We start from the raw sequence: 57671 nt of genomic DNA on the forward strand, positions 1-57671 counted from the left end.
GGCAAGCTCATGCGGTAGCGCATGAAACCGCCCTGCAGGTCGGGTTGCGCGCGGTAGTCGCCGCGCGCCAGCACGAGGCGCAGGTCCTCGGCCTCGTTCAGCAGGTCCTGCACGACCGTCGGGATGTCGTCGTGCGGCAGCAGGTAGTCGTCGAACGCCTTCAGGCGCGCGCGACCGTCGCGCTCGCCGGGGACGACCGGCGCCGCCGCCGGTTCAGCGGCGCGTCGGGCCAGGCGTTCGGCCAGCTGGGCCTGCGCCTGTTGCGCGGCAACGCTCTGCTGCCGGCCGACGACCGCCGCGGCGATGCCGAGAACGGCCGCCAGCACCGGCACGATGCCCAGGCGCCCACCGTGCCGCATGAAGGCACGCACGATGCGGCGCAGCTCCCAGGCCAGCATCGCACCGACGAGGCTCAGTCGTTCCATGCGGCCTCCAGCGTGAAGCGATAAGGCCGCTCGGGCGTCGTGTCGTCGATCTCGTGGCGCGTGAGGTAGGCGCCGGTGAACGGTTTGCGCGACGACACGAAGGCGACGTAGCGCGCCATCTCGGCGCCGGTGCGGGCTTCGCCGGTGATCTTGATGCCGGCACCCGCACCTGCATTCGCACCGGGCGCCGCACCGAGCACGTCGACACCGAGCACCGCAACGCGGATGTCGCGCGGCGGCTGCAGCGCCTGCAGCAGCGCCGACACCGGCAGGTTCATCTCGCGGATCGCGGCATTCACCGCCGGCACCCGCGCCTGTTCGTCCCGGCTGAGCGCGGCCGGCACCGCCGGCACGCTGCGCACTTGTGCCGCATCCAGTTGCTGCTGCAAGCCGTTGACGCGCTGCACCGCCTGCCAAGCCTGCAGCGACAGGCCGCCGGCCACCAGCAGCATCGCGGCCGCCACGGCCCAGCGCAGCCGCGTGACCGGTGCCTCGGGCGGCACGGCGTCGATGGCCAGGCGCTGCGTCGCGGCCAGCCCCGCCAGCTGGAGCGCGCGCGACATGGCGCGCGCCTGCAGAGGCAGGTCGACGGGGTTCAGCCCGGCCACCGCCTGGGCGGGCGATTCGGGTGCCGGCGCCAGGTCCAGCACCGCGAGTTCGGTGACCGCGGCCAGGCGCGGATCGCGCAGGCGCACGCGCTGCCACAGGCCTTCCAACTCCGCCACGCCGCCTTCGCGCAACGTGACGTCCGCCAACCGCCACGCGCCTTGTGCCAGCACCACCTGGCCCTGGTCGAGCACCGCCAGCGCCGCGCGGCCGCGCGGCGCCACCGTCCACGCGGTCACGCTGGTCGGCAGCACCGACGCGAGGCGCGCCCGGCTGCGCCCGGCCAGCGCGCGCAGCGCATCGAGCAGCAGCGCCGGATAGGCCACCGCGAGCCGCGGCTGCGCAAAGGCTGCATCGTCGAGCCGCAGCGTGTCGGGGGCCTGCACCTCGTGCCCGGCCTGCAGCAACTGGCCGCGCGCGAACGCCTCGGCCCGGCCGGCATCCTGCAGCGCCGCGCTCCACGGCACCGACGCGACCGCCAGCCACTTGTCGGCGACCACGGCACGCAACCGGGCCGCACCGGTCTCCACCTGCACGCGCTCCAGCGCGGCACACACGCCCGCCAGCGTCGCGTCGGCCCCCACCGGGGCGATCGACAGCGCCGACGCGCTGTCGGGCACCCACTGCCCGCGCGCCATCACGCCCCATTCGACGCGCAGCGCGCCGATCGCGACCACCAACGTGGCATCAGCCGGCGACACGGGCCACCTCCTCGAGCGTGGTCTCGCCGCGCGCCACCCATTGCCACGCCGCCTGCTGCAAGGGCTGCAGCCCGGCCTGCGCGGCGCGCTCCTTCAGCGCCGAGATGGGCGCCTTGCCGGCGATCAGCTCGCGCAGCCCGTCGTCCAGCAGCAGCACTTCGGCGACCGCCTTGCGGCCCTTGTAGCCGGCTCCGCGGCAGTGACCGCAGCCCTGTCCCGCCTTGAAGCGCCAGCCCTGCACCTGCCCGGCCGTCAGGCCGGCGGCCTCGATCTCGTGCAGCGCCGGCTGCACCTCGACCGCGCAGTGCGGGCAGTTGATGCGCAGCAGCCGCTGCGCGACGATGCCGTTCAGCGCCGCCGCGAAACTGTAGGCGTCGACGCCCATGTGCAGGAAGCGGCCCAGCACGTCGAACACGTTGTTCGCATGCACCGTCGTGAAGACCAGGTGGCCGGTCAGCGCGGCCTGCACCGCGATCTGCGCGGTCTCGCCGTCGCGGATCTCGCCGACCATGATCTTGTCCGGATCGTGGCGCAGGATCGACCGCAGCCCGCGCGCAAACGTCAGGCCCTTCTTCTCGTTGACGGGGATCTGCAGCACCCGCGGCAACCGGTACTCCACCGGGTCCTCGATGGTGACGATCTTGTCGCGGCCGGTGTGGATCTCGGTGATCGCGGCATACAGCGTGGTGGTCTTGCCGGAGCCGGTCGGCCCGGTCACCAGCAGCATGCCGTGCGGGCGCGCCGCCAGGCGGCGGATGCCGGCCATCGTCAGCGCATCCAGGCCCAGGTGGTCCAGGCGCAGCGACTTGGCCTGCTCGGTCAGCGACTGCCGGTCGAGCAGGCGCAGCACCGCGTCCTCGCCGAAGATGTTGGGCATCACCGAGACGCGGAAGTCGATCTCCCGGTCGTTCACGCGCACCTTGAAGCGCCCGTCCTGCGGGATGCGGCGTTCGGCGATGTCGAGCTCGGCCATCACCTTGATGCGCGAGATCACCTGCTCGGCCATCTCCTGGCCTTGCACCTGGGTCAGCGGCACCAGCACGCCGTCGATGCGGCACAGCACGTGCAGGCAGCCGGCATCGCATTCGAGGTGGATGTCGCTCGCCTGCAGCTTCAGCGCGTCGTAGAGCGTCGAGTTGACCAGCTTGACCACCGGGCTCGCGTCGTCGCCGATGCTGGCCAGCGTGATCACCGCGGCCACTTCTTCGTCGCCGGCGGCACCGGCACCGCCGTGGAAGCCGTCCATCGCGCGCAGCTGGCGCTCCTGCTGGGCGAGGCACGCCTGCAGGTCGTCGGGGTGGGCGATCGCGACGCGCGGCGCGGCACCGGCCAGCCCGTGGCGGCGCAGCGCCCAGTCCTCGGCGGCACCGTCGAACGGGTCGCTCAGCACCAGGTGCGGCACGCGCGCTTCATCGGTGGCCAGCAGCACGCCGCGCTGCAGGCAATCGGCGTACGGGATGCGCTCGAATTGCGGGCGCATCGCGTGCAGCTCGCGCATGCCGAGCACCGGGTAGCCGAAGCGTTCGCCGAGCGCGGCCATCAGCAGCTCGGGCGGCCAGCCGGCCAGCTGCTGCAGCGCCTGCACCAGCGAGCGCTCCTCGCGCGCGGCCAGCGCGCGCGCCGCATCGATCAGTGCCGGCGTCACCTCGGGCACCAGCGGCGGCTGCGGGCCGGTCATTGCAGGCTCCCCGCTAGTTCGAAGATCGGCATGTACATCAGCACGACGACGGTGCCGATCACGATGCCGATCACGCTCATCAGGATCGGCTCGAGCAGCCGCGAGGCCCAGTCGACCCAGCGCGCGAAATCCTCGTCCTGGAAGCGCGCGGTGCGCTCCAGCATCTCGGCCAGCTGGCCGGAGCGCTCGCCGACCTTGATCAGCGATTCGGCCACCGGGCTCGCCAGGCCCGCCGCCAGCAGCGCCACCGACAGGCTCTGGCCCTGCTCGACCGCCTGGCGCGCCTGCGCCAGCCGCGCCTGCTGGCGCGCACCGAGCAGGCCGTCGACCATGCCCATCGCACGCGACAGCGAGATGCCCGATGCCAGCAGCAGCCCCACCGCGCGGTAGAAGCGCGCCAATCGGAATTCTTCGGCCTTGCCGGCGAACCACGGCAACCGCAACACCTGCTCCAGCAGCCAGGCCCGCCCACGCGCGCGGCTGACGCCCCAGCCGAACACCGCCCCCGCCACCATGAAGCCCGCCAGCGCGAGCTGCCAGTGCGCGTGGATCACCTGCCCGAAGCCGAGCAGCACGCCCGACATCCACGGCAGCGGCCGGCCCGACGACTCGTACACCGCGCTGAACCTGGGCACCACGTAGCCGAGCAGGAACAGCGTGACGAAGCCGCCCACCACCAGCAGCATCACCGGGTAGATGGCGGCCGAAATGAGTTTCTTGCGGATGGTGTCGAACTGCAGCTGGTAGGCGATGAAGCGCGACAGCGCGCGCGGCAGGTCGCCGGTGCGCTCGGCCGCCCGCACCGTCGCCACGTACACCTCGGGAAAGTGGCGCGGCGTGCGCGCCAGCACGTCGGAGAAGTTCTTGCCTTCGCTCAGGCCCAGCAGCATCTCGGCCAGCACCGCCCGCACCGGCGGCTGGCGCTCCTTGGCGTGCAGCGTCTGCAGCGCCTCGTTCAGGTTCAGGCCGGCGTCGAGCAGGGCCAGCAATTCCTGGCTGAACAGCAGCAGCGGGAAATGCGCACCGGCGGCCGAGGCCGAGGCGGCCGCGACATCGAGCCCGGTCTCGATCGCCAGCACCCGCAGTCCGCGCGCGACGACGCGGCGCACCGCCTCGTGCTCGGAGACGTCGGCGTACTCCAGCGTCTGCGCGCGGCCGTCGGCGCCCTGCACGCGCAGGCGCAGGCGCGTGACGGGCGCCGCCGCTCCCACGGGGCTGGGACGATCCGGGACTTGCATGGCGGAACCCTGGTGCTCAGCGGTACGAGATGTCGGCCGCGTCGCCATCCCCGCCGGGCTGGCCGTCCTTGCCGTTGGACAGCAGGTCGAAATCCCCCCCTTGGCCGGGCGAGCGGTAGACGTACGGCGTGCCCCAGGGGTCGGGCGGCACGGCCTTCTGCAGGTAGGGGCCGGTCCACTTCGGCTCGTCGTTCGGCTTGACGACCAGCGCGTTCAGGCCCTGCTCGGTGGTCGGATAGTGGCCGGTGTCGAGCCGGTAGGCGTCGAGCGCGCGGCCCAGGCCCTCGATCTGTGCCTTGGCGGCGCCGCGCTCCGACTTGCCCAGCTGTGCGAAATAGCGCGGCCCGACATAGGCGGCAAGCAGGCCGATGATGACGATCACCACCAGCAGTTCCAGCAACGTGAACCCGCGCCGGTGCGACGCTGGCCGCAGTCCTCCACACTTTCTGACAGCTCTTCTCATTCTGGAAACCTCGAACCTCACCAGCCGGCAGTCTAGTGGGGAACTGCCTGCTTTCCGCACGGCAGCGGTGTTGGAGTCTTCACGCTGCGGCAGGACATCAAGGGCTCAGCAAGGCCAGGAACTGGTCGGAGTCGAAACCGTCTTTCATGTGGCGTCCGCGCACCACCAGGTAAGGCGTGCCGGTACCGCCGAAGCGGGTGAAATCCTGCACGCAGGCCGGGCTCACGCTCATGTTGCATTCGGTGAACGCGAAGCCGTTCTGGCTCAGCCATCCCTTGGCCTGCGCGCAGTAGACGCACTCGGTGGTCGAGTACATGAGCACCTCGTCGGCGCGCACGCCGGCGGCGAGGGCGTGGATCTTGTCGGCATCCAGGTCGCCGCTGCCGGCGGCGCCGAACGGCTGCATGCGGAACAGCGCGATCGCGATGGCGGGCACGATCAGCCAGCGCGCCCAAGCCAGGCCGCCGAGCAGTCGGCGGGCGAGGAAGAACAGCAGCAAACCGCCGAGGACATAGCCGGCCGCCTTGCCGCTGCGGTAGGCGGTGCTGCCGGAGTCCACCGCATGGCAAACGGCCGGCAGCAGGAGGATGGCGGCCGAAGCCGTGCGTGCGAGTCGATGTGTCATTCGATGGATCCTGCTTTCAATCTCTCCATGGTGCAGACCACCATTCACCTGGTTGCCCACCCATGCCCATGACGCCGCCATGCACCTCAGCGCTGGATCGTCACGCTCCAGACCGCCCAGCCCTTGATGCTGTTGGGCGGATTCAACAACAGCCGTGGCGCCAGGAAGGTGACGGTGTCGGCCGGCTTGGCGGTCTCGTTGGTGCCGATCGCGCCGATCTGGATCTGGTTGTCCGGTGCGGTGAAGCCGCTGGGCATGCCGCTCAGGATCGCCTGCACGCCGGTGACCGGTGCGCCGCTGTTGGAGAACTCGACCTTGATCACGTACTCGTAGCTCTTGGCCGCCAGCTGGCGGATGCTGACCAGCGAGTAGCCGCAGACGTGGATGTCCGGCGAACTGGTGCCGCTCGCGTTGTCGCCGCGGTCGGCATTGGTCACGTTCACCGGCCGGCCGACCAGCCCGATGTAGTTCGGGTCGTTCGACACCGCCGCGCCGAGCACCACCTGGTAGGTCTGCGCGCCGTCGAGCACGCAGTCGTCGCGCCCGGTGACGGTGGCGGTCTGCGCGCTGTTCCAGTTGGCCGGGGTGAAGGTGAACGACGGCGGGCTCACCGTGCCCTCGCGCGGGTTGTTCGACGCCACCGGGATCACGACGTCGGCCGCTGGCTGCCTGCCGAGCTTGACGGTGAAGGTCCTGGCGGTGCCGGTCTCGTTGGTGGCGAGGTTGTCGCCGGCCACCGTGATGACGCCGGTCTGCGCGGCCGGGGCGATCACCACCGAGCCGGCCGCATAGGCCCGGCCGATGCCCTTGGCGTCGTAGATCGCGGCATGCACGTAGTAGGTGCCGGTGGGCAGGCCCGTCACGTCCCACGCGTAGGTGCCCGATTGCGTGCCGGCCACCTGGCGCAGCCCGTCGACGATCAGCGTGCCGCCAAAGCCGGTCTTGCTGGTGCCGTAGTACAGCGCGATGGTCGGCTCGATGTTCGGGTCGGTGCCTTCCCAGCGCAGCGTCACCAGCTTGCGGTTGTCGACCAGCGTCGGCTGGACTGCGGTGGCCGGCGCCGTCACCTGGATGCTCGGATCCTGGTAGGGGCCGGTGCTCACATACAGCACGCTCGGTGCCGACCAAGCGCTGGCGGTGTCCCGCGGGTCGACCGCGCGCACGCGCCACCAGTGCGTGGTCTTGTCGGCCAGCGCCACCGGCACGATCCAGCCGGCGTTGGACGAGCTGCCGTCGATCACCTTGCTGGACAACGCGGCGTCGCGGTAGACCTCGAACTGGTAGCCGACGGCTTCGCCTTCCGGGTCGAGCACCGGGTTGGCTTCCAGGCTGGGCTGCAGGCTCGGCGTCCACGCGCCGTTGCCGGGGTTGCGCACCGTGGGCGCGGGCGGGGCTTCGTTGACGGCGCTGAACAGGAAGTCGCCGCCGGCCCAGGCCGATTCGGCGCGGCCGTCCTGCGCCTTGACGCGCCAGTAGTAGTGCTTGTTCTCGACCAGGTTGGCGGCCGGCCAGCTGGTGACCGCACCGGCACTCTGGATCACCTGACCCGAGCTGCGCTTGTCGCCGGAATCGAAGGTGTTGACGGTGTCGATCTCGAACACGTAGGTCAGCAGGTCGTTCTCGGCATCGCTGCTGTTCTGGATGCCCAGCAGCGTCGGCGAGACGGCGCTCTGGCTGCCGGGCAGCGGGCTCTGGATGACCGGCACCGACGGCGCGGTGTTGCCGGTGTTGACCAGGAACGGCCGCGCGAGGCTGGCCGTCTGCGCGCCCAGCGCGTCCCGTGCGGTGACGCGCCAGTAGTACGTGACGTGGTTGGACAGCGGCACGGCCACCGTCCAGCTGCTGGTGCCGCCGGCATCGCCCGGCAGGTCGGCCCCTTGCGTCACCAGCTCGGTCAGCGCGGCATTGCGGTAGACCGCCACCGCGTAGGTCAGCGCATCGCCATCCTTGTCGGCGCTGTTGGTCCAGCTCAGCACCGGCTGCAGCAGCGAGACCTCGGCATTCGGCGACGGGCTGGTCAGGTTGAAGCTGTCGGGCGCGTCGTTGAACAGGTTGACGAAGAAGCGGCCGTTGACCCAGGTGCTGTACATCTGCGTGCCGTCGTAGGCCCGCGCGCGCCACCAGTACGTGGTGTTGTCGTTCAGGTCGGCGGCCGGTTGCCAGCGGGTCGGCTGCGGCACGCTGCCGCCGCCGTTGCCGGGCAGCGGCGGCGCCTTGGCCACCAGCGCGCTCTCGACCAGCTGCGTCATCGCCTCGTCGCGGTACAGCTCGAACTGCAGCTGCGTGCTCGGGTCGGCCGGGTTGGTGGAGGCCTGCACCGCGAGGCTCGGCCGCAGGCTCGTCACCTGGCCGCCGGAGGCCGGCGTGTCGATGGTCGGCGTGCCGGGGCCGGGCGGCGGCGTGCTCGATTCGACCTTGATGCGCGCCGAGCGCGTGCCGGACAGCGTGCCGTCGTTGGCGGTGTAGGTGATCAGGTAGGTGCCGGCCGAGCCCTTGGGCGGGGTCCAGTCGAACAGCGCGCGCGCCAGCGTCGGCGCCTGCGGGTCGGCGGCCTGCGGCAGCAGGCGGGCGCCGGCCGGCAGCGGCGCGGCGCTGATCAGCAGCGGCAGGCCGGCGGCGCTGCTGGCCTCGACCAGGAAGGACACCTGCTGCTCTTCCTTGACCGTGTGGTCGGGGATGAACTGCAGCTGCGGCGGCGTGGCCGTGGGCAGCGGCGCCTTGAACTCGGTGTCGTAGCTCCCGGTGGTGTTGACGTCGAAGATGTTGACCCAGTACTCCCAGCGCTTGGCCTCGAGGTTGCGGGTCTTCGACAGCCAGGCGTTCTCGGGCAGCAGCTGCTTCGCGTCGGAGCGCTGCACCTGGCCCAGCGCCTTGGTGCCGTTGAACGGGTCGGGCAGCTTCAGCCAGGCGAAGCCCGAGGTGGCCGGGAACGTGATGCGGTAGCTCGCGTTGCCTGCCGGGTTGGTGCCGGCCGTCATCTGCGCGACGGCGCTGCGGTCGGTGACCAGCGTGTCGGGGCCGTCGGATTCGTAGATGCGCACGACGTCGCCGTCCTGCGCCAGGAAGTCGCGCACCATGTCGCGCCCCGGCAGGTCGACGCGCACGTCGCGGATCAGCAGGTGCGCGTTGGTGGCCTGCAGCAGCGAGGTCAGCGTGCCGCCCAGCTCGTCGGCATGGCTGAACTTGGCGGTGAACTCGGTGAACTTGCCGGCCAGCGTGGTCTCGAGCAGCCAGCGCCCGGTCTTGCTGGTGCCGGCGGCGATGTCGCCGAAGTTCAGCAGCAGCGTGTTCTGCGCCGGCGCGTCGTTGACGTAGCTGCCGGTCAGCGTGAAGTTGATCAGCAGGCCCTGGTTGTTCTCGACGATCTTCGGCTGCGCCGAATCGATCTTCAGGTTCTTCGCGGCGGCATAGCCGTTGTTCTTGACGCGCACGCCCAGCGTGGCCGGCTCGACCGCCTCGATCTCGGGGGTCAGCGGGTCGTCGCCGATCACGTCCTGCTGCAGGAAGTAGTCGAGCGTGAGCAGCGGCAGCGGCTTGACGGTGATGACGTCGGGCGAGATCTCGAGCACCGTGTCTTCGCCGCCGAAGCGGTACTTGAGGGTCGCGCCGACGAGGTACTTCTTGCCGAGCGGGCTGTTGCCGGCCGAGCCGGGCGCCGGGATCAGCAGCCAGTTGATGACGCTGGTGGTCTTGGGGTTGACGGTGCCGCTGCCGTCGACGTCGCCGATGTTCTGCTTGCCGGACAGGCGGATGAAGAACTTCGCCGAGGTGTCGTTCGGGTTGTCGGTGATGGCCACCGGCGTGCCGGCCTCGTCGGTGACCTTGACCACCACCGAGACGTTCTCGATCACGCCGCTGTCGGTGGTGTTGTTGATCTTCATCTCGGCGTCGAAGGCCTGGCGCTCGAGCGTGAGCTCCTGCTTGATCTCGATCTTGACGCGGGCGCAGACGGTTTCCTGGGCCAGGGCGGCGACCGGCAGCAGCAACGCGGCGGCAGCCGCGAGCCAGGCGGCGAGGCGGCGCGGCAGGGGGGCGGTGGTGGTGTGGTCCATCGTCGGTCGCTCAGTCAAGCAATTCCTGTGGCGTGACCCCGTGTTTGTTGGCGGTCGTCAGCGAGGCCCCATGGCGCACGAGGAGGTCGACGACCTCGGCAGACTCGTTGAAGGCTGCCGTCCAGAGCGGCGTATTGCCATTCGGATCGCGCGGCTCGATGGTCGCTCGACGTGCGATCAACAGCCCTGCCGCGTCAGGCCGGTTCTCCTGCGCCGCAAAATGCAGCGGCGACCAGCCGATGTCGTTGACAGCGTCGGGGTTCGCACCGCGGTCCAGCAGGACCTGCATCAACGGGATGTTGCCGAGGAAGGCAGCCCGTGTGAGCGGGGTGTTGCCGTCCAGGTCCAGGACGTCGACCGCCTCACCTGCATCGAGGGCCCGCACGGCCGCAGCCACGTCGCCGAGCTCCACGGCCATCAGCAAGGGGCTGGACTTCAGCGTGTGCCTACCGGTTTTCTTCGTCATGGCTTCTCGTGCTTGTGCGATCGGTTTTCATGCGGATCCTCCAGGTGGTACTTGTTCGGATCGTTCATGTGATCGTTGAAATCCTTCTGGCTCATGCCCTTGGCTTCCGCGGCTTCCTTCTCGCGCCAATGTTCGTGGCCCGGCTTGTGACCCCGGTCCGGCGTACCGTCGATGGGCTTGCCGGTGTGCGGATCGCGGGGGCGCCCGTCCTTGGTTCTCTTGGCCGCCTTGTCGATCGCGTCGCGTACCCACTTGCGGATGTAGGGGCGGCGCAGGCAGCCGTTGTGGACGAGTTCTCCATCCTCGCCGACGAAGTAGGTGTGGGCATTCGCGACCTCGATGTTGAATGCCGGCAACAGCTTCTGTTCGGTCCGGACGTCGACGATGGTCGCAGTTGTCTCGCCATCGCCGCCGTCCCCCTTCAACAGCAGCTTCCCCCCCCGCTTCAGCATCACCGCATCGCGCCAGCCTTCCGTCGTCCGGAATGGATGGCTGTCGGTCGCCGTCATCTGCTGCCCGTTGTCGAGGACCAGATGGACGAGCGTGCGCGGCATGTGGTTCGTCAGGAGGTCGGTCACCCGCTGGTAGCTCAGGCGTTCATCGCCTGCCGCGGCGAGCGTGTTCTCCTGCCATTCGGAGAACGCGAGCACTTCGTCGCCCACTCGCAGCTCGCTGATCGGGCGCAACTGCGACTTCCCTTGCACCGCATCCGATTCCGAGGCGCCCGCGGGTCGGACATGGACCAGCGTGTCGCCGGGGAAGCTGTTGAGCGCGCAAGGCAGGCGATCCCAGAGTTTCTTGCCGTACTTCCAGATCTTCTTGGCGGCCCAGCCCAGCCCGAGCGTCAGCGCGCAATCCTTGGCGCATTCCTTGACGGTGTCCGCCACGTCATTGCATTCGCCCGTCAGGATCTTCTCGCCCGTGTCCAGCAGCGCGCACTCGGCCGTGCAGGCCGCGATCATCTCGGCGGCACCTTCCACGGCGGCCACCACGGCAGGAAGGATCTCGCCGGTGGGATCGGTCAGGTTGAGAGGGTTGGCCTCGACATAGCGGTAGCGGTTGTCACCGCCCGCGAGGCCGATCGGATCCTGCGTGATGTAGCGTCCGGTCGAGGGGTCGTAGTAACGCCGGTAGTTGTAGTGAAGGCCGGTCTCCGGATCCTCCACCTGCCCCGGCAGGCGCAGCACTGACACGATGGTCGGGCGCTCCGGGGTCGCGGCCGGAGTCGTGATGGTGGCCTTGCCGAAGGCGTTGTAGCTGGCAGCCCATACGACGTTTCCGGCGCGGTCGGTTGCCTGGATCGGCGTGCCCAGCTGGTCGTGGTGATAGTAGGCGACGGTGTCCGATCCGTTGCTGTTTCGGGCCTTGACGAACAGCATGCCCGTCGTGAACTCGGCGTCGGGACGTGGGCCGTACTGCGCGATCAGGGCCGGTGCGCCGAGCACCGTGACGCTGCCGTCGCCCGCCAGCGCGATGTCCTGCTGGCTCTCGGCGATCAGGCCTTCGTCCGCGTAGAGGTAGTAACTCCGCCTGGCGGGGTTCATTGCCACACCGTCGCGCGTGCGGTACTGCTCGCGCCACGCACGGCGGTCCATCGGGTCGTATCCATAGCGGGCGACCAGGCGTCCCGCGCCGTCCCTGACCTCGCTCAGGCGGTTCTGTGCGTCGTGCACGAACTGCGTCACCACACCGCCCGACTCCGCGACCTGGGTCAGGTTTCCTGCGTCGTCATAGTCGTAGTTCGTGGCATTGGCACCGGTGCCGCGCTGCAGCAGCCGATTGTTCTTGTCGTAGGTCCAGGCACCGTTCACCTGGCTGTGCGCAATGCGGTTGCCCACGGCATCGAGCGTGAAGTTCTCGGTCTCGGTCCCGAAGGCACTGCCGGCATCGGTCGACGTCTGGGTCAGGCGGGTCTCGTCGTCATAGGCATGCGAGCTGTTGCGGGTCGTGCTGACGCCGTCGACAGTGTCCGTGCGACTGCTGCTCTTGAGTTCCTGCACCTTGCCGAACGTGTTGGCCACGCTCAGGATCGTCTGCTGGCCTGGGGTCTTCACCTTCAGGCCTTCGAGCTGCAGCAGGCCATCGAGCGTTCGCTCCTGGACACTGCCGCCCGGCAGCGTCACCTTCGCCGGTGCGATCCACTTGAACTCGTTGACGCTGATGCTGCCTTCCCCGGGAATGGTCACGTCCTGCAACTCGGCATGCCCGCTGTAGGCATAGCCGATGTCCGTTCCGTCCGGCCACGTCAGCCGCGTCTTGTAGCCCGCGGCGCTGTACGCATAGCCATAGCTCAGCGTGTAGGTGCCACCGTCTGGCGTCGGGTAGCTGACGGTCTGGGCGGTGAGCCGGCTGTCGTCGTCGAAGGTGGACGACGACGCGGTGTTCTGCTGGCCCACGGGACGCGTGAGGTCGGTGTCCGTCCACCCCTTAAGGTTGTCCGAATCGTCCCAGGTGTAGTGGGTTCTGCGCACCTGCACGCCCGCCGCATTGAACTGGCCGACATCGGTCAGCCGGTTCACGGCGTCGTATTCGTAGGTGGCCTTGTTGCCGTTCGGATCGACCCGTTCGGCCAGGTTGCCCGCGTCGTCGTAGTTCAGCACGCTCGTCTGTCCGAGCGGCAGGATCTCCTTGACGACCTGATCGTTGCGGTCGTATTCAAAGCGGCTCGTGTTGCCCTTGGCATCCGTGATCTGCAGCAGGTTGCCCCGAACGTCGTACTGGGCATGCGTCTTGTTGCCGAGGCTGTCGGTCGTGGTGGTCAACCGCCCGATCACGTCGTAGTCATAGAAGCGCGTCTTGCCGTTGGAATCGGTATCGCTCTTCACCTGTCCACGGACGTCGTACTCGGTCGCGCTGACAAGGCCTTCGGTCCCGGCAGTGCCGGGGTTCAGGACCGTCCCGCTGGTCGGCCGTTCGCGCGCGTCGTAGCGCACCCGTTGCGTGAAGGTCGGGTACTTGACTTCGGTGGGATCCTCCAGCGATCCGATCTGGCCCGCCTGCGATCCGTCGGCAATGCGGTAGCTGAACTGCGTCGCGTTGCCCAGCGGGTCGGTGTGCCGGGTCAACCGCAGCAGGTTGTCAAACTCGTAGGCCGTGGTTCGGCCGTCTTCATCGGTGGTGCGGATCGGCAAGCCTTGCGCGTCGTACTGGATCTTGTATTCGCCGCTGACCGGGCTGGTGAACTGCGTCACACGGCTCATGCTGTCGTAGGCCCGCCGAGCCACCTTGCCTCGGCCGTCGGTCTCGCTCAACGGATTGCCCAGCTTGTCGTACGAAAGGGCGATCACACGGGCCAGCGCGTCGGTGACCTTGACCAGATTGCCGTCCGGATCCAGCTCGAAACTCGTCGCATGGCCTCTCGGATCGGTGTACGAGATCAGGCGGCCCGCGCGGTCGTAGACGTATTGGTGAACATGCCCCTCTGCGTCGGTGATCTTCTTGAGCAATCCCCGCGCATCGAACTCCGACTGCCACACGGCGTCCGCCGTCACGACCCCGTTTGCCTCCGTACGGCCCTTGCGCGTCGTGCGGATTGCCTGGCCGAGGGCATTGCGCTCGTACTCGATCACGGTTTCCTGCGAGGTGCCGACGGCCTCCGTCAGCTTGAGCAGGTTGCCTCGCACGTCGCGCAAATAAGCCGTCCTGACGCCGGCCTCATCGACGTTCTCGGTGACGGCCAGATTCAACGCCGAGTAGCTGTACTTACGGCTGGTGCCGTCGGGATTGAGCACCTCCACCGGCTGGTCGAACTCGTTGCGCGTGGTGCGCGTCGTGAAGCCGCGCGCATTCGTCACCGTCTCGGCGCGCGCTCCGGTGTCGTAGCGCACTTCGACATCGACCTGCCCGTTGTACAACCGCCGCACCAGCTTGCCCACGCGGTTCTGCGTGATGTCCTCGACGCGCCGGCCGGCTGGCGTTTCCGGCCCGGTGATCTTGCTGACGAACTGCTTGTTGGCGTCGTCGTAGTCGAACTCGTAGTCGGTCACCCCGCCGTCCGGCGCGGTGCGCTTCTTCACCGTCTCGCCCGCATAGAGCAGCGTCTCGGCATGCCCTTCCTGGTCGGTGATCTTGACGATGTGGTTGCCGATGTCGTACTCGTACTTCACCACGTTGCCGCGCACGTCGGTCACCTGCACCAGCCGGTTGCGCTCGTCGTAGGCGTACTTCACCGAGCGCGCGGGCAGGTCCTGAGCCAAGCCGGCCACCGGGTAGTCGCGCACCTCGGTGATCAGCTCGCCGGTGTAGTGCAGCGTCAGCAGCACCCGCCCTGCCGCATCCACCACGCCGCGCAGCGTGCCGCCCGCATCGCGCACCAGCCACACCGCGTTGTCATTGCGATCGCCGTAGGCCACCACCTGGCCCTGCGTGTTGTAGTCGATCCACGCGCCGCTGCGGTCGATCCAGCGGTAGCCCTTGTCGTTGGCCACCGGCGCCGGCGCGACCTGCCCGCTCGCCAGCTGTGCCACCGATGCCGGCGCCTGCTGGCGCACCGCGCGCTTCTCCAGCACCGTGCGGTTGTTGAACGAGTAGCGCCCGTTGTCGCCCAGGTGCAGCTCGTTGATGCGGCGAATGCCCTCCATCGACACCGCACCGCTCGCACCGCTGCTGCCTGCGCACAGGCTCGCGTAGTCGACGCTGACGCGCATGCCCGGCGCGTAGTCGCTGCCGGCTTCCGGCATCACGCGGTTGAACGGCGTGCTGCGCAGCGGGATCAGCGGCCCGGCGTCGCGCAGGCCCGTGCTGACCTCGATCACCGCGGAGTAGGTGGGCTGCCAGTCCTCGTCGACCCACACCCAGCAGCCCTCGCCACCGCCGCCGCTCATGCTGACCGAACCCGCGCTGCGCGGCGCCGGCGTGTCCAGCACCACGCCGGATCCGTCGCTGTTGCCCGAGGCCAGACTGCCGCTCGAATCCTGCGTCTGGCTGCCGGTCAGGTTGCTCCAGCTCTGCGACAGGCTCTCCCATTGCGGGTTGAACTTCCACTCCTGCCCGTTCCACGAGCGCGTCCAGCGCACCGGCCCGGCCGTGCTGCGCAGTTCCAGGTCTTGCGCGTTCAGGTTGGCGTAGCCGTTCGGCGAGGTCACCACCAGGCCGTTGCGGCTGTCCTCGGCCTGCGCCGGTGCCAGCGCCGCCAGCGCAAGCCACGCCCCCAGGGCGAACGAGAGGTTGCGGCTCAATCGCATTGCGTTCCACCCTTGGGAATAAACACGCACTTCTTGCCCTTCATCTTGATCGGCGTGCTGGCACCGGCGCCACCCCAGCCGCCGCCACCCCCACCGCCGCCCCCGCCGCCACCACCCCCGCCCCCGCCACCACCACCGGCCGGGCACGAGCTGTTGCTGACGGAGAACCACGACATCGCCGAGCCGCAGCTGGACTGCTGCCCGTTCGCGCACTGGAACTTGCACGCCACCGAGAACTGGCTGCTGTAGCTGTAGCACCCGCCCCCGCTCGCCGCGCCGCTGCTCGCCGCCACATCGAGCGGCTGCAACGCCACCACGCGGTACGGGATCGTCACGCGCTGCTTTGCTTCCAGCGAGGTCGGCACGTCGACCAGGAACTCGTAGCGGAAGAAGGCGTCGCTGGCCGGCAGGGTGCGCACCACGCTGTCGGCGCGCACCAGCCCGAAGTTGGTCAGGCTCAGCTCGCCGTAGTACACGTCGCCGGCGTTCATCTTCGGCAGGTTCACGCTCGCCGGCTGCAGCACCACCACGGCGGCCGGCACGTCGGTCTCGAAGGTCGCGTTCAGCGTGATGTCGTAGCGGTCCTGGATGGTGATCTCGCGCACGCTCCACTCGACCGTGATCAGGTTGTAGTCGAGGAAGACCGACTGGTTGAACGTGATGCCCGGCTTGACGATCAGCCGCCCACCGATCTCCTGGTGGTTGGCCGCCGTCGCGCGGAACTTGTAGCGGCCCGCCGGCAGGTTCTGGAACAGCGCCTCGCCGACCGCATCGGTCAGCAGTTCCTGCGTCACCGTCACCACGTCCTCGTTCTGCACCGCGATGCGCGCCCCCGCCAGGCCCGGGATCAGGTGGCCCTGCTTGTCGACGGTGGCGGTGTAGAGGTCGGCCGCCTTGAACAGCACGTTGCCCTGTCCGCTCTGCGTGACGCTCGCGTAGACGTTCAGCGATTGCGTCGCGACGTTGTCGCCCTGCACGTTCAGCCGGAACTCGTACACACCCTCGGCCAGCGTGGACGGCGGCGTGAACGCGACGTCGACCGAGCGCTTGTCGCCCACCGCCATCGTGCCGTCGGCGCGGCTGGCGATCGACACCCAGGCCGGTGCCGCGGAGCCATCGGGCTTCGTCAGCGTGAAGCGCAGGTTCAGCGCCTCCTGCAGGCCCTTGTTCTCGACCAGCACCGATTCGGTCTCGCTGCCGCCCTGCGCCAGCCCGGTCTCGACGAAGCTCGGGCTCGCGGTCAGGAACGGCTTGGCCTCGGACAGCGTGTAGTTCACCGTCACCTGCCCGATCGGCGTGAGCGGGTGCTCGTCGCTGACCACGTTGAAGATCAGCGAGCCGCTCGGTTGCGCGTCGTTGTTGGCGACGAAGCTGACCGGCACGTTCAGCCGCTGGCGCTCGGCGAGCGTCACCGGCGCCGGCAGCTGCACCGTGATGCCCGCCGGCAGCTGGCCGGTCGGCTGGCTGGCCGCATCCAGCGTCAGCCGCAGGTTGGCCGCCGAGGTGCCCGGCCCGGCCTGCGCGAAGAACGGGATGCTGAACGCGTAGCTGCGCGGCACGTCCAGCTTGTACGGCGTCGGGCCGACGGTCACGCGGTTGATCGTGAAGGCCTTCTGCTCCGGCCGGTCGGTGATCTCCGGGTGCACCGCCGACACCTTGTACAGCCCGGAGTCGGTCAGCGTCGGCTTGAAGACGTAGGCGAACTGCCCGCCGCCGTCGGTCAGCACGCTGAACACGCGCTCGAAGCCCTGCTGGTTCAGCACCAGCTTCAGGCGCGTGTTGGGCAGCGGCACGTTGCCTCGGCGGTCGAGCGCGCGGCCGGTGATGGTGATGTCCTGGTCGCCGAACGAGCTGATCGGGTTGACGTCGGTCACCTCGCCGTAATAGGCGGTGTCGAGCAGCGACACGCCCTTCTCGGTGCCGCGCCCGGCGATGCTGACTTCGTCGTCCTGGCCGGTGTGGTAGCGCAGCTTGTCGACCTCCAGCCGCACCGCGATGTTGTTCGGGCTGCCGGCCGGCACGTTCAGGCTGAAGCTGTCCGAGGTGTAGCTCGAACCCGCCGCGATGCGCGCCACCGTGAGCCCGTTGGTCAGCGTCAGCACGTTGGCACCGAGTGCCTGCTTGTAGGCCTGCGTCGCCAGCACGTTGCCGTCGCCGTCGACGATCTTGAAGCGCAGTTCGGACGAGTCGTTGTTGCCGCCGTTGGTGGCGGTCAGCAGCTCGACGTCGACCTCGCTGGTGTTCTCGATCGTCAGGCGCAGCTTGCCGGTGCCGCCGCGGGTGAACTCCTCGGTCGCCATGCCGACGACCAGGCTGCCGTCGACGACGTCCAGGCCCTCGTTGCGGCTCAGCTTGACCACCTCGCCATCCTCCGGCGCGATCTCGACGCCCACCTGGCCGGCCGCCAGCGACGGCATGTCGCCGTAGCCGCCGACGATCACCGGCACCAGGCGCGTCTCGTTGGCGGCCAGCGTGAACGGCTCGGACCGGTGGTCCTTGAACTGCGTCGAATCCTTGTTGACCGGCACGCGCACCACGGCACGCACGCCCGCCAGCACGCCGGCCGAGGTGTTGGCCACCTGCACCTGCAGCTTGTTCATCACGCCGCGCTTGAGCGGCAGCCCGCCGGCCAGCTGCGTGCCCACCGCCGGCAGCAGCACGACACGCGGCAGCTCGACGCCATTGGCATCGACCGTCGCCACCGTGTAGCGGCGCTCGCCGCTGGTGTAGCCGGTGTCGGTGAAGCGTGTCGCCGTGGTCGGGCTGGAGGTGAGGCGCACGCGGCTCGCCTCCGGGCCCACGTAGACGTGGTAGCCGGCGACGCCGCCGTTCGGCGCAGTCCAGCTCAGCACCGGCAGCTCGTTGCCCAGTTGCTCCACCTTCAGGTCGCGCACCGGCAGCAGGCTGGCGTTCAGGTAGGCCGAGTTCGAGATCGCCGATTCGTTGCCGGCCGCATCGACCGCGGTCACCACATAGGCGCCTTGCGACGGCGACGGGCTGGTGTCGTAGGTCACCGGGTTCTTGATGCGCGTCTTCAGCGGCACCAGGCCCTCGATGCTGCCGATGCTGGTGCCCGACGCGCGGTACAGGTTGTAGTAGTCGACCGTGCTGGAGAGCGGCGGCTGCCAGCTGGCATAGATGCCCTGGCCGGTGAGCTGCAACGCGAGGTTCTGCGGCGCGCCCGGCGCGGTCGCGCTGGTCACCACCTCGACCGCGGCGCTCTGGCCCGACACCGACTCCTGGCCGTTGGACTGCCGCACCGACGCCACGGCGTAGCGGTACGTGCCGTCCTGCGGCGTCTGGTCGATCAGGTCGACCCCGCCGGCGCGCACCAGCGGCTGCAGCTCGGCCTGGCCCGGGCCCTGGCGGTACAGCTGGTAGCTGGCCGCGCCGTCGACCGCCTGCCAGTTCAGCTTGACCTTGCCACCCGGCTGCGCCTTGGCCGCGAAGCCGAACGGCACGTTCAGCGGCGGCAGGTTGCCCTGGTAGACCTGGAAGCGGTTGAAGGCCGTGACCTTGTTCGACACGTTGTCCAGGTCGTCGATGGCCTGGCTGCTGAAGACCAGCGTCTCCGGCCCGGCCTGGCCACCGTCCGACGGCAGCGTGAACGAGGCCTGCCAGGTGGTGGCATTGACCTGCGTCAGCGCTCCCACCGCGATCGGCGAGCGCACCGGGCCCGACAGCAGGTAGCTGACTTGCGGCGTCGCGCCGTTCTTCGGTGTCTTGCTGAAGCTGAAGCTCGCCTGCAGCACCGGTGCGCCGTCGTTCTTGATCGGCGACGACGGCGTCAGCACGATGCCCGACAGCGCCGGGCCTTCGGTGTCGATGCGCAGCGTCGCGCCGGCATCGACGTCGGTGCCGCGGTTGCCGACCAGGTCGCGTGCCGAGAACAGCGCATTGGCGACGCCCGACGCGGTGTTGGCGTCGACGACGATGCTGCCCGCGTAGGTCCTGTCGCCGGTCTTCGCCAGCTCCACCGGCAGCGGCGTGCCGCCCTGCGGCACGATCGACAGGTACGGCGTGGCCTGCAAGGCCTCGGTGACGGTGACGACCAGGTTGACCCGGCCCTGCCCGATGCGGCCGGTGGCGGCATCGACCTTGCCGAGCGGCGTGTAGACGATGGAGACGGCCTTCGGCGCGGTGCTGTCGGACAGCGCCTGCACCTGGTTGGTCGGCAGCGACGGCGTGCCGGCGGCATTCACCGCGACGACGCGGTAGTACCAGGTGCCGTCCTGCACCGGCAGGTCGTCGACCGTGGTCGCCGTCAGCAGGCCGGCATTCACCTTGACCGCCTCGCCGATGCCGGTGAAGGCGTTGGCGGCACGGTACAGGTCGTAGCCGGTCGCGTTCGGGTCGGTGGAGCGCGTCCACGACAGGCGCACCTTGCCCTGCGGCTGCGCGAGCGCCGTCAGGTTGGCCGGGCTGGCCGGCACGGTGACGTCCAGCGTCACGAGCAAGGCCGCGGAGGGCGCGCTGGTGCCCCACTGATCGGTCGCGGTCGCGCGGATCTGGTTGCTGCCGGCGACCAGCGTCAGCGGGCCGCTGAAGCGCCCGTCGCTGCCGGCGACGATCGCGGCACCGGCCGGCTGGCCGTTGAGCGCGAGCTGCACGCTGGCGCCCGCGGCGGCCGTGCCGCTGACGACGGCATCGGCGCTGCGCGTGGTGCTGCCGCTGGCCGGGCTGGCAAGCTGCGGTGCGTCGGGCACCGCATGCGCCACGGTCACGCTGTAGCTGGTCGTGCTGACATTGCCCACCGAATCGGTGGCGCGCAGGCTCAGTGTGTGCGCGCCGTTGGCGACGTCGGCCAGGCTGAACGGCACGCTGTAGCTGCCCGAGCCGCTGGCGGTGCCGACCACCGCGCCGTCGAGCAGCAGCTCGATGCGCGAGATGCCGCTGCGGTCGCTGGCGCTGAAGGTGATGGTGGTGTTGCGCGCGAAGCTCGCGCCATTGGCGAGCGCGCTGCCGCCGGCCGCGACGGCGGCCAGCTGCGGGCCTTCGAGGTCGGGCTGGACCGGTGCGCGCGACAGCGTCACCGCGCGGCCCAGCTCGGCGCTGCGGCCGGCCTGGTCGAGCGCGACGACGCGGAAGCTGTGGCTGCCGTCGGTGCTGGTGTCGGTGTTCCAGGCGTAGGTGTAGGGGGTGGCGGTGCGCGTCGCGACGAGCTGCTCGTCGAGGTAGAAGCGCACGCTGGCCACGCCGGAAGCATCGCTCGCGCTGGCCTCGACGGTGATGGGGCCGCTGACGATGCTGCCCGGGGCCGGGTTGTTGATCGACAACACCGGCGCCTGCGTGTCGACCAGCACGCCGCCCGACAGCGAGGCGCTGGTCACGGTGCCCGCCGCGTTGCGGAACTGGACGCTGACCGGCTTCTGGCCGTCGCCGTCCGACAGCGTGAAGTCGACGGTCGCGCGGCCGTTGACCAACGGTTGGAACAGGGTGCCGGCGAAGGCGGTGCCTTCGGCGATGCGGAATTCGGTGGCGTTGATGCAGGCCACGTCGAACGTGATGGTGCGGCCTTCGTAGAACGGCAGCGGGCTCGCGAGCCGCACCGACGGTGCGATCAGCGGCGCGAGCGCCAGCGGGTTGGCGTAGTTGACGCCGGCGGACACCGCGTCGCCCTGGCCCTGCGGATTGCCCGCCGCGTCCTTCGGGCCGCTCGGGTGGCCCCACCAGTTGCCGGTGGCCTGGATCAGCGTGGCCGGCGTGCGGTTCAGGATCGCCTGCGTGGTGTTGCCGGCGAATTGCGTGCTGCCGATGACGGGCGCGCTGTTGCCGTCGGCGTCCAGGCCGATCGCGTTGCGCAGGAAGCTGGACCCGGTGATGGCCGGCGAGGCGCCGTCGAGCAGGCGCAGGCCGGTCGTGCCGTCCATCACCTGCAGGTACTCGAGGCCGGGGTTGAAGCCGCGCAGCGTCACCGCCGCGCCGGCCTCGCCACCGCCCGCGTAACGCAGTGTCCAGTCGCTCAGCGACAGGGCACCGAAGGCGGCCGCGGATTTCTCGATGCGCAGCCCCCGCCAGTCGCCCGCCGCCGGCACCTGCGGCGCGGCATTGGCCTGGCCGCCGTTGGCATCGTCCTTCTGGCTGGTCAGCACCACCCCCTTGCCGGCGGTCAGCTTGTCGCGCAGCACCAGCTGCGCATCGCCGCCGAACTTGATGACGACACCGTCGTCGACGACCAGCTCGGCCGATCGCGTCGAGACCGCACTGACCGCCAGCGCGACGGTCGTCAGCGTGGCGAGCACACGCCGCGCGGTGGTGTTGGCCTCTGTCGTCATCATGGTCCTGTGGAAACCAGTGGGGGGTCGGCGATGGGTCGTGGCTGCGGGATGGACGTCAGCCGCGGAAGCCGGCGGCGCGCAGCGCGGCGTACGAGACGTCGTAGGCCTTGCCACTGGCAGTCAGCAGCCGGGCGGTCGCCTCGCCGACCATCGACACCGTGACCTCGACCTTCTCGACCTGCTCGTTGTGCGCGAAGCGCGACAGGTCGAGCGTGCCGGCCACGACCACGGTGTAGGTGGTGGTCGCCTGCAGCGTGCTCGGGCCCGACGGAAGCGTCACCGACACTGACGCGTTGCCGCTCGCGCTGCTGCCGGTGATGGCCGGGCTGAGTGCCTCGGTGGCCTGGCCATAGGCCGGCACGACGCGCAGCAGCACGGTGTTGCCCACCGGTACGTTGACGGTCTGGAACACGACATCGATGGGGCCGGTGGTCGTGGCCGGCAGCGTCACGTCGGCATTGCCGGTCGGGTTGGCCGGCACTGCGGTGCCGGCGACCGACGCGATGCGCAGGCTCGGGGCTTCGGCGATGAAGACCGGACCGGGGACGTCGGCGACGAAAGCCGGGCTCGCGCTGCCCGAGTATGTGATGGCCTCGCCTTCGATGCGGATGCGGCCGGCGGAGCCGCCGAACTGGCCGCTATACCCGGTGGCCAGGCAGTTCTGCCGCGGCTGGTTGCTGTTGTTGATGCAACCGCCGTCGGCCAACAGGCTGCCGTTGCCCGACACCGTCGTGCCGACGAGACGGATCGCGCCGCCCGAACCGCCGGCACCGTTGCCCCCTGCACCGGCGCCCGCCAGCCCGCCGCCGTCGCCGCCACGGGCGTTGATGCTCCCGGTCAGCTGCAGCACCCCCGACGAGGCGATCAGGATCGCACCACCACCGCCGCCGCCGCCTGCGCCCGGGAAGGCGGTTCCCCCCCGGCCGCCGCCACCGCCCGACCCGCCCAGCAAGGGCTGCAGCAACGGCGAGCCGTAGGCCTTCGCGAACACGGTGATCGTCGATGCCGCGCACTGGTAGCCGGCGCCACCCGCCTGGTAGGCGTTCGTCGCGTAGCCGCCGCCGGTGCCGAAGTAGTGGTAATAGCCGATGGCGTTGCAGCCATCGCCGCCCTCCAGTCCGCCCAGGCCGCCGCCCGGGCCGAGCCCGCTGCCGCCGCGGATGATGTCGACCCGCTGCTGAAGGTCGTCGCGTCCGCCGCGCCCACCGTCATAGCCGCCGGGACCGCCCGCGCCGGGGATGGCGTCGTCGCCCTGCGCGCCGTCGCCGTACGTGCCGGTCGCCGTCGCATCGCCGCCTCGGATGTCGATCGTGCCGGCGATCGTCACGTTGCCGCTGGCCAGGACGAACACCGGCGTGTTGGCGGTGTTCTTCTTGAACTTGACCGTGACGCCGGCCGGGATGTTGACCGTCGTGTAATTCAGGATGCCCGATTCGGGCAGCTGGATCTCGGTGTTGACGGTCGGGTTCAGCGCACCGTCGGCACCGGTGCTGCCGCTGTTGAAGGCCGCCTGCGCCGAGGCTGCCGCCAGCGCCGCCAGCACGAAGGCGGCCTGCGGCTTGAAGGTGGAAAGTTTCATGGAGGGGCTCCTCGAAGCAGGGTGAACGACGGGACGTGAAGAAAGGAAGAAGGACATGGGTGCTCCAGGCTCGGTCACTGCGGGGCGACCACGTTGATGGTGTTGGCGGGGCTCGGGGCGGCCGACGTGAGGCCGCCATACACCTCGAGGCGCACGACGCTGTTGCCCAGCGGGGCGGTGGCGTCGACGGTGACGGCCACGCTGAGCAGCTCGCCCAGCGCATCCTGCGACCACGCGATGTCGCCGGCCGGGCGCAGGCCGCTGCCCGGCGCGAACACGACGCGCAGCACGTTCTTCAGGTTGCTGCCGCGGATCAGCAGCATCGCGCCCTTGCCCTGTTCGAAGACGATCGGCGACACCGAGGTCATGGTCGGCAGGCTGCCGATGCCGAAGGCCGCGAGCGCCGGGTTCGCGAAGGTGACGGTGCGGCCGGCGGCCGTGCCCAGGCTGAGCCAGCGCAGGCCGAGCGGCGCGTCCGGCGCCACCGACAGCGTCAGGCTCAGCTGGCTGCCGTCGCCGTTGACCACCGGGGCGCCGAGCAGCAGGCCGGTGGCCGGCGTCGCCGAGACCGTGGTCACCGTGTCGAGCCCACGCCCGTTGATCGTCACCGTGCCAGACGCGCCCTGCAGCCAGCCGGTCGGGCTGATCGCCTGCGCCGCCGCGCCGACCACCACGCCGACCGCCTTGCTGGCGGCGGTCCCGTTGATGCTCTGCGGAGCGGGGGTCGCGCTGCCCACCACCACGCCGACGTGCGGCGCGCCGATCAGCCGGTTGACCGGATCCGTCGGCAGCGTGGCGCCGCTGCCGACCCGCACGCCGACCGGCAGCGACAAGATGCCGGCGTAGGTCGGTCCGACCTGCGTCGCGATGCGCACCAGGTTGCCCGGCTGCACGGTCGGCGTGGACTCGCCGGCGGCCGTGGTCACGACGACCGCGCGGCTGCCCGGCGCTGCACCGGCGGCCACCGTCGCGTTGACGGTCAGCTGCATGCCGTCGGCGTTAACTTGGAACGACTGCACTTGCACGCCTTGCGACGGCTCGATGCGCACCGCCGACACGTTGGTGAAGTTGCGGCCGCGCACCGTCAGCGTGACGGCGGGTTGCCCGGCCAACAGCACCTGCGGCGCGACGGCCGTCAGCTCGGGCACCGGCGCCGAGACCAGGAAGCTGCCATCGCCGGGGCGCGAGAAGGTCACCGGCTTGCCGGCGGCTGTCAGCGTCAGGCGGCGCGCGCCGAGCGCCGCACCTGCGTCGACCGTGATGTCCACGCTCAGTTGCGTGCCGTCGCCATTGACGGTCGGCGTGCCCATCGTGACACCGGCGGCCGGCGTCACGCTGACGCCGCTGACCGCCTGCAGGCCGGCGCCGCGCACGATGACGGTGGTGGTGGTGCCGACGACGCCGGTGTTCGGGCGGACCTCGGTGATGCCGGTGCCGAGCAGCACGCCGATCAGCGACGAAGCCGGCTGGCGCTGCACCGGCTCGGCCGGCGGCGAGGCCGTGCCGACGACGACGCCGACCAGGCGCGAGGCCACCGGCGTCACCGTCTCGCGCACGGCCGAGGCCACCGTGAAGGTGTTGGCCGCCGACAGCACCGCGGCGGAAGCGCCGGACGGCGTGACGACCTGCACCAGCCGGTTGCCGGTGGGCGCATCGGCATCGATCTGCAGCGGAGCCGTCAGCATGCTGCCGTCAGGGCTGACGACCGGCGTGCTGTCGACATGCAGGCCGGTGTCCGGCACCAGCCGCAGCTGGCCCTGCTGCAGGTGGCGGCCACGCACGACCAGCTTCAACAGGTTGCCGCGGCTGCCGAAGATCGGCTCGATCGATTCGATGGACGGCAGCCCGGTCATCAGCTGCACCACCGACGCAGCGGGGTTGGCGAACACCAGTTCCTTGCCGGCCGCATCGCGCACCACCAGCTTGCGGGCGCCGATCGGCGCATCGGCGGCCGTCGTCAGCGTGACGCGCAGCTCGCTGGCCTGCGCGTTGACCGTGACCGGCCCGAGCACGATGCCGGTGGCCGGCAGCACGCTGACCTGTGCGCCGGCCGGAATGGCGGCGCCGGCGATCGCGATCTCGGTGCTGCTGCCGACAGCCCATGAGCGTGGCGCCACCTGCGACAGCACGCCGCCCACCGCCACGCCGACCATCGCATTGACGGCGGTGACCTGGCGCGTTGCGGGCGGCGTGTTCGACTGCACGACCACGCCGACCGGCGACGCGTAGGCGGTGTTGGCGCCGCGGAAATCGGCGGTGATGAACAACGGCACGCTGATGCGCGCCAGCGTGGCCGAGTCGGCCGTCAGCGTGACGGTGCCGGTCAGCTTGGGCACGATGGTGATCTTCGCGCTGGTCTGGCCGGCCGGGATCACGAGGCTGGCCGGCGTGACGGTGGCCTTGCTGGTGTCCGAGACCGACAAGCTCAGCGTGTTGTCGCGGTAGTCGGCCTTGGACAGGCGGATCGTGATGTCGCGCGCCTTGCCGTCCGGCGGCAACGCGATCGGCGTCGGCTCGATGGCCACGGTCGGCGGCACCGGCGCCTGCACCGGCAGCGCAACGGCGTTGGACAGCAGGTACTGCCCGGGGCGCGCCGCATCGGGCGTGCGCACCTGGGCCTGCAGCGTCACCGGGGCGGGCTGGCCGGGCAGCGTGCCGCGCAGCTGCGTGCTGCCGATGACGACCGTCGGCACCGCGGCGGCATTGAAGGTCAGCTCGGAGTTGGCCGCGAAGTTGCGGCCGGTGACGGTGATCTCGCTCGCGCCGGCACCGGCCAGCACCGTCGACGGATCGAGGGCCGTGATGGCCGGCATCGGCGCCGTCACGCTGATCGCATTGGGCAGCAGCAGCTCGCCCGCGTCGACCTGCAGGCGCAGCGCGGCGGTGCCGGGCACCGCGGCCGCATCCACCTTCAGCTGCAGGAAGAGCTGCGAGGACGAGCCGCCGCTGAACGGCGTCAACGTCAGGCCGGCGCGGTCGAACGATGCGCTCGCGAGGCCGGTGAGGCGCGTGCCGTTCACCGTCAGCGTGACGGTCTGGCCTTGCTCGACCGTCGCCGGCGACACCCCGCCGACCGACGGGCTGGCGCCGACCGACACCGAGCCGGCGGTGATCACGTAGGGGATGCCGCGCAGGCCCCAGCGCACGCTGCCGGTGACGTCGCCGGCCGGCACCGCGATGCCGTTCAGCGCATTGCCGCTGGCACGGTTGCCGACGCCGCTGGGCGATGCGGCCAGGTCGACCGTGATGGCCGCGCCCTGCTGGTTGCGGATGTCGACGTGGTTCAGCACCGGCGCGGACCCGTGGATCGCGAGGCCCTTGCCGTGCTCGAACACCATCTGCTCGAGGCGCGTGTTGGTGGTCCCGCTGCCGAACACCCACTGGTCCCAGTCGCCGGGCGCGCCGGCCTGGCCCTGGCGGGTCTTGTCCGACAACACGCGGATCGGCAGCGCCGCGGTGCCGACGGCGCGCACCGCACCGGCCTGCACCGTGAGCCGCGCGCCGGCGGCCATGTAGACGGTGACGCCGGGGTCGATGCTGAGCGTTGCACCGCCCTGCACCGCGACCTCGCCGCTCAGCAGGTAGGGGCTGTCGGACGCGGTCCAGCGCGTGTCGCCGCCGATCGTGCCGGACACCGCGGTCTGCGCGGACGCAAGCAACGGCAGCAGCCCGGCCACCGTGAGGACGACGGCTGAGAAGGCGAGTCTGGCGCGCAGGCAGGCAGGAAGCGTCATGGGCTCGGGTCCGCGAAGGGAGGACATCGGTGGAAGCGACGACAGGAACGAACTGCGGCATCGCCATGCGCCAGGCACGGCCAAGCCGGACTCGGGCTGCGGTTCAGGCAGCGGGAGACGGGTGCGGATCGGGGACTGTCGCTAGCCGATCGACGGCGGCGATGGGCAGCGCCAACGGAACGTGGCGGCGCATGATTGACGTCGTCGAGCGACGACGGGTGAGGCCTTGGCGCTGCCGTGTTTGAACGGCAGGCGTGCTGTCAGCAACTGGACCATGTGGAACTCCTCCCAGAATTCGAAGCGCAGTCTAACGACGCAATCCGACACGCACCAGGGGGGGTCCCATCTTTATTGCTTAAGTCATCTCCCACGAACTTGGGGGGAGGGATCGTCACAATCCTGCCGATGTTCACCGCCGCCATCTTCGACATGGACGGGCTGCTGCTCGATTCCGAACGCACCATCATGCAGGCGTGGCTCGATGCGGCGCGCGCGCTCGACGTGCTGCTGCACGAGGCCGATTACATCGGCGTGATCGGGCTGGCGCACGCCGAGTCGACCGCGCGGCTCACCGCGCTGCTCGGCAGCACGCAGGCCTACGAACGCGTGCAGCGCGATGCCGCGCGACGGCTCGCACCCGAGGCCGGCGTGGTGTTCGCGCTGAAGCCCGGCGCGATGCTGTTGCTGCAGGCCCTGCAGCAGCGCGGCGTGCCGTGCGCGGTGGCGTCGTCGACGCACGTGGCCGAAGTGCGGCGCCGCCTCGCGATCGCTCGCATCGACGGCTTCTTCCGCGCGGTGGCCGGCGGCGACGAGGTGCCGCGCGGCAAGCCCGATCCGGCCGTCTACCTGCTGGCGGCGCAGCGTGCCGGCATCGACCCGCTCAGCGCCCTCGCGTTCGAGGACAGCGACCATGGCAGCGCCGCCGCGCGTGCCGCCGGCCTGCAGGTCGTCACCGTGCCCGACCTGAAGACGCCGGACGCCGCCCGCTCGCTGCGGCAGCTGGTGTCGCTCACCGAAGCGCTGGCGCACCTCGACGCCTGGTTCCCGCCCGCCCCCAGGAACACCCTGCCTGGGCTTTAGACGTTTACTAAACAACGACGGGTTTCTACACTGGCCCGATCGTGGCCCCCACCTCCTCCACCGCCTTCCCCAAAGACGATGTCCGTCGTCTGCGCTGGGCGCATGGCGAAGCGGCGCTGCACGCCTTCGGCGGCATGCTGGCGCCGGTGCGCTTCAGCGCCGAGGGGCATGCCGACTTCTCGCCGCTGCACGTCGCGCCGTGGGCCGACGATCCGCAGGCGCACCGGCAATGGCCAGGGCTGCAGGGCCGGCTGCGCGGCGAATGGCCGTGCGTGCCGTTCGGCCGCTGCGACCGTCCCGATGCGCTGCCGGCCGGCTGGCAGGCGCGGCAGCCTGCCGACGAGTGGGCGCACGGCTACGCGTCGCACCACCGCTGGCAGTGGCTCGATGCGAACCCGCAGGACCCGCTGACGCTCGCGCTGCACATCGAGATGCCGCCCGATCACGCACTGCAGCGCCTGACCCGCCGCGTGCGCGCGGCGGCCGATGCGCCGGCGCTCGAGCTCGAACTGCAGATCGAGGCCCGCAGGCCGTGCCGTCTGCCGGTGGCGCTGCACCCGACCCTGCGGCTCGACATCGGCCGCATCGAACTCGCGCTGCGCCACGATGGGCCGGGCTTCACCTACCCGGTGCCGACCGAGCCCGGCCGCTCGCGGCTCGCGCCCGATGCGCGCTTCGATCGGCTCGATGCCGTGCCGCTGGCCGACGGCCGCACCGGCGATCTCAGCCGCTTCCCGCAAGCGGCCGATGGCGAAGACCTGCTGCAGCTGATGGACATCGTCGGCGCGGTCAGCGCCCGCTACCTCGACGCCGGCTGGTCGCTGACGCTCGACTGGGACCGCGCGCTGCTGCCCGACCTGGTGCTGTGGGTCAGCCAGCGCGGCCGGCTCGCGCCGCCGTGGAGCGGCCGGCACCTCGCGCTCGGTGTCGAGCCGGTGCACGGCGCGTGGGACCTGGGCCGCGTCGGCCGCCCGCCGGCCGATCACCCGCTCGCCGCGCGCGACGGCATCGCGCTGCATCCCGACGAGCCCTGCGTGATCCGCTACCGGCTGTCGGCCGCGCCGCTGAAGCAATGAGTTCGGACAGCGTCACGATCCGCGACATCGCCGAAGCCGCCGGCGTCTCGATCGGCACCGTCTCGCGCGCGCTGAAGAACCAGCGCGGTCTCTCCGACGAGACGCGCCGCCAGGTGCGCGAGGTCGCGCGCAACCTCGGCTACGACCCCGGCCGGCTGCGTTCGGCCAAGGCGCGGCGGCTGCTGTTCATGGTGCACCGCCACCACAGCAGCTTCTCGCTGAACCCGTTCTTCTCGCAGGTGATGCACGGCGTCGAAGAGGCCTGCCGCGAGTTCGGCGTGGTGCCGACGGTGCTCAGCGCCGGGCCCGCCGACCCGGTGCGCCAGCTGCTGCGCCTGCACGAACCCGATGCGCTGATGGCCGCCGGCTACTTCGAGGCCGAGGTCGTCGACCTGCTGCGCGCGATGGACCTGCCGCTCGCGCTGGTCGATTTCTGGATGCCCGGTTGCCGTGCGGTGAACCCCGACAACGCGCAAGGCGGCTACCTCGCGACGCAGCACCTGCTGGCGCAGGGCTACCGGCGCGTCGCCTACCTGGCGGGTTCGCTGGCGCACTTCAGCATCCGCGAGCGCGAGCGCGGCTACCGGCGCGCGCTGTTCGAGGCCGGCGTGCTGGCCGATCCCGACCTGGAGGTGGTCGCGCCGCCCGGGCTCGACACCTCGGCCGGCGCCGAGGCCGCGATGCGCGAGCTGCTGAAGCTGCGGCCGCGCCCGGACGCGGTGTTCGCCTACAACGACATGGCGGCGCTGGCGGCGATCCGCGTCTGCCAGGCCGCCGGCCTGCGCGTGCCGCAGGACATCGCCTTCGTCGGCTTCGACGACATCGCCGCCGCGGCCTACGGCACGATGGGGCTGACGACGATGCGCGTCGACAAGGAGGCGCTCGGCCGCACCGGCGTCGAGATGGTGATGCAGGGCGACGCGATGCCGCAGGACATCGTGCAGCCGGTCGAACTGGTGGTGCGGGAGAGCTCGGGCTGCTAAACACCGTTTGTTTCGCGAACTGCGCTGACTCTTGCGCGGGAATCCCCCGTCAGAACGTTCGGCGCTGCGGCCTATCCTGATCGGCGTGACCTCGACGTCACGCCCCTACAAAGCAGGAGACAAGCGAATGACACGTCACCCACTGAAAACATTCGTCGCGGCCGCATGCGCGCTCGCGTTCTCGGGCCTGGCGGCCGCCCAGCAAAGCGTGGAGGTGCTGCACTGGTGGACCTCCGGCGGCGAGGCCGCGGCGCTGAACGTGCTGAAGGGCAACCTGGAGAAGCAGGGCGTCAAGTGGAACGACATGCCGGTGGCCGGCGGCGGCGGCGAGGCGGCGATGACCGCGGTGCGCGCCCGCGTGACCGCCGGCAACCCGCCGACCGCGGTGCAGCTGCTCGGCTTCGACATCCAGGACTGGGCGAAGCAAGGCGTGCTGGCCGACCTGAACGCGGTCGCCGCGAAGGAAGGTTGGGACAAGGTCGTGCCGGGCGCGCTGCAGGCGTTCTCGAAGTACGACGGCAAGTGGATCGCCGCGCCGGTCAACGTGCACTCCACCAACTGGGTCTGGGCCAACAAGTCGGTGCTGGACAAGGCCGGCGTCACCGCGATGCCGACCAGCTTCGACGAGTTCATCGCCGCCGCCGAGAAGGTGCAGAAGGCCGGCTTCGTCGCGCTCGCGCATGGCGGCCAGCCGTGGCAGGACGCGACGCTGTTCGACAGCGTGGTGCTGAGCACCGGCGGCATCGACTTCTACAAGAAGGTCTTCATCCAGAAGGACAAGGCCGCGCTCGGCTCGCCGACGATGCTGAAGGCCTTCGACCGCATGGGCCAGCTGCGCAAGCTGGTCGACAAGGACTTCTCCAACCGCGACTGGAACCTCGCGTCGGCGATGGTCATCAGCGGCAAGGCCGGCTTCCAGATGATGGGCGACTGGGCCAAGGGCGAGTTCGTCGCGGCGAAGAAGAAGCCGGGCGTCGATTTCATCTGCATGCGCTTCCCCGGCACGCAGGGCATGGTGTCGTTCAACTCCGACCAGTTCGCGATGTTCAAGGTCGGCGGCGACAAGGCGGCCGCGCAGGCCAAGATGGCCAGCGCGGTGATGGACCCGGCGTTCCAGTCGGCCTTCAACGTCGTCAAGGGCTCGGTGCCGGCACGCACCGACGTCTCCGACGCGGCGTTCGACGACTGCGGCAAGAAGGGCATCAAGGACCTGGCCGAAGCCAGCGGCAAGGGCGCGCTGGTCGGCTCGATGGCGCACGGCCATGCGGTGCCGGCCGGCATCAAGAACGCGTTCTACGACGTGATCACGCGTCACTTCAACGGCCAGATCGACAGCAAGGCCGCCGTCAAGGAGATGGTCGCCGCGGTCGACAACTGATCCACCGGGCACCGACCGCCGATGAAGGCTCCCCTGATCGCGAAGGCGGTGCTGTCGCCGAGCGTGCTGCTGATCGGCGTCTGCGTCTACGGCTACATCGCGTTCACCGCGTGGCTGTCGTTCACCGCCTCGACGATGGTGCCGGTGACGACGCTGTCCGGCCCCGAGGCGTACGTGCGCCTCGTCGGGCTGAACAACTGGGTGCTGTCGGTGAAGAACCTCGGCATCTTCGCGACGCTGTACATCCTCGGCTGCGGCGTGCTCGGGCTGCTGCTGGCGGTGCTGATCGACCAGAAGGTGCGCGCGGAAGCCGGCTTCCGGTCGGTCTTCCTCTACCCGATGGCGCTGTCGTTCATCGTCACCGGCACCGCCTGGAAGTGGCTGATGGACCCGGGCATCGGGCTGGAGCGCTCGATGCACGCGATCGGCTGGACCGGCTTCGCGTTCGGCTGGGTGAAGGACAGCGACCTCGCGATCTACTGCATCGTGATCGCCGCGGTGTGGCAGACCTCGGGCTTCGTGATGGCGCTGTTCCTGGCCGGGCTGCGCGGCGTCGACACCGAGGTGGTCAACGCCGCCCGGCTCGACGGCGCGCGCGCCTGGCGCATCTACCAGCGCGTGATCCTGCCGCAGCTCGGCGCGAGCTTCATCTCGGCCTTCGTGATCCTCGCGCACATGGCGATCAAGTCCTACGACCTGGTGATCGCGCTGACCAATGGCGGACCGGGGCGCGCGAGCTGGCTGCCGTCGCTGTTCATGTACCAATACACCTTCACCCGCAACGAGATGGCGGTCGGCGCGGCCAGTGCGGTGCTGATGCTGGTCGCGATCGCGATCGTCGTGGTGCCGTACATCCTGCGCGAGACGCGCGGCGAGGATGCGCATGGCTGAGCGCAGGTTGAAGGCCGTCGTGTCACGGGTCCTGCCTCGCGTGCTGCTCTACGGCGTGCTCGGCTATGCGGCCCTGCTGTTCCTGATGCCGCTGTACGTGATGCTGGTCAACTCGGTGAAGCCGCTCGACGAGATCCGCGGCGGCGACCTGATGGCCTGGCCCGACGCGTTCACGCTGCAGCCGTGGCACGACGCCTGGAGCCTGGCGCAGATCGGCGTGCAGGCCACCGGGCTGAAGCCCTACTTCGTCAACAGCTTCCTGATGACGCTGCCGGCGGTGCTGATCTCGACCGGCATCGGCGCCTTCAACGGCTACGTGCTGACGCAGTTCCGGTTCCGCGGCGCACACCTGGTGTTCGCGATGCTGATGTTCTCGGTGTTCATCCCGTTCCAGATCGTGCTGATCCCGATGGCGCGCACGCTCGGCATCCTGCACCTGGCCGGCACGGTGCCCGGGCTGGTGCTGGTGCACGTGGTGTACGGCATCGGCTTCACCACCCTCTTCTTCCGCAACTACTACGCGGCCTTCCCGCCCGAGCTGGTGCGTTCGGCGCGCATGGACGGCGCGCGCTTCTTCCGCCTGTTCTTCCGGCTGCTGCTGCCCAACAGCGTGCCGATCATCGTGGTCTCGGTGATCTGGCAGTTCACCAACGTCTGGAACGACTTCCTGTTCGGCGCGTCGTTCAGCGACTACAGCAGCTTCCCGATCACCGTGGCGCTGAACAACCTGGTGAATTCGAGCACCGGCGTCAAGGAATACAACGTGCACTTCGCGGCGGCGTTCATCGCCGGCGCGCCGACGCTGCTGGTCTACATCCTGTCCGGCAAGTACTTCGTGCGCGGCCTGATGGCCGGCTCGGTCAAGGGCTGATTCCCGCAGTTTCCGACACACACCATGGCAGAACTCGCCCTGCAAGGCCTCCACAAGCTGTTCGGCGCGACCCGCGTGCTGCACGAGATCGACATCCAGCTGCCCGACGGCGAGTTCCTGGTGCTGGTCGGCCCGTCGGGCTGCGGCAAGAGCACGCTGATGAACCTGATCGCCGGGCTGGAGGAGCCGAGCGGCGGGCGCATCCTGCTCGGCGGCCAGGACATCACCGCCTCCGGCCCGGCCGACCGCAACATCGCGATGGTGTTCCAGTCGTACGCGCTGTACCCGAACATGACGGTGGCGGCGAACATCGCGTTCCCGCTGGAGATGCGCGGCGTGCCGAAGGCCGAGCGCGAGAAGACCGTGCAGGACGTGGCGGCGATGCTGCAGATCGCGCCGCTGCTGCAGCGCAAGCCGCGCCAGCTGTCGGGCGGCCAGCGCCAGCGCGTCGCGATCGGGCGGGCGCTCGCGCGGCAGCCGCAGCTGTTCCTGTTCGACGAGCCGCTGTCGAACCTCGACGCGAAGCTGCGCGTGGACATGCGCGCCGAGATCAAGCGGCTGCACATGCGCACCGGCGTCACCACCATCTACGTGACGCACGACCAGGTCGAGGCGATGACGCTGGGCACGCGCATCGCGGTGCTCGACGGCGGGCGCATCCAGCAGCTGGCGACGCCGCTGGAGATCTACACCCGGCCGGCCAACCGCTTCGTCGCGACCTTCATCGGCTCGCCGTCGATCAACCTGTTCGACGCGACGCGCGATGCCGCGGGCCTGCTGCGCCTGCCCGACGGGACGGCGATCGGCGAGCTCGCGAACGGTCCGGGCGGCAAGGTGGTCGTCGGCGTGCGCCCGGAAGACATGGGCCTGCGCGACGACGGCCAGCTGGCCGGGCGGATCTCGCTCGTCGAGCCGACCGGGCCGGAGACCTATGCGCTGGTCGACCTCGGCCACACCGAGATCACCGTGCGCATGAGCGGCCTGCCGAACGTGGTGCCCGGCGCGGCGGTGCGGGTGCACGTGCCGCCGCAGGCGCTGCACGTGTTTTCGGCCGACAGTGGGGAGCGACTCAACTGAGCCAGGAGGTGAACGCGATGGAAGCCTGGATGAACGACGTGCCCGCCGCCGTGCGGGATTCGCAGCGGCAACTGCGCCGCGACGTGCGCGACCTGCCCGGCCGCTTCGCGCGGTTGAGCGATGCGCTGGAGGCCGAGGTGGCCGCGATCCGCAGCGAGCAGGCGCACGGCGGCGCGGTGCCCGAACTGCCGTTCCAGGACGTGGCCGCCGGCCGCGTCACTGCGGCACAGCGGGCCCACATCAAGCGGCGCGGCTGCGTGGTGGTGCGCGGCGTGTTCGACCCCGACCAGGTCGGTGCGTGGAACGAGGCCATCGTGCGCTACATCGACGACGTGCAGTACCTGCAGCGCATGCCGCAGAAGGCGGGGCTGGACAAGTACTTCAGCGCGCTCGGTTCGAGCCGGCCGCAGATCTACAGCCTGTACTGGTCGCTGCCGCAGATGCAGGCGCGCCAGCATGCCGACATGGCGACGCTGCGCAGCTGGCTGAACCGGCTGTGGACCTTCGAGAAGAACGGCACGCGGTATTTCGACCCGGACCGGCAGTTCAACTACGCCGACCGGATCCGCCGCCGCGAGCCGGGCGATTCGACGCTCGGGCTGTCGCCGCACTCTGACGGCGGCTCGGTCGAGCGCTGGTGCGAGCCGAGCTTCCGCCACGTCTACCGCGAGGTGTTCGACGGCGACCCGCTGGCCTTCGACCCGTTCGATGCCGAAGGCCGCACCGCGACGCGCGAGATCCCGTCGCCGGCCGTCTGCTCGGCCTTCCGCACCTTCCAGGGCTGGACCGCACTGACCCGCCAGGGCCCCGGCGACGGCACGCTGAAGCTGGTGCCGATCGCGAAGACGACGCCATGGATGCTGCTGCGCGCGCTGCAGCCCGACGTGCCCGACGGCGACCTGTGCGGCGCGCAGCCGGGGCGCGCGCTGGGCGCGTCGCCGCAATGGCATGCGCCGCTGCTGGCCGGGCTGGTGTCGATCCCGCAAGTGGAACCGGGCGACACGGTGTGGTGGCACTCCGACGTGATCCATGCGGTGGAAGACCAGCACACCGGCAGCGGCTACAGCAACGTGATCTACATCGGCGCGGCGCCGTGGTGCGCGAAGAACGCCGCGTTCGCGCAGCGCCAGGCGCCGGCCTTCCTCGAAGGGCGCAGCAGCCCGGATTTCGCGCCGGAAGACTACGAACTCGGCTTCGCGGGCCGCGCGCGAGAGGAGAATCTGAGCCCGCTCGGCCTCATGCAGATGGGGCTGACGGACTGGACTTGACCCGCTGGACCTGAACGACTTTCCCTGAACGATTCCCATGACAACGACGCCGCCCGTGCCCGACTTCCGCCGCCCCGAGCCCCTGCTCGCCCACATCCGCCACACGCTGGCCTTCTACGACGGCCGCTGCCGCGACGACAGCGGCGGCTTCTTCCACTTCTTCAAGGACGACGGCACCGTCTACGACCGGCGCACGCGCCACCTGGTCAGCAGCACGCGCTTCGTGTTCACGCACGCGATGGCGTTCCGGCGCTTCGGCGATGCGCGCTGGCAGGACGGCGCGCGGCATGGCCTGCGCTTCCTGCAGCAGGCGCACCGGCAGCCGAACGGCGGCTATGCGTGGCAGCTCGACTGGGACGGCACGAAGGCCACCGTGCAGGACGACACCAACCACTGCTACGGCCTGGCGTTCGTGGTGCTCGCGCATGCGCACGCGCTGATGGCCGGCGTGGAAGAGGCGCGCGCCGGGCTGGACGAGAGCGTCGCGCTGATGGAGCGGCGCTTCTGGGAACCGGCGCGCGGGCTGTATGCCGACGAGGCGGATGCCGCGTGGACCGTCGGCAGCTACCGCGGCCAGAACGCCAACATGCACAGCTGCGAGGCGATGATCGCCGCGTACGACGCGACGAAGGACCCGAAGTACCTGCAGCGCGCGCTGACGCTGGCCGAATCGATCACGCAGCGCCAGGCGGCGCTGGCCGACACGCAGGACGGCCCGCTGGTGTGGGAGCACTACCGGGCCGACTGGTCGGTCGACTGGGACTACAACCGCGACGACAAGACGAACATCTTTCGGCCGTGGGGCTTCCAGACCGGGCACCTGACCGAGTGGACCAAGCTGCTGCTGCAGCTGGAGACCCACCTGCCGGCCGACCAGCGCCCGGCCTGGCTGCTGCCGACCGCGCGCCGCTTCTTCGACACCGCGATGCGCCGCGGCTGGGATGCAACGCACGGCGGGCTGGTCTACGGCTTCGCGCCCGATGGCAGCGTGTGCGACGGCGACAAGTATTTCTGGGTGCAGGCCGAGAGCCTGGCCGCCGCCGCGCTGCTCGCGCTGCGCACCGGCGACGACGCGTATTGGGGCTGGTACGACAAGCTGTGGGGCTACAGCTGGGCGCACATGATCGACCACCGGCACGGCGCGTGGTACCGCATCCTGACGCCGGACAACCGCAAGATCTCGGACGAGAAGAGCCCGGCCGGGAAGGTGGACTACCACACGATGGGGGCTTGCTATGACGTGCTGAGGGGGATGGGGGCATGAACGCCTGAAGGGCGCGGGCGATGAGCTCCATGCCGTACCGGATCTCACCGAACGCTGCCCCTTTGTCGCGGCCGCGACGAGCCAGAACTGTGCGCCGCTACCGGCTATCTGCACATGACGCGCAGCGCGGTGGAACGGCAGATCTCGATATCACGTCTTCGTCTTGGCAGTGTGTGTAGCGCGGCACCCCATTTGGCCGACGAATTCCTTGAGCTGATCGTCTGCGACATCGGCGTAGCGCCCCGCAGAGACATCCACCCAGCCTCGGCGAGCCGCCTGCTTGAGGGCCTCGCGCTTGACGTCCTCGACTCGCTCATGCTCCTCGAACGACGTCGACTCTTCGTGACGCTGGAGGGCCCCTGCTCCGCCCCGCTTGCGCAACACCAACTTGCCGGCGTCGATGTCGGCCTGACGCAACCGCTCGTTCGCAAACGGATCAAGCAAGGTCTTGTTGGTGATGGCTCGCTCATGTGTGTTCGAAATCAAAGCTTTGGCACGCGGCGAAGCATGTGCATTGATGTGCTAACAGTCAAGATGGCCGGCAACAGTCCATCGATATACTCGCCCGACAACCTACTTTCGCCCACCCATGCCCCGAGCAGATCTCCTTGTAAACCTCGTGCGCGCTGGCACCCAGGGCGATCAACGAACGTTCCGCTCGACCGTAGAGGCCATGGCGGCCGAGGAACGCGCCAAGCGGCACGGCCAACTCGCCGACAGGTTGGAGGAGAACCTGCGTCATCAGCCGGCGCAAGGCGCCAAGACTCCCGAGGTGGTGCGTAGTTTCGACGGCGGCCACGGAGGTCTGCTCTACGAGATCGAACCGCGCCGAGGATTGGAGAGCATTTTTCTCGACGATTCGGTACTGGCCCCGGTGCGCGAACTGGTCGAAGAGCAGCAGCGTGTTGATCTTCTGCGGTCGTACGGCATCGAGCCGCGCCATCGCGTGCTGTTGGCTGGACCTCCCGGCAACGGCAAAACGACGCTTGCAGAGGGCATCGCGTTTGAGTTGATGGCTCCTCTCTTCGTGGTGCGCTACGAAGCCGTCGTTGGAAGTTTTCTTGGCGAGACGAGCGGTCGGTTGAAGCGGCTTTTTGATTTCGCTCGTACCCACCATTGCGTTCTTTTCTTCGACGAGTTCGACACGTTGGGCAAGGAGCGAGGGGATACCCATGAGACGGGCGAGATCAAGCGCGTCGTGAGTTCGCTGCTCCTTCAGATTGATTCGTTGCCAAGCCATGTGGTTGTGGTGACGGCCACCAACCACGCGGAGCTTCTTGACCGGGCCGTGTGGCGACGGTTCCAGCTTCGGTTGGACCTGCCTGCGCCGACGTTCGCGCAGCGGGTTGCGTGGTTCGATCGCTTTGAAGGCGAGGTCGGAATGCCGCTCGGCATGTCTACCAAGACCCTTGCCGGGCGTTTCCCAGCCCAAAATTTTTCAGACCTTGAGCAGTTCTGCCTGGACGTGCGACGACGCTACGTGCTGGCGCTGCCGGGGGCAGATATCAAGCGCATCGTGGCCGATCGCTTGACGCAGTGGAAAGGTCGAGTAGGGCCAGAAACCGCAGCCAAGGACTAAGCAGTGGCTACGGGCACCCCCGAGGCGCTTCCTCTGCTTATCTTCCCGGCACCGACCGCTGTTCAACGCGAGGACGGTCAGGGATTCCCGTCTTCGGTCCACTTGCCGAACCATGCTCGGCAAGGCATTCGCCTGGGTACGCAGTTTGCGCGTTTGAAACATGCATTCGATGCTCGTCGCCTTGAGCTTCGTGCCCACGCACAGAACGACGATCCAGACTTGGTGCTCGTTCTTGAGACTGTTGGGGCGGTGAGCGACTTCATCACCGCGGCGCGGCGCGTCCCGGGATTGGAATGGCTTGCCGGCATGGACGACAAGGTCGAGCCGGACGAGGACTTCTACGACACGGATGACGGCGACAAGCGTTTGGGCGGAAAGGTATTTCTTGTCGGCAGCAACCGCGCCGCGTTGGATGAGGTTGTGCGTCTATGGGAAAGATTCAATGCCGACCCAAACGTGAAGCTGGGTAGCAAGCTCGAAGCGTGGAAGCAGGTTTTCAAGCATCTCAAGGACGCAAGGTTCTGGGGGCCGGCAGATCGACTAGAGCCGAGTTTGCGCGACTCGTGGCGATTCAGGATCGAGCATGGTGATGCAGTACTGAGGTTTGAGATTGAGGCTTGGCATTTCGAGTCACCGGCAAGAAATGCCGCCGCGACACGTGAGATTCGTGCGTTGGTCGCCCACCTTCGCGGAACCGTGCTGTCGGAAAGTCTTATCGACGAGATCGCGTATCACGCCTTTTTGGTAGCGGTTCCGGCTGCGGGTGTCGCCGAGTTCTTTGCCGGCGATATGCCACCACTACTGAAATCCGATCGCGTGATGTTCTTTCGTGCTCACGGGCAGGCTACGGTACCTCTTGAGCCAGGGAATGAACGTGCGCCTGCACAGCCGTTGGTGCAACGCACCGATGGCACGCCCATCGTTGCATTGCTTGACGGCCTGCCCTTGGCGAATCACCCGCTCCTGCAAGGCCGCGTCTTGATCGACGATCCAGACTCGTGGTCAGAAGACTACCCCGCCCCTGAGCGCTTTCATGGAACAGCGATGGCGTCGCTGATTGCGTTGGGCGATCTCGGCGCGCCAGGGGCTCCACTATCTCGCCCCATTTATGCGCGACCCATCATGCGGCCAGCGGGAGAAGGCGGACAGCGTGAAGAGCGTACGCCCGACGACCGCTTGCTCATCGATCTGGTCCATGTAGCTGTGCGGCGAATGTTCGAGAGCGAGCCCGGGCGGCCAGCAGCGGCACCGGGCGTGAGGGTGATCAACTTGTCAGTAGGCGATCCGTATCGCTTCTTCACGGGGGAGCTGTCCCCATGGGCACGGCTGATCGACTGGCTCCAGCATAAGTACAACGTGCTGTTCATCGTGAGCGCGGGCAATCAGATGGACGATTTGCTGCTCGATACCGCCTCAGGAACCTTACAGAAGATGACGCTGCCGCAGCGGTCGGAGTTGGCGACGAGAGCTATCTGCAGCGATGACATGCATCGACGCGTTCTGGCCCCTGCGGAATCCGTAAACGCGCTCACGGTGGGAGCAAGCCACGCGGACGCATCAACGCCGCCCGCTGTGGGCGGCCGGTTCCTGATATTTGCGGAGAGTGGTTTGGCTCCGTACTCAGGCATTGGTCCGGGGTTCCGGCGTGCAGTGAAACCTGACATCCTGCTGCCGGGTGGGCGTGTCCTGTATCGAGAGGCGGCAATTTCGCCTACTGGTCAGACGCGGGTGCACCCGATTCATTCGTTGCAGCCCCCTGGTCAGCTTGTCGCGGCACCTCCCACGCCGCAGGGTATAGCGGTTCACACTCGCGGAACAAGCAATGCGTGCGCAATAGCTACGCGATGGTCAGCGCGTACGCATGCGATGCTGGAGATCTTGCGTGCAGGCAACCCCACACTGGAAGCTCGGTACGACACGGTGCTGATCAAGGCTCTGTTGGCGCACGGCGCGGGCCTTGGTGACATTCAAGCGCAAGTTCTTGCTGCGAGGCCCGATGTCGATGAATGGCAGGCGCAGCGCCGTCTTGTCAGCCGGTATGCAGGCTTGGGTGTCGCAGATGTCGAGCGAGCCCTGACTTGCTCAGCCCAGCGTGCCACCCTCCTCGGCGTAGGTACGCTGCGTAACGAGAAGGCGCTGGAGTTTCGTGTGCCCATTCCACGCGCCCTTCATGCAACGGTCCTTGGTCGCCGAGTCACTGCGACGCTGGCATGGATGACGCCCGTCAACCCACGCCATTCCAAGTACCGCGTTGCCCGACTGTGGGTTGATCTGCCAGACGGCGCATTGCGGGGTGAACGTGCTGAAGGCGAGTGGCGGCAGCTTCGCTTGGGAACGGTCCACCATGAGGTGTTCGATGGGGCTCGTGCGGTTCCTGTCGATGACGAAACGTACCTGAGCGTTCGCGTGAACTGCCTTGCCGATGCTGGCCGCATCGTTGACCCGGTGAAGTTTGCGCTGTGCGTATCTCTTGAAGTTGCCGAGGGTGTGGCAATTCCCATCTATGAACAAATGCGGGAACGTGTGGCACCGCGTGTGGACATCCGTGGTGGTTAGCGCCGTACAACACATGGCGGGTCACGACATTGCTGCGGAGTAGCCAGCAGCCCTCGGAAATGAAGAAGCCCGTTGGACATCCAACGGGCTTCAAGGGTTTGTTGGTGGAGAGGAGGAGGATCGAACTCCCGACCTTCGCATTGCGAACGCGACGCTCTCCCAGCTGAGCTACCCCCCCAACAAGGGCGCCAGTCTATCAAAAAAAACGGCGGGCCGGCCCGCCCGGATCGGGGTGCCGGAGCGCTTAAGCTGCGCGCCATGCCCGCCGCCGTCGAGATCCGCCTCGCCCTGCCCGAAGACGCGCACGCCATCGCCGCACTGTCGCGCGAGGCCATCGAGCACGGCCTGCCCTGGCGCTGGACGCCGCAGCGCGTGCGCCGCAGCCTGCGCGACCGCAGCACCAACGTGATCGTCTGCCACGAACAGGGCGCGCTGCACGGCTTCGCGATCATGAAATACGACGACGAGGAAGCCCACCTGCTGCTGCTCGCCGTCGCCGCGGCGCAGCGCCACCGCCACATCGGCTCGGGCCTGATGGCCTGGCTCGATGCCACCACCCGCGCCGCCGGGATCGCGGTGATCCGCGTCGAGGCGCGCGCCAGCAACACGCAGGCCCGCTCGTTCTACCGCCACCACGGCTTCCGCGAGACCGGCATCGTCTCCGGCTACTACGAAGACGTCGAGGACGCGGTGCGCATGCGGCGCGACCTGCGCGGCTGACCCATCTCCCCGCCGGATTCCACGGGAGCTCCGGCCGGACTACAGTGTCGGCCGGCACCAATTCCCGGAGGCAGCATGAAGAAGGTCGTGTGGGGTGTTCTCAGCACCGCGAAGATCGGCATCGAGAAGGTCATTCCCGGCATGCAGAAGAGCGCCTTCTGCGAGGTGCGCGGCATCGCGTCGCGCTCGCTCGGGCCAGCCCGCGAGGCGGCCGACAAGCTCGGGCTGGCCAAGGCTTACGGTTCGTACGAAGAAATGCTCGCCGACCCCGAGATCGAGGCCGTCTACAACCCACTGCCCAACCATCTGCACATCCCGCTGACGCTGCAGGCCGCGCGGGCCGGCAAGCACGTGCTGTGCGAGAAGCCGGTGTCCATCACCGCGCAAGAAGCGGCCGAGCTGCGCACCGTCGCCGACAAGGTCCTCGTCAGCGAGGCCTTCATGGTGCGCTACCACCCACAGTGGCTGCGCGTGCGCGAGCTGCTGCGCGCCGGCCGCATCGGCACCGTGCGCTCGGTGCAGGTCTTCTTCTCGTACTTCAACGACGATCCGGCCAACATCCGCAACATGCCCGGCATCGGCGGCGGCGCGCTGTACGACATCGGCTGCTACGCGATCGTCGCCGGCCGCTTCCTGTTCGAGGCCGATCCGAAACGCGTGATCGCGCTGATCGACCGCGACCCGAACTTCCGCACCGACCGCAGCTGCAGCGCGCTCGCCGACTTCGGCGCCGGCCGCCACCTCGACTTCACGGTGTCGACGCAAAGCGTGCCGTACCAGCGCGTGCAGGTGGTCGGCACCACCGGCCGCATCGAGATCCAGATCCCGTTCAATGCGCCGCTCGGCGGCCGCACGAAGATCTTCATCGACGCCGGCCGCGCGCTCGACGGCTCGGCCATCGAGACCGAGACGCTGCCCGAGGCCGACCAGTACACGCTGCAGGGCGATGCGTTCTCGCGCGCGGTGCGCGGCGAGATCGCGCTGCCCTACGGCGTCGACGATGCGATCACCAACATGCGGGTGATCGACGCGCTGTTCCGCTCCGAACGCAGCGAGCGCTGGGAAGCGGTCTGATGCCGGTGCCGCCCGCCGCGCCGGCCGAGCCCGCCGACCGCTTCGGCCGCCCGCCCACCGGCTGGCGCTTGCGGCTGTTCACGGTGATCTTCGAAGCCGACACGCGCAGCGGCCGGCTGTTCGACCTGGTGCTGGTGTGGCTGATCCTCGCGAGCGTCGCCGTCGTGATGCTCGACAGCTTCGCGTCGGTGCACGCGCGCTGGGGCGGCGTCTTCTCGGTGCTCGAATGGGTGTTCACCGTGCTGTTCAGCCTCGAGTACCTGGCGCGGCTCGCCTGCGTGCAGCGGCCCGGCCGCTACGCCGGCAGCGTGTTCGGCGTGATCGACCTGCTGGCGGTGCTGCCGACCTGGGCCGCGCTGGTGGTGCCGGGCCTGCATGCGCTGATCGACGTGCGGGCGCTGCGCCTGCTGCGGCTGTTCCGCATCCTGAAGCTGGCCGCCTACATCGCCGAATACCGCGCGCTCGGCGAGGCGCTGATGGCCAGCCGCCGCAAGATCCTGGTGTTCCTGAGCTTCGTGCTGCTGGTCACCATCGTGATGGGCAGCCTGATGTATGCGGTCGAGGGGCCGCGCAACGGCTTCGACAACATCCCGGTGTCGGTCTACTGGGCGATCTCGACGATGACCACCGTCGGCTTCGGCGACATCACGCCGAAGACCGGGCTCGGCCGCTTCATCGCGTCGTTCATGATGCTGGTCGGCTGGGGCACGCTCGCGGTGCCCACCGGCATCGTCAGTGCCGAATTCACCGCGCTGCGCTTTCGCGGCCAGCCGGCGCCCACCACCCGCACCTGCCCGGCCTGCCTGAGCGAGGGGCATGCCGCCAGCGCGCGCTATTGCAGCGATTGCGGTGCGCCGCTGCCCGGCACCCGTGACTGAGGCTCAGAAAAACGCCCGCGCATAGTTGATCGGCGCATGGTCCGCCAGGTCGCGCAGCAGCACGGCGCCGGGCTTGCCGGCATGCTCGCCGAAGTAGGCGGTGCGGGCGCGCATTCGGTCGTCGTCGACCTGGACCGCATCGGGCCGCTCGACCAGTTCGCCGCCGCTCGTGATGTAGCTGGCCGGCGTCACGTGCGCATACGCGCTCAGGCTCGGCGGCAGGTCGGTGACCAGGTCGCAGCAGTTGACGAGCCGGATGCGCTGCGGATTGCGCAGCCCGGCGGCAAAGGCCGCGTCGCCGACCCGCGGCGAGCCGAGCGTCACCAGCCGGCCTTCGGGCCACACCGAGGCCGCGAGGGTCGCCAGCGCCGCGCCCAGGCTGTGGCCGGTCAGCAGCAGCCCGTTGCGCGGCTTTGCATCGCCATCCAGCCAATGGCCGATGCGCGGCAGCAGCGTGCGCGCCGCGCCGGCAAAGCCGACGTGCACCCGGCCGGCGGCTTCGGGCCACGGTGTCGTCAGCGCGTTCAGGTCGGTCGCCAGGTCGGCGAGTTCGTCGGGCTGCGTGCCGCGGAAGGCCACCAGCACCAGCCCGTCGGCCGGGCGCAGCGCACCGAAGGCCTGCGAGCCGCTGGCCGTGTCGACGAACAGCCGCGGCGCCTCGAAGCCGGCCCGCGCCAGCGCGGCGGCCAGCCGGTCGGCCTCGGCCTTCGAGCCCTCGGCCCGCACATAGGCCAGGCGCGACGCCTCGGTGGCCAGTTGCAGCAACGTCGGCGGCGCCTGGGGCGCGAACAACGTGGGCGCCCGTTCGGGCGCGTACAAGGCGGTGCGGCTGGGGTCGTAGGGGATCACGGGGCATGGCGGCAGCGGGGATCGCGCATTCTGCGGGCCGCGCAGGCAGGTGTGCGTTTCAGGCGTGCGGTCAGCGCCCAAAACCTGAGTTCTGTACGTTGGCAATCGCCGGGCAGGTGACAGGCCTGCCGTTTGCCGCTCAACTGCGCGGCTCAGTCCCCGCCCTGTTCCGATCCACCACCAGAGAGGTTCCCCGATGGCCAACGACAAGCCCCGCCAGACCGCGAACGACTTCGACCCCGAGGTGCTGCGCCTGTTCGACAAGTACGTGCATGGCCAGATCGACCGCCGCGGCTTCCTCGACGGCGCCCGCAAGTACGCCGTCGGCGGCCTGACGGCCGTCGGCCTGCTCGAGGCGCTGAGCCCGAAATTCGCCGCCGCCGAACAGGTGCCGAAGACCGACCCGCGCATCTCGGCCGAATCGGTCGAGATCCCGTCGCCGCTCGGCTACGGCAAGGTGCGCGGCTACCTCGTCAAGCCGGCACGCGTCGCCGGCAAGCTGCCGCTGGTGCTGGTGGTGCACGAGAACCGCGGCCTGAACCCGCACATCGAGGACATCGCCCGCCGCCTCGCGCTCGAGAACTTCATCGCGTTCGCGCCCGACGCGCTGTTCCCGCTCGGCGGCTACCCCGGCGACGAGGACAAGGCACGCGAGCTGTTCGCCAAGCTCGACCAAGCCAAGACGCTGGAGGACTTCGTCGCCGCCGCCAACTACCTGCGCGCGCACCCGCTGGGCAACGGCAAGCTCGGCGCGGTCGGCTTCTGCTACGGCGGCGGCGTCGTCAACACGCTGGCCACGCGCGTGCCCGAGCTGGCGGCCGGCGTGCCGTTCTACGGCAACGCGCCGGCGCTCGACAAGGTGGCCGGCATCAAGGCACCGCTGCTGCTGTTCTTCGCCGACAACGACGAGCGCATCAACGCCGCCTGGCCGCCGTACGAGGCGGCGCTGAAGGCCGCGAAGGTGAAGTTCGACGCCTACAAGTACCCCGGCACGCAGCACGGCTTCAACAACGACACCACGCCGCGCTACGACGAGGCGGCCGCGAAGCAGGCCTGGACGCGCACGATCGCGTTCTTCAACACCCAGCTGCGCACTGCGGGATGATCCCCGGGGGACGCGCGCGGCGGCATCGCTACACTGCGCAGCTTCGCCAGCCTCGTGCCCCCCAATCGTGTCGGATCGCTTCTCTGTCCTGCCGCAGTACTTTCTTCCCAAGCAAGCGCTGACGCTGTTGGCCGGGCGCATCGCGTCGGCCAGCGCCGGCCCGTCGACGACGCGGCTGATCCGCTGGTTCGTCAAGCGCTACGGCGTGGACATGAGCGAGGCGGCGCGGCCCGAGATCGAGAGCTACGCCACCTTCAACGAGTTCTTCACGCGGGCGCTGAAGCCGGGCGCGCGGCCGATCGCGAAGGCCGACCTGGTCTGCCCGGTGGACGGCGCGATCAGCCAGTTCGGCCGCATCGAGCACGACCAGATCTTCCAGGCCAAGGGACACCACTACACCACGACCGCGCTGGTCGGCGGCGACGCGGCGCTGGCCAAACGCTTCGACAACGGCCACTTCGCGACGCTGTACCTCAGCCCGCGCGACTACCACCGCATCCACATGCCGCGCGACGGCCACATCGTGCGCATGATCCACGTGCCCGGCGCGCTGTTCTCGGTCAACCCGACGACCGCGCGCGGGGTGCCGGGGCTGTTCGCGCGCAACGAGCGCGTCGTCTGCGTGTTCGAATCGGCCGCCGGCCCGTTCGTGCTGGTGCTGGTGGGCGCCACCATCGTCGGCAGCATGGCGACGGTCTGGCACGGCGTCGTGAACCCGACGCGCACCGGCCGGGTTCGCGACTGGCGCTACGAGATCGAGCCGCAGGAGCTGAAGCAAGGCGCCGAAATGGGCCGCTTCCTGCTCGGCTCCACCGTGGTGATGCTGTTTCCCGCCGGGCCGCTGGCCTTCAATCCGGCGTGGGCGCCGGGCGGCGCGATCCGCCTCGGCGAGGCGATGGCGGACACCGGCGGCTGACGGGCCACGTCACGCGATCACTTCAGGCTGCCGGCCAGGAAGCGCCGCAGCCGCTCGCTGCGCGGGCGCACCAGCACCTCGCGCGGGTCGCCCTCTTCCTCGACCACGCCTTGGTGCAGGAACATCACGTGGCGCGACACCTCGGCCGCGAACGCCATCTCATGGGTGACGACGATCATCGTGCGCCCCTCGGCCGCCAGTCCGCGCATCACCTTCAGCACCTCGCCGACCAGCTCGGGGTCGAGCGCCGAGGTCGGCTCGTCGAACAGCATCACCTGCGGCTCCATCGCGAGCGCCCGCGCGATCGCGACGCGCTGCTGCTCGCCGCCCGACAGCTGCGACGGGTAGAGGCCCTGGCGGTGCAGCACGCCGACGCGCGCGAGCAGCGCCTCGGCGCGCTCCACCGCCTGCGCCCTCGGCACGCCGAGCACATGGACCGGCGCCTCGATCACGTTCTCGAGCGCGGTCATGTGCGCCCACAGGTTGAAGTGCTGGAACACCATCGCGAGCCGGCTGCGCAGGCGCTGCAGCTGCTTCGCATCGACGGCCCGCAATCGGCCGTCGCGCCCCGGCTTCAGCGCGATCGTCTCGCCGGACAGCGTGATGCGGCCGGCATCGGGCGGCTCGAGCAGGTTGATGCAGCGCAGCAGCGTGCTCTTGCCCGAGCCCGACGAGCCGACGATGCTGATCACGTCGCCCTGGCCCGCGGCCAGCGAGACGCCCTTCAGCACCTCGGTGTCGCCGAACTTCTTGTGCAGGTCCTCGACCCGGAGCTGCTCCGCCCGAACGGCCGTCATCAATCGCTCGACAGCTTGCCGCTGCGCACCGGCGTCGCGCCCGCGACCTTGAACAGCGGGCGGCCCGCCACCGCGTAGCGCACGCGGTCGCGCGCGAAGAACAGGCCGTCGACGCGGGTGTGCAGCGGGTGCACCTCGCCGCTGATCGGGTCGATCACGTCGGCGATCAGGTCGCCGGCGCGCACCACGTCGCCCGGCTCGCGGTGGTAGGCGACCACACCGCTCGCCGGCGCCGACACCACCTCGGTGCCCGACAAGGGCGTGGCCGGGAACGGCAGCGGCGGCAAGGCCGGGGCCGGGCCGTCGACCAGGCCGCGCAGCGTCAGGAAGTCGAGCAGCGCCGCCGCATCGGCCGCGGCCTGCGGGTGCGTGACGCTGGATTCGCCGCGCAGCTCCACCGTGACCGACAGGCAGCCGAGCGGCACCGGACGCTGCGTCCCGAAGTGCGCGGCCAGCTGCCACCAGGTCTGCGAGCAGGCCTCGTCGAACGGGTTGTCGCCCGACTCCAGCGCCAGCAGCGAGGCCTGCGCGCCCAGGCAACGGGCCAGCGGCTCGACCTCGGGCCACAGCGGCGTCGCGGTGTAGAGGTGCGCCACCGCCTCGCTGTCGCAATGCAGGTCCAGCACCACCTCGGCATCGCAGGCCAGCGCCATCAGCGTCTTGCGCTGGCTCATCAGCTCGTGGATCTCGGGCAGCGCGCGCACCGCGTCGCGCAGCGCCTCGCGCACCAGTCGCGCGTTGGCGGCCGGGTCGGCGCCGAGCGTCGCATCGATGCGCGCGCGCACCGGCTCGAACAAGGCCGGGTAGTGCCGGTTGAAGTTCTCGCCGCTGCCGAGCTCGAAGCGCCCGATCGGCATGCGCAGCAGCGACTGGCCGAGCCCGATCGGATTGGCCACCGGCACGACGACGACCTCGGCGCGCAGCCTGCCCTCGCTCTCCAGTTGCGCCAGCCGCAGGCGCAGGTGGTGCGCGACCAGCATGCCGGGCAGCTCGTCGGCATGCAGCGAGGCCTGGACGTAGACCTTGCGGCCGCTGTCCTGCGGGCCGTAGTGGAAGCTGACGATCTCGCGTCGGGTCAGCAGCGAAGCGCCGCTCAGCGGGTGGTGTCGGGTTTGCATCGGGAGTCGGGGCAGGAGGGTCAGGAGCGGGGTCGCAGGTGGCGGGTCCAGCGCGCTTCGGCGCGCCGGAACAGCGCCACCAGCACGAAGGTGATGGCGAGGTAGAACAGCGCCGCGGTGACGAAAGCCGGGAACGGCAGGAAGAAGCGCGAGTTGACGTCGCGCGCCGCGCCGGTCAGGTCGAGCAGCGTGACGATGCTGGCCAGCGAGGTGGCGTGCAGCATCAGCACCACCTCGTTGCCGTAGGCCGGCAGCGCGCGCCGCAGCGCCGACGGCAGCAGGATGCGCCGCACCATCAGTGTCCACGGCATGCCGACGCTGCGCGCCGCGTCGACCTCGCCCGCCGGCGTCGCGCGGATCGCGCCGGCGACGATCTCGGTGGTGTACGCGCAGGTGTTGACCGCGAACGCCGCCACCGCGCAGAACCAGGCGCTCGACAGCAGCGGCCACAGCACGCCGGCCCGCACCGCCTCGAACTGCGCGAGCCCGTAGTACAGCAGGAACAGCTGCACCAGCAGCGGCGTGCCGCGGACCACGAAGGTGAAGCACGCCACCGGCAGCCACCAGCGGCGTCGGCTCGACGCGCGCATCACGCCGAGCGGGATCGCGGCCAGCAGGCCGAGCGCCAGCGACATCGCCAGCAGCCGCAGCGTCGTCCATGCGCCCGACAGGTACAGCGGCAGGTTGTCGGCGATCGCGTCGAAGCTCATCGCGCCGGCCTCGTCGACCGCGTCACAGCGAGATCGCCTGCACGCCCGCCGACCAGCGCTTCTCCAGCGCGCGCAGCACGACGACCGACACCGTCGTGATCAGCAGGTACAGCGCGGCCGCGGCCAGGTAGAAGGTGAACGGCTCGCGCGTCGCGCCGGCGGCCTGGCCGGCCTTCTGCATCATGTCGGTCAGCCCGATCACCGACACCAGCGCGGTCGACTTCACCAGCACCAGCCAGTTGTTCGCGAAGCCGGGCAGCGCGAGCCGCAGCATCTGCGGCAGCAGGATGCGCCGGAACACCTGCGCCGGCGTCATGCCGAAGGCCCGCCCCGCCTCCGCCTGCCCGTGCGGGATCGCGAGGATCGCGCCGCGGAAGGTCTCGGTCAGGTAGGCGCCGAAGATGAAGCCGAGCGTCGCCACGCCGGCGGCGAACGGGTCGATGTCGATGTAGTCGTCGATGCCCAGGTGCGGTGCGATCTCGTTCACCGCGAGCTGCCCGCCGTAGAAGATCAGCAGCATCAGCACCAGGTCGGGCACGCCGCGGATCAGCGTGGTGTAGACGGTTGCGCTGCGCCGCCAGAACGCCGAATGCGACAGCTTGGCCGCGGCACCCGCCAAGCCGAGCAGCACCGCGACGGCCAGCGATGCGAGCGCGACGCCCAGCGTCAGCCGCAGGCCCTCGAGCAGGCTCGGCAGGTAGCCGTGCAGCATCACTGGCCGTAGATGTCGTAGTTGAAGTACTTCGACGCGAGCTTCTGGTAGGTGCCGTTGGCGCGGATCGCCTTGATCGCGGCGTTCAGCCGGTCGCGCAGCTCGGTGTCGCCCTTGCGCAGCGCAATGCCGGCACCGGCGCCGAAGTACTCCGGGTCGCGGTAGTCGGGACCGACGAAGCCGAAGCCCTTGCCGGCCGGCGTCTTCAGGAAGCCGACGTCGCCGGCGATGCCGTCGACCATCGTCGCGTCGATGCGGCCGGCCGCGAGGTCGAGGTAGACCTCGTCCTGGCTCGCATAGCGCACGATGGTCGCGGTGGTGAACTTGGCGCTGACGTAGCGGTCGTTGATGGTGGTGCGCTGCACGCCGATGCGCAGGCCCTTGAAGCGCTCGGGCGTGCCGTCGATCGGCGAGCCGATCTTCGCGATCAGCTTGTTCGCGCTGTTGTAGTACTTGTCGGTGAACGCGACCACCTTCAGGCGCTCGGGCGTGATCGCCATCGACGCGACGATCAGGTCGAACTTGCGCGACTGCAGCGACGGGATCAGCCCGTCGAACTCCTGCTGCACCAAGGTGCAGCGGGCCTTCATCTCGGTGCACAACGCGTTGGCGATGTCGATGTCGAAGCCCTGCAGCGTGCCGTCGGGGGCGATGGTGCTGAACGGCGGGTAGGCGCCTTCGACGCCAACACGCAGCTTCGGCAGCTTCGACAGGTCCAGCGCCTGCGCACCGAGCGCGGCGAAGCACAGCAGCAGCGGGAGGATTCGTTTCATCGGGGGGGCTCCGGTAGGGGACGGGACCGCGTTGCAAGTCCCGAACCATACCGCGCCCCGGGCCGGTTCCGCTGCCGGGTTTCCCGGCCCCACCGTCACTGCGACCAGGGGCTGCGGCCGATCAGTTTCATCCGTTCGTCGAAGCTCGGTGCCGCGGCCAGCATCGGGTGGCCGGGCGCCGTCGCGGCGGCCACCTCGGCCGGACCGGGCGTGCGGCCGATCAGCGCCATGCGCTCCACATAGTCCTGCCGGCGCTCGGCGGCGCTCTGCGCCAGCGTGTCGGACGGCAGCGGCACGGCGCGCTCGCCGGGCTCAGGCGTGCGGCCGATCAGCCGCATGCGCTCGGCCCAGGCGGCGTCGGGGGCGGTCTCGCGGCCGGTGGCGGCCGCGGCAAAGGCGGCACCCTGCGTGGCGAGGGTGGCGACGGCGAGGATCAGCAGGGGTCTCATGGAACATCCTTTCGCGAAGCGTGAGGGGTGCGGGTTGGGTCGCCCCTCGCCGCCTGCCGTTCCCCCGTCCGCGGCGCCTTTACCCGGTGAAACCCTGATGCCACACCGTGCGACGTGCACGACATCTGCCGTCGCAATCGATCTCATGCCGAGCGCCGGCAAACCGCGCGAAAGCCGGCGCTAGACTGCGCCGATGACCTCGCCCGACGACGCCTCCCCCGCTGTCCCGCCCGCCGACAAACCCCGCCCCGGCGACACCTACGTGCAGTCGTTCGCACGCGGCCTGAGCGTCATTCGCTCGTTCAGCGCGAAGGCGCCGCAACAGACGCTCAGCGAGGTCGCGCAGCGCACCGGCCTGACGCGCGCCGGCGCGCGCCGCATCCTGCTGACGCTGGAAGGCCTGGGCTATGTCGAGAGCCAGGGCCGGCAGTTCCGGCTGACGCCGAAGATCCTCGACCTCGGCTTCGCCTACCTGTCGTCGCTGCCGCTGTGGAACCTGGCCGAGCCGGTGATGGAGGCGCTGGTCGAGCAGGTGAAGGAATCGAGCTCGGCGGCGGTGCTCGAAGGCGCCGACATCGTCTACGTGCTGCGCGTGCCGACGCACAAGATCATGAGCATCAACCTGGGCATCGGCAGCCGGCTGCCGGCCTACTGCACGTCGATGGGCCGCACGCTGCTGGCCGGGCTGCCGCCGGATGAGCTCGACCAGCGCATCGCGTCGATGGCACTGACCGCCCGCACACCGCACACCGAGACCGACCCGCAGCGCCTGAAGGGGCTGATCGCCCAGGTGCGGCGCCAGGGCTGGAGCCTCGTCAGCCAGGAGCTGGAGGAAGGGCTGGTGTCGATGTCGGCACCGATCCGCGATCGCTCCGGCCGTTCGATCGCCGCGTTGAACATCAGCGGGCAGGTCAACCGCACGCCGCCGGGGCACATGCTGGAGGCCTTCCTGCCGAAGCTGCTGGAGGCGGCGGACACGATCTCGCGGCTGCTGCAAATGAAAACGTGACCGAGCAGGCCGACAGGCCGTGAAAGATCAAGCAACGCCCGCGGAGCCGGCTTTGCCGGGCCGCCAGGTGGCGCCCCTCGGGGGCAGGAGCGATAGCGACTGGGGGGCTACACCTTCACCCAGCGCAGCGCCACGATGTCGTCCGGCCACTGCACTGCCTTCACCTTCTTCTGCATCGCCCAGCTCAGCGTACGCCGGTACAGCGGCACATAGGGCAGGTCGTCGCCGATCAGCCGCAGCGCGACGCCGACCATCGCGCGCCGGCGCATCAGGTCGGGCTCGACGCGAATGCCGTCGATCAACGTGTCCAGCGCCGGATTGGCGTAGCGCCCGACGTTGAAGGTGCCCGCCCCGCCCTGGCCGAAACTGTGGAACAGCGCGTTCAGCGTCGCCCAGGCGTCGGTGGTCGGCGTCCAGCCGAACTCGACGAAAGTGCCGGTTGCCTGGCTCAGCTTCGGGAAGAACTGGTTGGTCGCCGACGAGCGCAGCGTCGTGCGGATGCCCACCTGCGCCAGCATCGCGGTCGCGGCCTGGCAGACGTTCTCGCGCCACGCGATGTTCACGCAATCCAGCGTCACCGCGAAGCCGTCCGGGTAGCCGGCCTGCGCGAGCAGCTTCTTCGCGGCCACCGGGTCGTAGGGCAGGCGCCTGTCCAGCTCGGCCAGCGAGCCGTCGACCAGCGGCGACAGGAAGGCCCCGGTCGGCGTCGCCTGGCCGCGCAGCACCTTGCCGACGATCAGGTCGACGTTGATCGCCTGGTAGACCGCCTGGCGCACCCGCCGGTCCTTGAACGGGTTGCGGCCCTTCACGTCGGCATCGAGCAACTGCTCGCGCGACTGGTCGAACGCGAGGTACTGCTGGCCCAGGTCGGCGACCTGCATCACCGTCAGGCCCGGGTCGGCCTTCAGGCGTGCCACGTCCTGGAACGGCGGGTCGAGCACCAGGTCGACCTCACCGGAGCTCAGCGCCGCCAGCCGCGTCGCCTCCTGGCGGATCGGCAGGAAGCTCACCTCGTCGAGGTTGCCGTTGCGCTTGTCGCCGCGGCCCCACCAGCGCTCGTTGGCCTTCAGCACGACACGCACATCCGGCTCGTAACGCTCCAGCCGGAACGGTCCGGTGCCATTGGCGTTGCGCACCGCGAAGGTCTCCTGCTTGCCATTGAAGTCCTGCGCGCGCTCGACGCCATGGCGGCTGGCCCAGGCCTTGCTCATGACGCCGATGAACGGCAGTTTCTCGGGGAACACCGCGTCGGGCGAGCCCAGCACGAAGTCGACCGTCAACGCGTCGACCTTGCGGACCTCGGCCACGGCGCCGAGCTGGAACGCGCGCTGCGATGGCGGCTGGCGCGCACGATCGACCGAGAAGACCACATCGTCGGCGCTCATCGGGCTGCCGTCGTGGAAGACCACGCCGGGTCGCAGCTTGAAGCGCCAGGTCCGCTCGTCCATCGCCTGCCACGACAACGCAAGCGCGGGTTCCAGCCTGAACTGCTCGTCGCGCCCCACCAGCGACTCGTACACCTGCGTGCTGACCCGCGAGTGGTACAGCAGCGCGAGCGCATGCGGGTCCATCGTCTGCGGGTCGAAGCCGCTGGCCACCCGCAGGCTGGCCCCGCAGGCGCCCCCCCGCCACGCAACCGAGCCAGAGCCCGACCATCGCCACCAGCCACCGCTTCCCGTGCCACCTCGTCTGCCGCGCCATGGACCTTCCCCCGCAGTTGGAGCCCGCATGATCGCAAAGCCCGGCCCGAAATTGGGTTACAACCTCACCACATGCAACACCTGCTGAACCTGCTCGCCGCCATCTCCTTGCTCGTCTGGGGCACGCACATCGTGCGGGTCGGCATGCTGCGGGTGTTCGGCGAGAACCTGCGGGCCGTGATCTCGCGCAGCGTACGCAGCCGCATCGTCGCGCTGCTGGCCGGCGTCGGCGTCACCGCGCTGGTGCAGTCGAGCACCGCCACCAGCCTGATCGTCACCTCGTTCGTCGGCAAGGGCCTGATGGACACCGGCGCCGCGCTGGCCGTGATGCTGGGCGCCGACGTCGGCACCGCGCTGATGTCGGTGCTGCTGTCGTTCGACCTGTCGTGGGTGTCGCCGCTGCTGATCTTCGCCGGCGTCGTGATGTTCCTGTCGCAGGAAGACCGCGGCATCGGTCGCGTCGGGCGCGTCGTCATCGGCCTCGGACTGATCACGCTCGCGCTGCAGCTGATCGTCGCCGCCACCGAGCCGCTGACGCGCTCGCCGGCGGTGCGCGCGATGCTGGTCAGCCTGCCCAATGACGTGATGCTCGAGATCACGATCGGCGCGGTGCTGGCCGTCGTCTCGTACTCCAGCCTCGCCACCGTGCTGCTGGTCGCGATGCTGGCCAATGCCGGCCTGCTGCCGGCGCCGGTCGCGCTCGGCCTGGTGCTTGGCGCCAACCTCGGCACCGGTGCGTTGCCGCTGCTGGCGACCGCGCGCGGGTCGGTGCAGGCGCGCCGCATGCCGCTCGGCAACTTCCTGTTCAAGCTGGTCGGCTGCCTCGCGATGATCCCGCTGCTGCCGCAGGCCCACGTGCTGCTGCAGGACTATGTGCCGACCGTGCTGCAGCAGGTGGTGGTGTTCCACCTGGCGTTCAACATCGCGCGCTCGGTGCTCTTCATTCCGTTCACGCCGCTGGTCGGCCGCCTGCTCGACAACTACCTGCCGCAGCCGCGCGCGCTCGGCACCGACCGCCCGCGCCACCTCGACCCGCTGGCGCTGAGCTCGCCGTCGGTCGCGATCGCCTGCGCCGCGCGCGAGGCGCTGCACCAGGCCGACGTGGTCGAGACGATGCTGCGCGGCATCCTGCCGGTGATCCGCTACAACGACCTGGCGCTGGCCGAGCAGCTGCGCAAGATGGACGACGTGGTCGACGAGCTGTACTCGGCGATCAAGTTCTACCTGACGCAGATCTCGCGCAAGGCGCTGTCCGAGCGCGAGAGCCGGCGCTGGACCGACATCGTCTCGTTCACGATCAACATGGAGCAGATCGGCGACATCATCGAGCGCGTGCTGCAGGACATCGAGGACAAGAAGGTGCGCAAGAACCGCAGCTTCTCCGATGCCGGCATGGCCGAGATCGTGCACCTGCACGAGCGGCTGATGGCCAACCTGCGGCTTGGCATGAGCGTGTTCCTCGACGGCCACGTGCGCGACGCGAAGCGGCTGCTGGAAGAAAAGGCGCGCTTCCGCGACCTGGAGCACGAGTACGCCGCAAGCCACATCGTGCGGCTGCAGGAGAACACCGCGCAGAGCATCGAGACCAGTTCGCTGCACATCGACCTGATCAGCGACCTGAAACGCATCAATTCGCACATCTGCTCGATCGCGTACCCGATCCTCGAATCGGCCGGCGCGCTGTCGCAGACGCGGATCCGGCATTCGCAGCTGTCGGCGCTCTCTTCCGACGAATCCTAGAGGGCCGAGCGCCGGGCCGCCCCAAGCCGGCCCCCGCAAGCCGCGAGACGCGGCTCGCACTCTGGCCGTCCAAGCCCGCGCAGGCGGGCTTGGAGCCGCGGCCATCGTTCCCCTCGGGGGATCGGGCGACGTACCCGTCGACCGAGGGGCCAACTACAAGTAGCCGTGCCGTTTCAGCCAGTGCGCATGCACCAGCGCGGCCTCGAGCGTGAAGACGCCGGCCTTCAGGCTCTCGAGCAGTTGTCCGGCCGGCACGCAATCGAAGCCCTCGACCTCGCCATCCTGGTTGTCGGGATCGATGCCGGGCAGCACCTCGCCCTCGAACATCTCGATGCGCTCGACCATGTACCCGTTGCCGTCGACCGGGCGGCGCACCCGCTGGTGGCCGAGCGCGCGCACGTTGCGCATCGTCGCCACTTCGAGCCCGGCTTCCTCCCAGGTCTCGCGGTGCAGCGCGGACGCCACCGTCTCGCTCGCCGACAGCATGCCGCCGGACAGCGTGTCCCACTGGCCGGGGTCGGTCGCCTTGTCGAACGCTCGTTGCTGCACCCACACGCGGCCGTCGCCGGTGTGACCCACCAAATGCACCGCGACGGTCGCGATGCCCAGCGGGCGCACCGCCGCACGCTCGATCAGCGCCTGCCGCTCGTCGTGCTCGTTCGTCACCGCCAGCAGCTCGTCGCGCCAGGCGCCGCCCAGGCCGTGCTCGTGCAGCCAGCGGGCGATCACCGCCAGCGCCGCGTCCGGCGGGCCTTCGACCTGCCAGCCGCCGGCACGCGGGCGCACTGGCAGGTCGGCTTGTTCCATGTGGCGGGCGAGCAGCGGCTCGATCGAGCCGATCACCGCGTCGGTGGCCTGCAGCCAAAGCCGCTCGCGCAGCGTCTGCGGGGGCTGGTCGGCCAGGGTGTGGAGGTGGTGCAGCCAGTCGGGTGTGTCGTCCATCGTGGCTGCGATGGTATCGGCTCCGGCACCGCCCCGTTCAGGCCGAGAACAGCCGCCAGCGCGCGGTCATCGCCTTCAGCCCCTGCAGGATGCCGCTCGGCACCGGCGCGTCGAGCCCGGCAACGCGCACCGTGCGGTGCAGCGCGACGTGGCGGGCGTCTCCCAGGCAGCGCAGGTGCTCCTTCATCGCTGCCGACACCGCGAGGCTCAGCACCGCCGGACGGATCGGCTTGCTGGCGAAGCGGTAGATGCGGGCCTGGTTGATCAGCCGCACGACCTCGTCCGCATCGGTGTGGTCCGTCAGCATCACGGTGATCAGCGCCGGGAAATGGGTCTTCAACGCGTGCAGCAGCTGGCCGGTGTCGGCGCCGCCGACGCGCGCTTCGCACACCATTACGCCGATCGCGTGGCGCGCCAGCAGTTGCAACGCGCCGGCGACGCTGTCGGCCCGGTACACCGTGAGCTCCGCGCCGAGCGCCTGCCGGACCAGCGCGCAGTCGTCCTCGCTGTCATCGAGCAGCAGCACGCCGGCCACCGGCGCCGCCGCGGCGCGGCCCGCCGAACCCGGCGGCGTGACGATCGGGGCCGGGCGCGACTGCATCTGGCCGACCTCGGCCGCGTCGGCCAGCGTCGTGCGGATCGCGTCCTGGTCCCAGGGTTTGGTCAGGTAGCGAAAGATCTGGCCGTCGTTGACCGAACCGAGGATGGCCTCCTGGTCGGCATAGCCGGTCAACAGCACGCGCACCGTGTGCGGCCAATGCTGGCACACCTTGGCCAGCAGCTGCACACCGGTCATGCCGGGCATGCGCTGGTCGCTGACGATCACGTCGATGGGCTCGTGGCGCAGGATCTCCAGCGCCTGCGCGCCGCTCGACGCGGTGAACACCTCGTAGGTGTTGCGAAACATCACGCGCAGCAGGTTGATGATGCGTTCTTCGTCGTCGACGAACAGGATGCGGGCTTTCTGCGGGGCTGTCACGTGGCGGGCTCCGTCGGTGGGTTGGCGGGTGGGGGCGGTCGCGGGGATCAGGCGGCCAGCAGGACCGGCTTGTCCGCTTTGGCGGCCTTGTCGGATTTTTCCGGCTCGCGCGGGCCCAGCGGCAGCAGGATCGAGAACACGGTGCCGAC

Annotated in this window: 42 protein-coding genes and 1 tRNA gene (2 of these 43 cut by a window edge); 18 read left to right on the plus strand and 25 right to left on the minus strand. The window is 69.6% G+C overall.

Annotation, left to right across the window (positions count from 1 at the left end; genetic code table 11):
* From FHT26_RS16615 to FHT26_RS16700, 12 genes are all read right to left on the minus strand, one after another.
* On the minus strand, positions 1-425 hold the 5' portion of the coding sequence (locus tag FHT26_RS16615) for a hypothetical protein (RefSeq protein WP_168561230.1). Its footprint begins 172 nt before the window's first position; 425 of the gene's 597 nt are visible here — the first part of the coding sequence; the start codon lies at positions 423-425; its stop codon lies off the left edge, out of view.
* Positions 413-1732, minus strand: coding sequence for a hypothetical protein (locus FHT26_RS16620; RefSeq protein ID WP_168561231.1), 1320 nt, complete (start codon positions 1730-1732; stop codon positions 413-415). The genes FHT26_RS16615 and FHT26_RS16620 overlap by 13 nt, the downstream gene beginning before the upstream one ends.
* Entirely contained in the window at positions 1719-3410 is a 1692-nt protein-coding gene (locus tag FHT26_RS16625; protein WP_168561232.1) for a GspE/PulE family protein, read from the minus strand. The genes FHT26_RS16620 and FHT26_RS16625 overlap by 14 nt, the downstream gene beginning before the upstream one ends.
* The gene (locus FHT26_RS16630; RefSeq protein ID WP_168561233.1) at positions 3407-4648 is read right to left on the minus strand and encodes a type II secretion system F family protein; all 1242 of its coding nucleotides are present in this window, start codon (positions 4646-4648) and stop codon (positions 3407-3409) included. The genes FHT26_RS16625 and FHT26_RS16630 overlap by 4 nt, the downstream gene beginning before the upstream one ends.
* Positions 4649-4664: 16 nt before the next feature.
* Positions 4665-5111: a type II secretion system major pseudopilin GspG gene (gspG, locus tag FHT26_RS16635; protein ID WP_168561234.1), complete on the minus strand. Its 447-nt coding sequence runs from the start codon at positions 5109-5111 to the stop codon at positions 4665-4667.
* 97 nt (positions 5112-5208) lie between these two features.
* A complete protein-coding gene (locus FHT26_RS16640) occupies positions 5209-5736 on the minus strand; it encodes a glutaredoxin family protein (RefSeq protein ID WP_168561235.1) in 528 nt (175 codons plus the stop codon).
* Between the two features lie 86 nt (positions 5737-5822).
* A complete protein-coding gene (locus tag FHT26_RS16645) occupies positions 5823-9788 on the minus strand; it encodes a hypothetical protein (protein ID WP_168561236.1) in 3966 nt (1321 codons plus the stop codon).
* Between the two features lie 10 nt (positions 9789-9798).
* Positions 9799-10254, minus strand: a complete 456-nt coding sequence (locus FHT26_RS16650) for an ankyrin repeat domain-containing protein (RefSeq protein ID WP_168561237.1) — start codon at positions 10252-10254, stop codon at positions 9799-9801.
* Positions 10251-15437: an RHS repeat-associated core domain-containing protein gene (locus FHT26_RS29995; RefSeq protein WP_246867960.1), complete on the minus strand. Its 5187-nt coding sequence runs from the start codon at positions 15435-15437 to the stop codon at positions 10251-10253. The genes FHT26_RS16650 and FHT26_RS29995 overlap by 4 nt, the downstream gene beginning before the upstream one ends.
* Positions 15428-21712, minus strand: a complete 6285-nt coding sequence (locus tag FHT26_RS16690) for an Ig-like domain-containing protein (RefSeq protein ID WP_168561238.1) — start codon at positions 21710-21712, stop codon at positions 15428-15430. The genes FHT26_RS29995 and FHT26_RS16690 overlap by 10 nt, the downstream gene beginning before the upstream one ends.
* Positions 21713-21770: 58 nt before the next feature.
* On the minus strand, positions 21771-23294 hold the full coding sequence (locus FHT26_RS30380; RefSeq protein ID WP_168561239.1) for a hypothetical protein: 1524 nt from the start codon (positions 23292-23294) through the stop codon (positions 21771-21773).
* A gap of 74 nt (positions 23295-23368) precedes the next feature.
* Positions 23369-27028, minus strand: coding sequence for an IPT/TIG domain-containing protein (locus FHT26_RS16700; RefSeq protein ID WP_168561240.1), 3660 nt, complete (start codon positions 27026-27028; stop codon positions 23369-23371).
* A gap of 405 nt (positions 27029-27433) precedes the next feature.
* Between FHT26_RS16700 and FHT26_RS16705 the strand changes: the two genes are divergently transcribed.
* From FHT26_RS16705 to FHT26_RS16745, 9 genes are all read left to right on the plus strand, one after another.
* The gene (locus FHT26_RS16705; protein ID WP_168561241.1) at positions 27434-28108 is read left to right on the plus strand and encodes an HAD family hydrolase; all 675 of its coding nucleotides are present in this window, start codon (positions 27434-27436) and stop codon (positions 28106-28108) included.
* Positions 28109-28149: 41 nt separating this feature from the next.
* Positions 28150-29184 carry a hypothetical protein gene (locus FHT26_RS16710; protein WP_168561242.1) on the plus strand — a complete coding sequence of 345 codons (1035 nt, stop codon included), beginning with the start codon at positions 28150-28152 and terminating at the stop codon, positions 29182-29184.
* Complete coding sequence (locus FHT26_RS16715) at positions 29181-30167, plus strand: LacI family DNA-binding transcriptional regulator (RefSeq protein ID WP_168561243.1); 987 nt, start codon at positions 29181-29183, stop codon at positions 30165-30167. Before FHT26_RS16710 ends, FHT26_RS16715 begins: the two co-directional genes overlap by 4 nt.
* A gap of 127 nt (positions 30168-30294) precedes the next feature.
* The gene (locus FHT26_RS16720) at positions 30295-31545 is read left to right on the plus strand and encodes an ABC transporter substrate-binding protein (protein WP_168561244.1); all 1251 of its coding nucleotides are present in this window, start codon (positions 30295-30297) and stop codon (positions 31543-31545) included.
* 21 nt (positions 31546-31566) lie between these two features.
* On the plus strand, positions 31567-32436 hold the full coding sequence (locus FHT26_RS16725; protein WP_168561245.1) for a carbohydrate ABC transporter permease: 870 nt from the start codon (positions 31567-31569) through the stop codon (positions 32434-32436).
* Between the two features lie 85 nt (positions 32437-32521).
* The gene (locus FHT26_RS16730) at positions 32522-33307 is read left to right on the plus strand and encodes a carbohydrate ABC transporter permease (protein ID WP_246867961.1); all 786 of its coding nucleotides are present in this window, start codon (positions 32522-32524) and stop codon (positions 33305-33307) included.
* A 24-nt stretch (positions 33308-33331) separates the two neighbouring features.
* Positions 33332-34384 carry an ABC transporter ATP-binding protein gene (locus FHT26_RS16735; protein ID WP_168561247.1) on the plus strand — a complete coding sequence of 351 codons (1053 nt, stop codon included), beginning with the start codon at positions 33332-33334 and terminating at the stop codon, positions 34382-34384.
* Positions 34385-34401: 17 nt separating this feature from the next.
* Positions 34402-35652, plus strand: coding sequence for a YbiU family protein (locus FHT26_RS16740; RefSeq protein WP_168561248.1), 1251 nt, complete (start codon positions 34402-34404; stop codon positions 35650-35652).
* A gap of 37 nt (positions 35653-35689) precedes the next feature.
* Positions 35690-36916: an AGE family epimerase/isomerase gene (locus FHT26_RS16745; protein ID WP_168561249.1), complete on the plus strand. Its 1227-nt coding sequence runs from the start codon at positions 35690-35692 to the stop codon at positions 36914-36916.
* A 150-nt stretch (positions 36917-37066) separates the two neighbouring features.
* On the opposite strand, the gene FHT26_RS30015 is transcribed toward FHT26_RS16745, so the two are convergent.
* Positions 37067-37402, minus strand: coding sequence for a hypothetical protein (locus FHT26_RS30015; RefSeq protein WP_246867935.1), 336 nt, complete (start codon positions 37400-37402; stop codon positions 37067-37069).
* A gap of 103 nt (positions 37403-37505) precedes the next feature.
* Between FHT26_RS30015 and FHT26_RS16755 the strand changes: the two genes are divergently transcribed.
* Together FHT26_RS16755 and FHT26_RS16760 are read left to right on the plus strand one after the other, a co-directional pair.
* The gene (locus FHT26_RS16755; protein WP_168561250.1) at positions 37506-38495 is read left to right on the plus strand and encodes an AAA family ATPase; all 990 of its coding nucleotides are present in this window, start codon (positions 37506-37508) and stop codon (positions 38493-38495) included.
* A gap of 3 nt (positions 38496-38498) precedes the next feature.
* Positions 38499-41051 (plus strand): S8 family serine peptidase, encoded by a 2553-nt coding sequence (locus FHT26_RS16760; RefSeq protein ID WP_168561251.1) that lies wholly within the window; start codon positions 38499-38501, stop codon positions 41049-41051.
* Positions 41052-41153: 102 nt separating this feature from the next.
* On the opposite strand, the gene FHT26_RS16765 is transcribed toward FHT26_RS16760, so the two are convergent.
* Positions 41154-41229, minus strand: a tRNA-Ala gene (locus tag FHT26_RS16765).
* An 80-nt stretch (positions 41230-41309) separates the two neighbouring features.
* On the opposite strand from FHT26_RS16765, the gene FHT26_RS16770 reads away from it, so the two are divergent.
* The 3 genes from FHT26_RS16770 to FHT26_RS16780 all read left to right on the plus strand — a co-directional run bounded on the left by FHT26_RS16770 (position 41310) and on the right by FHT26_RS16780 (position 43723).
* A complete protein-coding gene (locus FHT26_RS16770) occupies positions 41310-41771 on the plus strand; it encodes a GNAT family N-acetyltransferase (RefSeq protein WP_168561252.1) in 462 nt (153 codons plus the stop codon).
* Between the two features lie 75 nt (positions 41772-41846).
* The gene (locus tag FHT26_RS16775) at positions 41847-42845 is read left to right on the plus strand and encodes a Gfo/Idh/MocA family protein (RefSeq protein WP_168561253.1); all 999 of its coding nucleotides are present in this window, start codon (positions 41847-41849) and stop codon (positions 42843-42845) included.
* Positions 42845-43723, plus strand: a complete 879-nt coding sequence (locus tag FHT26_RS16780) for an ion transporter (RefSeq protein WP_168561254.1) — start codon at positions 42845-42847, stop codon at positions 43721-43723. The genes FHT26_RS16775 and FHT26_RS16780 overlap by 1 nt, the downstream gene beginning before the upstream one ends.
* 3 nt (positions 43724-43726) lie before the next feature.
* Here the strand turns inward: FHT26_RS16780 and FHT26_RS16785 are convergent, their stop codons facing one another.
* Positions 43727-44515 carry a lipase family protein gene (locus FHT26_RS16785; RefSeq protein WP_246867936.1) on the minus strand — a complete coding sequence of 263 codons (789 nt, stop codon included), beginning with the start codon at positions 44513-44515 and terminating at the stop codon, positions 43727-43729.
* Between the two features lie 253 nt (positions 44516-44768).
* Here FHT26_RS16785 and FHT26_RS16790 point away from each other — a divergent pair, with 253 nt between their 5' ends.
* Both FHT26_RS16790 and asd read left to right on the plus strand, forming a co-directional pair.
* Positions 44769-45677 (plus strand): dienelactone hydrolase family protein, encoded by a 909-nt coding sequence (locus FHT26_RS16790; RefSeq protein ID WP_168561255.1) that lies wholly within the window; start codon positions 44769-44771, stop codon positions 45675-45677.
* A 67-nt stretch (positions 45678-45744) separates the two neighbouring features.
* Complete coding sequence (gene asd / locus FHT26_RS16795) at positions 45745-46593, plus strand: archaetidylserine decarboxylase (RefSeq protein ID WP_168561256.1); 849 nt, start codon at positions 45745-45747, stop codon at positions 46591-46593.
* Between the two features lie 17 nt (positions 46594-46610).
* Here the strand turns inward: asd and FHT26_RS16800 are convergent, their stop codons facing one another.
* The 6 genes from FHT26_RS16800 to FHT26_RS16825 form a co-directional block, all read right to left on the minus strand.
* The gene (locus FHT26_RS16800; protein WP_168561257.1) at positions 46611-47390 is read right to left on the minus strand and encodes an ABC transporter ATP-binding protein; all 780 of its coding nucleotides are present in this window, start codon (positions 47388-47390) and stop codon (positions 46611-46613) included.
* On the minus strand, positions 47390-48508 hold the full coding sequence (locus tag FHT26_RS16805; protein WP_168561258.1) for a succinylglutamate desuccinylase/aspartoacylase family protein: 1119 nt from the start codon (positions 48506-48508) through the stop codon (positions 47390-47392). Before FHT26_RS16805 ends, FHT26_RS16800 begins: the two co-directional genes overlap by 1 nt.
* A 20-nt stretch (positions 48509-48528) precedes the next feature.
* Positions 48529-49218 (minus strand): ABC transporter permease, encoded by a 690-nt coding sequence (locus FHT26_RS16810; RefSeq protein ID WP_168561259.1) that lies wholly within the window; start codon positions 49216-49218, stop codon positions 48529-48531.
* 22 nt (positions 49219-49240) lie between these two features.
* Positions 49241-49930 (minus strand): ABC transporter permease, encoded by a 690-nt coding sequence (locus FHT26_RS16815; RefSeq protein ID WP_168561260.1) that lies wholly within the window; start codon positions 49928-49930, stop codon positions 49241-49243.
* Positions 49930-50703 (minus strand): ABC transporter substrate-binding protein, encoded by a 774-nt coding sequence (locus FHT26_RS16820; protein WP_168561261.1) that lies wholly within the window; start codon positions 50701-50703, stop codon positions 49930-49932. Before FHT26_RS16820 ends, FHT26_RS16815 begins: the two co-directional genes overlap by 1 nt.
* A gap of 95 nt (positions 50704-50798) precedes the next feature.
* Positions 50799-51152 (minus strand): hypothetical protein, encoded by a 354-nt coding sequence (locus tag FHT26_RS16825; protein ID WP_168561262.1) that lies wholly within the window; start codon positions 51150-51152, stop codon positions 50799-50801.
* Positions 51153-51345: 193 nt separating this feature from the next.
* Here FHT26_RS16825 and FHT26_RS16830 point away from each other — a divergent pair, with 193 nt between their 5' ends.
* Positions 51346-52161 carry an IclR family transcriptional regulator gene (locus FHT26_RS16830; protein ID WP_168561263.1) on the plus strand — a complete coding sequence of 272 codons (816 nt, stop codon included), beginning with the start codon at positions 51346-51348 and terminating at the stop codon, positions 52159-52161.
* Between the two features lie 107 nt (positions 52162-52268).
* Here FHT26_RS16830 and FHT26_RS16835 read toward each other — a convergent pair whose 3' ends face one another.
* On the minus strand, positions 52269-53759 hold the full coding sequence (locus FHT26_RS16835) for an ABC transporter substrate-binding protein (RefSeq protein ID WP_168561264.1): 1491 nt from the start codon (positions 53757-53759) through the stop codon (positions 52269-52271).
* A 174-nt stretch (positions 53760-53933) separates the two neighbouring features.
* Here FHT26_RS16835 and FHT26_RS16840 point away from each other — a divergent pair, with 174 nt between their 5' ends.
* Complete coding sequence (locus tag FHT26_RS16840; RefSeq protein WP_168561265.1) at positions 53934-55601, plus strand: Na/Pi cotransporter family protein; 1668 nt, start codon at positions 53934-53936, stop codon at positions 55599-55601.
* 153 nt (positions 55602-55754) lie between these two features.
* Here the strand turns inward: FHT26_RS16840 and FHT26_RS16845 are convergent, their stop codons facing one another.
* The 3 genes in view from FHT26_RS16845 to FHT26_RS16855 are tightly spaced (at most 47 nt apart) and all read right to left on the minus strand, a layout consistent with a single transcriptional unit that may run on beyond the window.
* Positions 55755-56543, minus strand: coding sequence for an NUDIX hydrolase (locus FHT26_RS16845; RefSeq protein WP_168561266.1), 789 nt, complete (start codon positions 56541-56543; stop codon positions 55755-55757).
* Positions 56544-56580: 37 nt separating this feature from the next.
* Complete coding sequence (locus FHT26_RS16850; RefSeq protein ID WP_168561267.1) at positions 56581-57522, minus strand: response regulator; 942 nt, start codon at positions 57520-57522, stop codon at positions 56581-56583.
* A gap of 47 nt (positions 57523-57569) precedes the next feature.
* Positions 57570-57671 carry the 3' portion of a DAHL domain-containing protein gene (locus FHT26_RS16855; RefSeq protein WP_168561268.1) on the minus strand. It continues 1704 nt past the right edge of the window, so 102 of the gene's 1806 nt are visible here — the last part of the coding sequence; its start codon lies off the right edge, out of view — the gene reads right to left on this strand; it ends in the stop codon at positions 57570-57572.

This window comes from Rhizobacter sp. SG703 (assembly GCF_012275445.1).
In the GTDB taxonomy this organism is placed as follows: domain Bacteria; phylum Pseudomonadota; class Gammaproteobacteria; order Burkholderiales; family Burkholderiaceae_C; genus Rhizobacter.

Coding starts and splice junctions, on each gene's coding strand:
- FHT26_RS16625 (WP_168561232.1), bottom strand. CDS start 3,410: ATGACCGGCCCGCAGCCGCCGCTGGTGCCCGAGGTGACGCCGGCACTG.
- FHT26_RS16630 (WP_168561233.1), bottom strand. CDS start 4,648: ATGCAAGTCCCGGATCGTCCCAGCCCCGTGGGAGCGGCGGCGCCCGTC.
- gspG (WP_168561234.1), bottom strand. CDS start 5,111: ATGAGAAGAGCTGTCAGAAAGTGTGGAGGACTGCGGCCAGCGTCGCAC.
- FHT26_RS16640 (WP_168561235.1), bottom strand. CDS start 5,736: ATGACACATCGACTCGCACGCACGGCTTCGGCCGCCATCCTCCTGCTG.
- FHT26_RS16645 (WP_168561236.1), bottom strand. CDS start 9,788: ATGGACCACACCACCACCGCCCCCCTGCCGCGCCGCCTCGCCGCCTGG.
- FHT26_RS16650 (WP_168561237.1), bottom strand. CDS start 10,254: ATGACGAAGAAAACCGGTAGGCACACGCTGAAGTCCAGCCCCTTGCTG.
- FHT26_RS29995 (WP_246867960.1), bottom strand. CDS start 15,437: ATGCGATTGAGCCGCAACCTCTCGTTCGCCCTGGGGGCGTGGCTTGCG.
- FHT26_RS16690 (WP_168561238.1), bottom strand. CDS start 21,712: ATGACGACAGAGGCCAACACCACCGCGCGGCGTGTGCTCGCCACGCTG.
- FHT26_RS30380 (WP_168561239.1), bottom strand. CDS start 23,294: ATGAAACTTTCCACCTTCAAGCCGCAGGCCGCCTTCGTGCTGGCGGCG.
- FHT26_RS16700 (WP_168561240.1), bottom strand. CDS start 27,028: ATGACGCTTCCTGCCTGCCTGCGCGCCAGACTCGCCTTCTCAGCCGTC.
- FHT26_RS16705 (WP_168561241.1), top strand. CDS start 27,434: ATGTTCACCGCCGCCATCTTCGACATGGACGGGCTGCTGCTCGATTCC.
- FHT26_RS16715 (WP_168561243.1), top strand. CDS start 29,181: ATGAGTTCGGACAGCGTCACGATCCGCGACATCGCCGAAGCCGCCGGC.
- FHT26_RS16720 (WP_168561244.1), top strand. CDS start 30,295: ATGACACGTCACCCACTGAAAACATTCGTCGCGGCCGCATGCGCGCTC.
- FHT26_RS16725 (WP_168561245.1), top strand. CDS start 31,567: ATGAAGGCTCCCCTGATCGCGAAGGCGGTGCTGTCGCCGAGCGTGCTG.
- FHT26_RS16730 (WP_246867961.1), top strand. CDS start 32,522: ATGCCGCTGTACGTGATGCTGGTCAACTCGGTGAAGCCGCTCGACGAG.
- FHT26_RS16735 (WP_168561247.1), top strand. CDS start 33,332: ATGGCAGAACTCGCCCTGCAAGGCCTCCACAAGCTGTTCGGCGCGACC.
- FHT26_RS16740 (WP_168561248.1), top strand. CDS start 34,402: ATGGAAGCCTGGATGAACGACGTGCCCGCCGCCGTGCGGGATTCGCAG.
- FHT26_RS16745 (WP_168561249.1), top strand. CDS start 35,690: ATGACAACGACGCCGCCCGTGCCCGACTTCCGCCGCCCCGAGCCCCTG.
- FHT26_RS16755 (WP_168561250.1), top strand. CDS start 37,506: ATGCCCCGAGCAGATCTCCTTGTAAACCTCGTGCGCGCTGGCACCCAG.
- FHT26_RS16770 (WP_168561252.1), top strand. CDS start 41,310: ATGCCCGCCGCCGTCGAGATCCGCCTCGCCCTGCCCGAAGACGCGCAC.
- FHT26_RS16775 (WP_168561253.1), top strand. CDS start 41,847: ATGAAGAAGGTCGTGTGGGGTGTTCTCAGCACCGCGAAGATCGGCATC.
- FHT26_RS16780 (WP_168561254.1), top strand. CDS start 42,845: ATGCCGGTGCCGCCCGCCGCGCCGGCCGAGCCCGCCGACCGCTTCGGC.
- FHT26_RS16790 (WP_168561255.1), top strand. CDS start 44,769: ATGGCCAACGACAAGCCCCGCCAGACCGCGAACGACTTCGACCCCGAG.
- FHT26_RS16800 (WP_168561257.1), bottom strand. CDS start 47,390: ATGACGGCCGTTCGGGCGGAGCAGCTCCGGGTCGAGGACCTGCACAAG.
- FHT26_RS16805 (WP_168561258.1), bottom strand. CDS start 48,508: ATGCAAACCCGACACCACCCGCTGAGCGGCGCTTCGCTGCTGACCCGA.
- FHT26_RS16810 (WP_168561259.1), bottom strand. CDS start 49,218: ATGAGCTTCGACGCGATCGCCGACAACCTGCCGCTGTACCTGTCGGGC.
- FHT26_RS16815 (WP_168561260.1), bottom strand. CDS start 49,930: ATGCTGCACGGCTACCTGCCGAGCCTGCTCGAGGGCCTGCGGCTGACG.
- FHT26_RS16820 (WP_168561261.1), bottom strand. CDS start 50,703: ATGAAACGAATCCTCCCGCTGCTGCTGTGCTTCGCCGCGCTCGGTGCG.
- FHT26_RS16825 (WP_168561262.1), bottom strand. CDS start 51,152: ATGAGACCCCTGCTGATCCTCGCCGTCGCCACCCTCGCCACGCAGGGT.
- FHT26_RS16830 (WP_168561263.1), top strand. CDS start 51,346: ATGACCTCGCCCGACGACGCCTCCCCCGCTGTCCCGCCCGCCGACAAA.
- FHT26_RS16840 (WP_168561265.1), top strand. CDS start 53,934: ATGCAACACCTGCTGAACCTGCTCGCCGCCATCTCCTTGCTCGTCTGG.
- FHT26_RS16845 (WP_168561266.1), bottom strand. CDS start 56,543: ATGGACGACACACCCGACTGGCTGCACCACCTCCACACCCTGGCCGAC.